We start from the raw sequence: 57,671 nt of genomic DNA, 5'->3' as shown, positions 1-57,671 counted from the left end.
AGAGAGAAAATCTCCTTGTTGTCCTCCGGTGACCAGCCCAAAAGCGCCACATAGTTCACAACAGCCTCGGAGATAAAACCCTGCTCCAAAAGGTCCTCAAAGGAGGAATGTCCGCTTCTCTTGCTCAGTTTGTGGTGGTTTTCATCCGTAATCAGCGGGCAGTGCACATAGACCGGCACATCCCACCCAAAGGCAGCATAGAGTCTGTTGTACTTAGGTGATGAGGACAGGTATTCGTTGCCCCTTACCACATGGGTGATACCCATCAGATGGTCGTCCACCACATTTGCAAAATTATAGGTGGGGTATCCGTCTGACTTGATGAGGACCATATCGTCCAGTTCGGAGTTATCCACTGTAATATCCCCGTAAATTTCGTCCTGGAATGTGGTGGTTCCCGTGGTGGGGTTATTCTGGCGGATGACATAGGGCTTGCCCGCTGCCAGGTTGGCTTCCACCTCTTCCCTGGACAGCTGGAGGCAGTGCTTATCGTATGCCATGATTTCCTCGCCGTTTACAGTGGTCTTAAGGGTGGCCAGACGTTCCGGCGTACAGAAGCAGTAGTATGCCTCTCCTTTTTCCACCAGCATCTTTGCGTATTCCAGATAAATGCCGGAAGCCTGGCGCTGGCTCTGGACATAGGGGCCGCATCCTCCGTCCTTGTCAGGACCCTCGTCATGAATCAGGCCCGTATCCTTCAGGGTCTGATATATGATTTCCACTGCCCCTTCCACGTAACGCTCCTGGTCTGTATCTTCTATACGGAGAAGGAAATCACCTCCCTCATGCTTTGCTATGAGATAGGCATACAATGCCGTCCTTAAATTTCCCACATGCATCCTGCCTGTGGGGCTGGGTGCATACCTTGTCCTTACTCTGCTCATGTTAAAGTCTCCTATATTCTTCTCAATCTGATAACTCAAAAACCATTATATAACGAAGGCCGAAAAAAGACAATGCCTGTTTTCACAGGCACTGTCCCATTTCTTCACACCTATTTGAATGTGGCGTTGTTCACCTCATCAGAGAACTTGCTTAAATCCTGAGGCATCCAGGCAACCTTCTCCTTGCCGCTTACATCTACCTTGACTCTCTGACACTTGATGGTCAGCTCAGTCATCTCTGCTGCCGGCTCCATCTCGCCAATCTTGGTCATATACTGCTTTACAGCGTCCTGCATCAGCTTCTGGAGCGCATCCTGGTCACCATTCATGATGGCGGTGGCTGTCTCTTCATCAATATTGCTCTGCATGTCGGTCATCACGTCTACCATGATATTCTGCATATCATCCATGGAATAGCTCTTAACCTTCAGAAGTACGGTGGTCTCATCCTTGCTCTGGTCTGTAATCTCAACGCTGTAATCCAGCTTGTCAATCAGTCCCTGAAGGGCATTGGACATTTCCTCCACCTCTTCGTCAGAGAACTCAATGCCTGCAGCCTCAAATTCAGACTTGAACATGGAAACCAGGTCCGTCTCAGCGGAATCTTCCATCAGAGTGGACTTTACGTCGTCCTCAGAAGCAAATCCCAGTAAATCCTTCATAGGAGTTGCATTTTCCTTAACAGACAGCTCGTACAGCGCTCCCACTACCTGGTCTGCCGGTTCCAGCTTCTGCTGGCATCCTGTCAGTGCAATGCTGCACACAGCCATTACGGTTGCGGCCAATACCGCAAAGTTTCTTCTCATGTTTCTCATAAACTTATCTCCTCTTTTAACTCTGCCTTCTGTCAGGCAATTTATTTTTCCTCTGTCCTGGCAGCAGCCTTCTTCTCTGCCAAGTCGCTTGGCCTCATGGTCAGGTTGATTCTGCCCATCTTATCGACCTCAGTTACCTTTACAGTAACCTCATCGCCGATGTTCACAACATCCTCCACCTTGCCAACACGCTTATCAGACAGCTTGGAAATATGAATCATACCATCCTTATTAGGGGCCAGCTCCACAAATGCGCCAAAGTTCATGATACGCACTACCTTGCCGTTAAATACCATGCCTGCCTCAATATCCGTAACGATTCCGGTAATAATCTGGATGGCCTTATCAATCATGGCCTCGTCCGTGCCGCATACATTTACTGCACCGTCGTCCGTGATGTCAATCTTAACACCGGTTTCTTCAATAATCTTGTTGATGACCTTGCCCTGCTTTCCTACCACGTCGCCAATCTTCTGGGGGTCAATGGTAATCTGCTTAATCTTCGGAGCATATGGGCTCAAATGCTTTCTTGGCTCTGAAATGACCGGTCTCATTACATCATCCAGGATATGCATCCTGGCTTCCCTGGTCCTGGCAATGGCCTCCTCGATGATGGGCCGTGTCAGTCCGTGAATCTTAATGTCCATCTGGATGGCAGTGATGCCATTCCTGGTTCCGCCAACCTTAAAATCCATATCGCCGAAGAAATCTTCCAGGCCCTGGATGTCGGTAAGCACCAGATAATCATCATCCGTATCCCCGGTCACAAGACCGCATGAAATACCTGCCACCATTTCCTTAATCGGAACGCCTGCAGCCATCAGTGAAAGGGTGGATGCACAGATACTTGCCTGGGAGGTGGAGCCATTGGATTCCATTGTCTCGGATACGGTACGGATTGCATATGGGAATTCTTCCGCACTTGGCAGAACCGGAATCAATGCCCTTTCCGCCAGGGCGCCATGGCCTATCTCGCGGCGGCCCGGTCCTCTGCTTGGCTTTGTCTCGCCTACAGAGAAGGACGGGAAGTTATAGTGGTGCATATAACGTTTGCTGGTCTCATTCTCATCCAGGCCGTCTAATTTCTGGGCCTCGGACAGGGGAGCCAGGGTGCAGGCATTGAGAATCTGTGTCTGGCCGCGGGTAAACATACCTGAGCCGTGAACTCTCGGAAGCAGGTCAATCTCTGCTGCCAGGTGACGGATTTCCGTGATGGCACGGCCGTCAGGACGCTTGTGGTCCTTTAAAATCATCTTGCGGACCGTCTTCTTCTGATACTGGTAAACAGCCTCGCCCAGAACAGCAAGCCACTCCTCGTTCTCAGCAAACGCCTCTTCCAGCTTTGCTGTGATTTCTGCTATATTCTTCTCCCGGGTCTGCTTGTCATCGGTAAACACAGCCTCTTCCATCTCCTGGGGAGGCACGATTTCCTTGATGGCTGCAAACAGCTCTTCCGGAACCGCGCAGCTCTCATAGGTGTGCTTTTCCTTGCCGCACTCAGCCACAATGGTGTCGATAAACCGGATGATTTCCTGGTTTACTTCATGGGCCTTAAAGATGGCGTCAATCATGACCTGCTCCGGAACCTCATTGGCGCCGGCTTCAATCATGATGACCTTTTCCCTGGTGGAGGCCACGGTCAGGGCCATGTCAGACACCTGCTTCTGGTCGGCAGTGGGGTTGATGATGAATTCGCCGTCAATCAGACCTACCTGCGTGGTAGCGCAGGGACCTGCAAAGGGGATGTCGGAAATGCTGGTTGCAATGGCAGAACCCAACATGGCTGTCAGCTCAGGGCTGCAGTCAGGGTCCACGCACATTACAATGTTGTCCAGGGTTACGTCGTTGCGGTAATCCTTAGGAAACAGCGGACGCATGGGGCGGTCGATAACGCGGCAGGTCAGAACTGCATTCTCAGAAGCCTTGCCCTCCCTCTTGTTGAATCCGCCTGGAATCTTTCCTACGGAGTATAATTTTTCCTCATATTCCACACTGAGAGGGAAGAAGTCAATGCCCTCCCTTGGCTTTGATGATGCGGTTGCAGTGGAAAGCACCACTGTATCGCCATAGTGCATAAATGCAGCACCGCTTGCCTGTGCAGCCACGCGGCCCACTTCCACGGTCAGCTTGCGTCCCGCCAAATCCATACTAAAACTTTTAAACATACTGGTATCTCCTTTACTCTAATAAAATGATAAATGTTACCGGTATGGTTGGGGCATGTCCGGTCCTTCCGGCACTCCCCGGGCAGAAGACGCCGAAACTACTGATCTGCCTGCAGAAATCCTCCCCCTGCAGGTACATCAGCGGTCTCGGAGTGATACCTCTGCCGCCCACACCGCTTCTTCCTTTCCATGATAAGCAAATATAGGGTGGAGTTCCCTCCACCCTAATCTTCAGAATTACTTTCTGATACCAAGCTTCTCGATTAATGCACGATATCCTTCCAGGTCTGTCTTCTTTAAGTAATCCAGAAGACCTCTTCTCTGTCCAACCATCATCAGAAGACCTCTTCTGGAGTGATGGTCCTTTGGATTCTGCTTCAGATGTTCGGTCAGTTCTGTGATTCTCTCTGTCAGAATGGCAATCTGAACCTCAGGTGAACCTGTGTCCCCTGGCTTACGGCCATACTCTGCGATAATCTGTGCTTTCTTTTCCTTTGAAATCATGGTGTTTCCTCCTTAATATTATTCATCTCACCAAAAACCAGGCTGCCGGCTGGAGTCACCAGGTAACCGGGCATCGGCGTAATTTCATACCGACTTAGTATAGCATAAATGGATGGGGTTGTAAAGTGAGAAAAAATAAAATCGGGCAGTGACGGTAAAAGGGACGCCGCTTTTCCGGCAGCTTTCTTTCACCATCCGCTGCCGCATCCGCACCTCTCACCCTTCTGCCAGAATCTCCGGATGTTTTTCATAGTACGCATTGGCAAACTCTTTGTCCTTCTCTATCCGCTCCTTCAGCTCCTCCAGAGAGGAAAATCTCTGCTCGGGGCGGTCGAAGGCCAGAAGCTGGACCTCTATGTTTTTGCCGTATATGTCGCCTTCCAGGCCGAAGATGTAGGTTTCCACCCCAGCCGGGTAGTCTCCGCCTACCGTGGGCTTTTTTCCGATGTTGGTAACGCCTTTATAATAGATGCCGTCCACCCGCACACGTGATACGTAAACGCCGAATCTGGGCAGGCGCTTGATGGGGGGCGGAAGGATGTTGGCTGTGGGGAAGCCTAAAAGGCTGGCTCCGATGTGGTTGCCGTGCACCACTTCCCCATGGATGGCATAGGGCTGGCCCAGGAGCTGGTTGGCCTTTTCCACATTGCCTTTTTCCAGTTCCTCCCGGATATAGGTACTGCTTATATCCCGCCTGTGGTCCTTTTCCTTTTCTATGACGTGGAGATGATAACCCAGGTCATGGGCCATGGCTGAAAGCAGGTCTGCGTTTCCCGCCCCCTTGTAGCCAAAGCTGCAGTCAGGGCCTACCACAATTTCCCTGGCATGCATGCGGCCTGCCAGAATGTCCTTTACAAAGGCCTCCGGCTCCATATGGCGGGTTTCCTGGGTAAAAGGGTATTCCACCAGATAATCAATTCCCACCTTCTCCATGTTGGCGCGGCGCTCCAGATTCGTGGTGATGACGGTCTGTGGCTGACCCGTAACTGCTGTTCCCGGAGCCGTGCCGAAGGTGAAGATGGCTGTGGGATATCCTGTGCCGTCCTTCAGCTCCATCATGGTCCTTAACAGCTTCTGGTGGCCTCTGTGCCTGCCGTCAAACTTGCCCAGAGTCACGATGGTAGGCTCCTCTATCTGAAATTCTGTGGTGTCTGCTATATACCTCATCCTGTCACTTCCTCGTTTTTTTCCTGTGTTCCGGATGTCCCGGCAGCGTTATATAACAGGCTACATGGGAAACATCTTCCAGGGCTTCCACCAGTGCCTGTCCTCCTGGTACTGGTATACCCCTGTAAAGCCGCTGCCGCTGTCATACATGCGGAACATCCGTCCGTCCTCGGCCCTGGCCATCCGCTCATCCGACCTGCTCCAGTCCAGATGTCTTGCGAAGCAGGGATTGCCGTTGTGCAAAAGTGCATCTGCTTCCTGCAGGCAGTAGAGCGGGGGGTAAGCCTGCAGGGCCTCCTCCACAGGAAGGATGCAGCTCTCCATGGCCCCCTGGTCACGGAGCTGTTCCAGCCGGTCCAGGGTCAGGCTGTCTTCGATGCGGAAGCGGTCCACTCTGGTTCGCGTAAGGTGCTCCATACAGCCGCCGCATTCCAAACGTCTTCCAATGTCATGACACAGAGTCCGTATGTAGGTCCCTTTGGAACAGGTGACCTCCATCCAGACCCTGGGCAGCTCTATTCTGTTTACCTTTATGTCCAGAATCTGCACCAGCCTCGGCTGGCGTTCCACTTCCCTGCCGGCCCTTGCCAGCTCATACAGCTTTTTGCCGTCCACTTTAAGGGCTGAGTACATGGGAGGTATCTGGGCGTAATCGCCCTTAAATCCCATGACAGCCGCTCTTACCTGGTCCTCTGCCAGGGCCAATGCCCTCTGCCTGTTCTCTGCCAGAATGGTACCTGTGGTATCCTGGGTATCAGTCTCACAGCCCAGAAGCATCACAGCCTGGTAAGTCTTGGACCGGTCTGTCAGCATGTCGCACAGCCTGGTTCCCACCCCCAGACAAACAGGAAGGACTCCTTCAGCTGCGGGGTCCAGGGTTCCTGTGTGGCCTATTTTTTTCTGCTTTAAAATTCCTCTGAGCCGGGCTACCACATCGTGGGAAGTGTAGTCCGGCTCTTTGTATACATTTATAATTCCGTGATACATGATATGTTCCTTACTCCCGGCTGCCCGAGGCGGATTCCAGCTGCCTGGCTATGTGTACGGACAGATTGTTGATTACGTCGTGAATGCTGCCGCTCATGGAACATCCGGCAGCCCTTACATGACCTCCGCCGCCAAAGAAAGCGGCAATTCTGCTTACGTCCACCAGATACTGGGAGCGCATGCTGACCTTGAATTCCTGGGGTCCTGTTTCATAGAGGAAGATGGCGACCTCCACGCCTTCTGTCAGACGCAGCTGGTCAATGACTCCATCCATATCCTTGCCGTCAACCCCGTAGAACTCCATCTCGCTCTGGCGGATGGCACTGAAAATACAGCGTCCGTCAAAAAAGGTGATGCTCTCCAAAAGGGCTCTGCCCAGAATCTGGTTCTGGATGTATGTCTTTCTGTAAAAACTGTTGTCTATGATGGCTCCGAAATCAATTCCCTTTTCCATCAGCCTTCCCGCTATCTCCATGGTATGGGCCGATGTACAGGAGAATTTGAACACGCCTGTATCGTGGATGATGCCGGTGTACAGGCACTCTGCCGTGTTACGGTCGATTTTTGCTTCATCCAGCTGGTCAAAGAGGACCTCGCAGGTGGAGCTGGCCTCACCCAGGACCACATTGGTCCCGCCGTAACGGGTGTTGGTCACATGATGGTCCAGGCACAGGCTCCTGTCCGCCTGGTCCAGGTAAGGTTTAAAGCCGCCCAGACGCTGGATATCGCCGCTGTCCAGACAGATGCACAGCTCATACTGCTCCCCATCGGTCTGGTGGCGGATGCTGTCATACCCCTTCAGATAATTGAACTTAGGGGATGACTCCTCCAGATACACGGCTGCCCGTATATCCGGATAGTTCAGCCGGAGATAGTTATAAAGTCCCAGTGTGGAGCCCAGGCAGTCGCCGTCCGGGCGTATATGGCCCAGGATGGCAACGGACTTGGTGCCCTCTAACATCTGTTCAAGAATCGTCATTAAAACTCCTCCTTTGCTCCTTCCTCATCCTGTGTTTCTTCGTGATGAAGGTCTTTTGTCACTTCATCGATGAGTCTGGACATGTTGACACCATATTCAATGGACTGGTCCAATATGAATTTAAGCTCCGGCGTGTTGCGCAGGTTCACCCTTCTTGCAAGCTCCCTGCGCACATAACCTTCTGCGCTCTTTAATCCCTGGATGGTGGACTTGCCCGCCTCCTCGTCCCCAAGGACGCTGATATACGCCTTGCAGAACTTAAGGTCCGGGGTGACTTCCACGGAAACCACGCTGGTCATGGGATGGATTCTTGGGTCCTTGATGCCTGCGCGGATAATTTCACTGAGTTCACGCTGGACCTCCATGTTGATTCTGGTATTCTTTATGCTGTTCTTACGCATGTAACTCCTCTCTTAGCATGATGCCTATCTCGGTACTTCCACCATGATGTAAGCCTCGATTTCATCATCTTCCTGAAGGTCATTAAACTTTTCAAATACAAGACCGCACTCGTATCCTGCAGCCACTTCCTTCACATCGTCCTTGAAACGCTTGAGGGAAGCCAGCGGCCCTTCGAATATCTGCTCTCCTTCTCTCTTGACACGGCAGCTGCAGTTTCTCTGGAACTTGCCGTCCAGTACATAGGAACCGGCAATGGTTCCAATACCGGATGCCTTGAAGGTCTGGCGGATGACTGCATGGCCGATAACCTTTTCCTCGAATACAGGGTCCAGCATACCCTTCATGGCTGCTTCCACATCCTCGATAGCCTGATAGATAACCTTGTACAGGCGGATATCCACCTTTTCACGCTCCGCAATGGACTTGGCGGTTGCATCCGGACGGATGTTGAAGCCAATGATGATGGCGTTGGATGCAGATGCCAGGGAAACGTCGGACTCGTTGATAGCGCCCACGCCGCCGTGAATCACCTTCACCATAACCTCCTCGTTGGAGAGCTTGGTAAGGCTCTGCTTTACAGCCTCCACGGAGCCCTGCACGTCGGCCTTCACGATGATTGGCAGTTCCTTTACATTACCGGCCTGAATCTGGCTGAACAAGTCATCCAGGGACAGTTTTGCCTTGGTATCCTCAATCAGTTTGCTCTTTCCTTCTGAAATGAATGTCTCAGCAAAGTTTCTTGCTTCCTTCTCGCTCTCAGTAGCCACAAACACCTCGCCGGCATTGGGCACATCGTTGAGGCCCAGGATTTCCACGGGTGTGGATGGTCCTGCCTCCTTTACGCGGCGGCCCCTGTCGTCCATCATGGCGCGAATCTTGCCGAAGCATGCTCCGGCCGCAATGGTTTCGCCCACTCTTAGGGTACCCTTCTGCACCAGAACCGTTGCAACAGGTCCCTTGCCCTTATCCAGCTCTGCCTCTATTACAAGGCCCCTGCCCTTACGGTTGGGGTTAGCCTTCAGCTCGAGCACATCGGCAGTCAGAAGAACCATTTCCAGCAGGTCCTTAACACCTTCTTTTGTATGGGCGGAAACAGGTACGAAGATGGTGCTGCCGCCCCAATCCTCAGGAATCAGCTCATATTCAGCCAGCTCCTGCTTTACCTTATCCACATTGGCGCTGGGCTTATCAATCTTGTTGATAGCCACAATGATTTCCACATTAGCTGCCTTTGCATGGTTGATGGCCTCAACGGTCTGAGGCATCACGCCGTCGTCCGCAGCCACTACCAGAATGGCAATATCCGTGGACTGGGCGCCTCTCATACGCATGGCCGTAAATGCCTCATGGCCGGGCGTATCCAGGAACGTAATCTTACGGTCGTTTATTTCAATAACAGACGCACCGATATGCTGGGTGATGCCGCCTGCCTCTCTTGCTGTCACATTAGTCTCACGGATGGCGTCCAGAAGGGAAGTTTTGCCGTGGTCAACATGGCCCATGACACACACAACCGGTGACCTGGGGACCATATCCTCAGTGCTCTCTTCATCTTCCTTCAGAAGCTCTGCTATGACGTCAACCTTTACTTCCTTTTCACACAGGACATCAAATTCCATGGCGATTTCTTCTGCCTGCTCATAATCAATTTCCTGGTTCAGGGTAACTACCTGGCCCTTTAAGAACAGCTTCTTTACAATAACAGACGGCTGAAGCTTCATCTTGTCAGCCAGCTCCTTGATGGTGAGTACATCGGGAAGGGTGATGGTCTTCACCTCATCCGCCTTGCTCTCCTCCTTCTTAGGCTGAGGCATGATGAATGCTCCCTTTCCTGTCTTCGGAACTTTCTTCTTGCCGTCTTCCAGCCTGTCGCGCTTATCAAATCTGTCGTTCTTATGAGCATTCTTATTCTGACGGTTGCTGGTTGGCTTTGTCTGAATCGGCGTATCAAAGGAGGATTTTCCGTCCCTTGCTCCTGCCGGACGGCGGGCGTCATTCCTGCCTCTGTTATCCCTTGCATCCTTGTCATCCCCCGGACGGCCCTGATAGCCTCCCTGGGGTCTGTTGCCGTAACCGCCCTGAGGTCTGTTTCCATAACCTCCCTGGGGCCTTGCCCCGTCGCGGTTGCCCTGGTAGCCTCCCTGGCCGCCCTGGTAGCCTCCCTGAGGTCTGTTGCCCTGATAGCCTCCCTGGCCTCCCTGGGGCCTGTTGTTATCGCGGTTGCCCTGGTAGCCTCCCTGGCCTCCCTGATAACCTCCCTGGCGGTTGCCCTGGTAGCCTCCCTGGGGCCTGTTGTTATCGCGGTTGCCCTGATAACCTCCCTGGCCTCCCTGATAACCTCCCTGGCGGTTGCCGTCGCGGTTGCCCTGATAGCCTCCCTGGGGTCTGTTGTTGTCACGGCTGCCCTGGTAGCCTCCCTGGCCTCCCTGATAGCCTCCCTGGCGGCTGCCGTCGCGGTTGCCCTGATAGCCTCCCTGGGGCCTGTTGCTATCACGGTTGCCCTGGTAGCCTCCCTGGCGGTTGCCATCCCGGTTGCCCTGGTAGCCTCCGCTCCGGTTATTGTCACGGTTTCCCTGATAGCCTCCCTGGTTTCCCTGATAGCCTCCCTGGCGGCTGCCGTCGCGGTTGTTGTCACGGTTTCCCTGATAACCTCCCTGGGGTCTGCCTCCGTCACGGCTTCCCTGGTAGCCTCCCTGGCTCCTGGCTCCATCGCGGCTGTCCTGGGCAGTTCCCTGGGTTCCTGTCTGAGGTGCTGCAGACGGCTGGGCTGCTGCAGACGGCTGGGGCGCTGCGGTTCTCTCCGGAGCAGTATCTGCGGACTGGGCCTGCACCTGCGGTCTGGCAGGCTCTGCCGGGGCTGCCTGAGGTGCCGCCGCCGGGGCTGTCTGCGCTGCTGTGGAAGCTGCTGCCGGAGCAGAAGCCCCATGGCCCTGGTTTCCTCCCTGCGGTTTCGGAGGTACCGGACGCTTAATCTGCTGCTGGGCATTCTGCGGGCGGAATACGGCTGTCAGCTTCTTCTTAGCCGGCTCACCCTTTGCTGCGCTGTCCTGGCTTCTGGCAGACTCTGCCTTAGGAGCCTCTGTCTTAGGCGCTTCGGTTCTTGGCGCTTCCGTTCTTGGTGCCTCTGTTCTTGATGCTTCCGTCCTTGGAGCCTCTGCCCTGTGCTCTGATGCGGCTGGTCTTGCATCCCTCTTAGGATTTGCAAAAGAGCGCACAATATTCTCCTGATCCCTTGTTACATTCGATGCTGCATATAATACAGCGGATTTATCTTTGGTCTTAATAATTTCCAATATCTCCTTACTGGTCTTGCCCAGTTCATTTGCCAGTTCACTTACTCTCATTCAAGCTACCTCCGTTTATATTCATTCGTTCTACCATTGACTTTGCGAAACCTGCATCCTCCACTGACAGTGACGCCCTGAACTCCTGCCCCATGGCATGCCCCAGTTCGTCCTTTGTTCCAAACAGATAGATTGGGACTTTATAGTAAGTACACATGTTGGTAAACTTTTTCTTCGTGTTGTCCGAAGCTTCTTCCGATACGATTACCAAATGGGACTTTCCGCTCTTTACTGACTTCTCCGTCGAAAATTCGCCGCTGACCACCTTCCTGGCCCTTGTTGCAAGGCCCAGCAGGCTTAACAGCCTCCTGTTATCTGCCAAGTTCTTCCATCTCCTTTTCCAGAGTTTCATACACCTCTTTGGGAATGGCCATCTTGAAGGAACGTTCCAGTCCCTTTCCCTTCACTGCCTTCTTCAGGCATTCCATTGATGGACACAGGTAAGCGCCCCTGCCGTTCTTGCGGCCTGTGGCATCCAACATAATCTCATCCTCGGCGGTTTTTATGACTCTTATCATTTCTTTTTTGCTCTTCATCTCCTGGCAGCCAATGCACTGCCTGAGCGGAACTTTTTTCATGCTCACTTACATCACTCCTAACCTTCTCAGAGTATCCCTTTTACTGTTCGCTTCCGTCTTCCTGATAGTTTTCTTCATATTCCTGGTAGCTTTCCGGTTCCTCCGGCTCTTCCTCGTAGGTCTCAGCCGGCGTATCGCCATACTGGAGCCCCATCTGCTCGAAGAGTCCCATTTCCCTGGCCTGGGTCTCACTCTTAATATCAATCTTAAAGCCCGTAAGCCTTGCAGCCAGTCTTGCATTCTGGCCTTCCTTGCCAATGGCAAGGGACAGCTGGTAATCCGGCACAATGACCTGTGCCTCCCGTTCCTCCTCGTCAGCCACAACGCAGATGACCTTGGCCGGGCTCAAGGCATTTTCAATCAGGTAAGCAGGATTGTCATCCCAGTTAATGATGTCAATCTTTTCACCTTTTAATTCGCTTACAATGGAATTCACCCTGGAACCGTTAAGGCCCACGCATGCGCCTACCGGGTCCACATTGGAATCATTGGATTTTACTGCAATCTTTGTCCTGGAGCCTGCCTCCCTGGCAATGGCTTTGATTTCCACCGTACCGTCCCGTACCTCAGCCACCTCGGATTCAAAGAGACGCTTCACCAGGTCCGGGTGTGTCCTGGAAACAGAAACCCTTGGCCCCTTGGGCGTATCCTTTACCTCGATGACATATACCTTGACGCGCTCTGTGGGACGGAATGTCTCGCCCTTTACCTGCTCGCTTTCATTGAGGATGGCATCCACCCTGCCCAGGTTAATGCTCACGTTTCTTCCCAGATAGCGCTGTACCACGCCGGTCATGACATCTTTTTCCTTCATATAATACTCGTTGTACAGTGCCTTGCGCTCTTCCTCGCGTATCTTCTGCAGAATCACGTTCTTTGCGTTCTGTGTGGCAATACGGCCGAACTTCTTGGAATCCAGCGGAATCTGCACCGTATCCCCAATATCATACTTGGGGTTCAGCATCCTGGCATCCGCCAGACTCATCTCCAGACAATCGTCCTCCACTGTTTCCACAACCGCTTTTTCTGCGTATACTGCAAAGTCACAGGTATTGGGGTTCACCGTGACCCTTACATTATCGGCTTTCCCGAAATGGTTCTTACAGGCAGTGAGTAAAGAGTTCTCAATGGCTTCAATGAGCGTATCTTTGGAAATGTTCTTCTCTTTCTCCAATACTTCCATTGCCTCTAACAGTTCCTTGTTCATGTTTATCCTCCTATCCATGTCTCAGCATGTGAATGATTTAACTAAAAATCCAGCGCCAGCCGTATGAGGGCAATGTCCGCTTTTTCAAATACCATCCGGCTTCCGTCTTCCATGGTCAGCGTCACAGTATTTTCATCATATGCACTGAGGGCGCCCGTAAATTCCTTTTGCTTGTTAAGCTGACGGTAAAGCCTTACATCCACATCCTTGCCCATGCTTCTCACGAAGTCCTTTTCCTTCTTAAGAGGACGGCCTAATCCCGGCGAACTGACTTCCAGAATATAACTGTCATCAATGAAATCCTCTTTATCCAGCCAGTCGCTTAAGGCCCTGCTGATGACTTCACAGTCATCTACGGCAATCCCGCCTTCTTTATCTATATAAGCTCTCAGGTACCAGGTACCTGCTTCCTTTACATATTCCACGTCTACCAGTTCAAACCCATGCTCTTCCATCAGTGGAAGGAGGTGTTTCTCCACCCGGCTCTCATAGCTCTCCTTTTTTCCCATCGTTCCACCACCTTTCCTGTCTTTCCAAAACGAAAGAGTGGACTGGTGTCCACTCTTTTATCAGTAATCTACATTAGTTATCGTATACACTATACCATCATGCCGCTGTAAATGCAAGCATTTTCAAGGATTTTATCGAAAATTTCCTTTGAATCAAAGCATTGCACGTCCTCTGCACCAGGTCTGGAGCACGCTGTAATCATCATCCAGAACCACCAAATCCCCATCACAGCCCGCTGCAATCCTTCCCTTTCTATCATCCACGCCCAGACATCTGGCCGGGTTGATGGTACAGGAATTAAGAGCGGTGTCAAAGGGCACCAGGGCCTGCTCCACCAGGATTTTAAGACCCCGGTTCATGTTCAGGGTGCTTCCTGCTATGGTATCTGTTCCCTTGAGGCGGGCCAGTCCGTCCTCGCCTATCTCGATGTCATGGCCGCCCAGCTGGTACTGTCCTCCCGGAGGGCAGTGCTTGGCTCTGAGGGAATCGCTAATCATAATGGAATAATCACGCCCCTTGGCAGTAAAGAAGTTATTCAGGGCCGCCAGATGGGAGTGGCACCCGTCGCAGATAATTTCCCCGTAAATATCCCTTACCCTGAGGGCAGTTCCTACCAGTCCCGGCTTGCGGTGATGGTAAGGAGTCATGCCGTTATATACATGGGTCATGGACGACGCGCCGTTGGCAATGCCTAAAAGCGCCTGCTCGTAAGTGGCCGCTGAATGGCCCATGCTTACCACCACGCCATGGGTGGAACAGTATCTTGTGAGTGCATGGTCCGGGTCCCGCTCCGGCGCCAGCGTGATATATTTGATGAGGCCTTCCGCCGCCTCCTGATAACGCTTAAACTGCTCCACAGATGCAGTGGCTATGGCCTCAGGCGGCTGCGCGCCCTTGTACTCCATATCCAGGAACGGTCCTTCAAAATGGATGCCCAGTATTTCAGCGCCTTCGTAGCCCTCCTTCACCACCGCCGCCACATTGGCCACGGCATTGGTGAGCACATCCGGCATCTGGGTCACGGTGGTCGGCAGGATGGCTGTGACTCCCTCCTCCGGTATCCGCTTCATCCAATTGCGGAGCCCTTCCGGCTCGCCGTCATTTGTGTCAAAATCATATGCCCCGTGGGTGTGGATATCAATGAACCCCGGCACGATTCTCTTGTCCCCGTAATCATGGTCCGCCGGTCCCGCGCCGTACTCACGGATACGGCTGATGACTCCATCCTCAATCTCCATCTGGGCTGCCATGAACTGGCCTGCTATCCAGACTCTCTTACCCTGAATCCTCATAGTTTCTTCTCCTTCCATCTATGTGTGTTCTCTATATTAATTCCCCTTAGTTATAAGTATATCACGTTAGAAATATTTTTCAATATAGTTTTTAAAATAAAAATTATTTTTATTTCATAATGCAGAACACGGCCATGGCAGCAAAGAATATGCGGACCCCGTCCATCCGCGAAGCGGAATGTAAAAGGCAGGAGCCTGCAACACACAGCATGCGATGCACAGTTCCTGCCCTATCTTCATTATATGGACTTGTATTCTTTATATGGACCTTTATTGTGAGATTACGGCTCCTTTTCCGGCTGCGGCTTATTTCCGTCCAGCAGCGCCGCTATCTCCGCAAACGGCTCCACGCTCCGCCTCAATATTCCCTGAATATAGGCAATGGCTATACCATAGTTGGTCATGGGAATCCCCTGGTCCTGGGCGCATTTCATCCTGTACTTCATCTCCCGCTCATTCAGCATACAGCCTCCGCAGTGGATAATCATGCGGTAACTCCCCAGTTCATCCGGGAACTCCGTACCTGAGGTGAACACGAATTCCGGCTCTGTCCCAGTATACTCCCGTATCCACCCGGGCAGCTTGACGGTGCCGATGTCCTCGCACTGCCTGTGATGGGTACAGCCCTCGGAAATCAGGATTCTGTCGCCCTTTCCTATGTCATCCAGAGCCCTGACGCCTTCCACCATCGGCTCCAGGCTGCCCTTGTAGCGGGCAAAGAGAATGGAGAAGGAGGTAAGCAGGATATCCTCCGGCGTATCTGCACTGACCTTTGCAAACACCTGGCTGTCGGTAATGACCATTCTGGGCTTCTTCCCCAGGGAGGACAGGGTGTTCTTAAGTCCGTTTTCCCTGACCACCACAGACACGGCATCCGCTTCCAGGATGTCCCGTATGGTCTGCTGCTGGGGCAGAATCAGGCGTCCCTTGGGAGCCGCCTTATCAATAGGCACCACCAACACTGCCAAATCAGAGGGGGAAAGCAGGTCCCCCACGATTTTCCTGCTGCTTTCCTGGGTCTTTCCCAGCCTGGCCAGACACTCCTTAAGCGCCCCAATACCCTGACCGGTATGGGCGCTGACAGCCAGGACAGGAACGGATTCAGGAATCCCCTCAGGCCTTTGCCTGACAGCCCCGTCCCATGCCCCCTCCATACGCCTGAGGGTCCTGTCCAAATCCGCCTTGTTTAAAACCGCTGCACAGGGAATCTGCTTTTCCCTTATCCTTTTCAGGAGGGCATAATCTTCCGGGGCAGGACCGTGACAGGCATCCATCACCAGCACAGCCACATCCGTCTTGTTGAGCACCTGACAGCTCTTCCTCACCCTCAGGCTGCCCAGCTCCCCCTGGTCGTCAATCCCCGGCGTGTCTATCATCATCACAGGGCCCAGGGGAAGCAGCTCCATGGCTTTATACACAGGGTCCGTGGTGGTCCCCTTCACGTCCGACACCACGGCCAGGTCCTGACCCGTAACCGCGTTCAGCACGCTGGATTTGCCGGCATTTCTCCTTCCAAAAAATCCAATATGTATCCGGTCCGATGCCGGCGTATTGTTCATTCCCATGGCCTTTTGCTCCTTTTCCCTGATTGCCTGTCTGCCTGCTATTCATTCCCTCCCGCCTGCATTTTTGCCGGCTGGAACCGCTAAAACCCGAACCCCCTGACGCCCTGTTTAATCGTCTAAAACCTGAAATCCCTGACGCCCTGTTCAATCTTGGCCAGGTTATCCCTGACAATCTGCTGTACCTTCTCCTTTGGTATGCTTCCGATTTCCTTTTCTATAAGCGCCTCGCCGATGCGCCTTGTCTCCTGGGAGCTGTAATCCATGAGATACTCCTTCAGCGTCATAAGGGCATTGGGATGGCAGCAGTTCTGAATCTGACCGCTTTTGCACAGGGACATGAACCGGTCGCCGGTGCGCCCTTCCCGGTAGCAGGCCGTACAGAAGCTGGGAATATACCCCATTCCCATAAGCCAGTTCACCACCTGGTCCAGGGTCCGGTTGTCGCTCACATCGAACTGGGCCGAACATTCCTCCTCAGGCTCCGGTTCAAAGTAGCCGCCAACACTTGTCTTGGAACCTCCGCTGATTTGGGAAATGCCCAGATGCAGCACCCGTTCCCTGGTCTTCTGGCTCTCCCTGGTGGATACTATCATGCCTGTGTACGGGACCGCGATGCGGATGCAGGCCACCAGCTTGGCAAAGATGTCGTCGTCAATTCCGTTGTCAAAGGAATCCGGGTCAATGTCGTCCGCCCTCCGTATCCTGGGCACGCTGATGGTGTGGGGTCCCACTCCGAACACCGCCTCCAGATGCTCTGCATGCATCAAAAGTCCGGCAAACTCATACCGGTAAAGCTCCAGGCCGAACAGCACGCCGCAGCCCACATCGTCAATACCTCCTGTCTGGGCCCGGTCCATGGCCTCTGTGTGGTAACAGTAGTCATGCTTTGGACCTGTGGGATGAAGCTTTTCATAGCTCTCCTTGTGATATGTCTCCTGGAACAGAATGTATGTACCGATTCCCGCGTCCTTAAGCTTCCTGTAATTCTCCACCGTGGTGGCTGCAATGTTCACATTGACACGGCGTATGGCGCCGTTCTTGTGTTTGATGCTGTAAATTGTGTCGATGGATTCCAGCATATATTCAATGGGGTTATGCACCGGGTCCTCCCCTGTTTCCAGGGCCAGGCGTTTATGTCCCATATCCTGCAGCGCCATGACCTCCCTGCGGATTTCATCCTGGGTCAGCTTCTTTCTGGGGATATGCTTGTTCTTGGCATGGTAGGGACAGTACACACATCCGTTGACGCAGTAGTTGGACAGGTACAGGGGCGCAAACAGTACGATGCGGTTTCCATAGAAATCCTTTTTAATCTGCTCCGCCAGCTGGTAAATCTCCTGGTTCTTGTCCTCCAGGTCACAGTCCAGAAGCACCATGGCTTCCCTGTGGGTCAGGCCCCTGCGCTCTCTGGCCTTTGCCAGAATTTCGTCAATCAGCTCCCTGTTGGTGCGGTTTGCCTCCCCGTAGGCAAGAGTCTCCTCAATTTCCCCGTGATGGATGAATTCCTCTGCCCGGGATGATTTTGGGTCGTAGTTCATGTTTTTCCTCTCCTTTTCTTGCCGGGTCAGGGCCCATGGCCATGGCGGCCTGCAGCACTTCCCCGTCAGATGATTTATGTCGTTTTATCAACAACCAATATTGGAGTACAGGGCCTTGGAGGTAATGCCCTGAAGCCTGCCCAGCTTACCGGACAGGGCGCTTATGATGTCCTGGGGCGCATCCACCACAACGCTGATAATATTCACCTTTTTCTTTGCATAGGGAAGCCCCATCCTCCCAATGATATACCGGCTGTACTGGTGGAGCAGCTCGTTGACGCTCTCCACTGAATCCTTATTTTCCACTATGATGCCAATGACTGCGATTCTTGTCTCCATAATAATCCCTCCCAGAGCGCCCTGCCCTTCCCGGCATTGTGTAAGAATCAGGTGTAATACCTGCCTATAAAAAAAGGATACGCCAAAAAGGCGTATCCTGAACATACTGCTACATCTGTGTCCCCGCCTTCCCCTTCAGCCCTGCTTCAGGTCAGTCCTTCACATATCCTGTTATGGGACCTGCAGCCGTCACTTTGCTGTAAGGCAAGCCTGTCAGCGCAGATACCAGTACTGTATACTGCGGCGCACATCCGTTTTTCTTATCTTACTACAGGCCAGGGGGACTGTCAATCACTATTGCGGAAATAATATCCGGCATCATACAGCCTTGTCATTTCCACACTGCTTGAAAGACCCGGTAAAAATTTCCATATGCCACCGCGCCCAGCTCCTCATCCGTATATCCCCTGTCCCTCAGCACCCTCAGGAGATTGCCCGCCTCCGTCTCATTTGCAACGCCTTTGCCGCTTGGTGAATCCAGATTGGAACTAAAGGAGCCCAGGGCCTCCTGTCCCAGATAATCATCAAAATCATATCCCAGGCCAATGTGGCGGATTCCAATTAAATCCGCAATATATTCCACATGGTCCGCCAGATGCTCCACATCCTGGTTCTCAGGCTGTTCATCGATGAATTCCCGCAGGCTGTTCATTCCCACCAGACCGTCTGTAGCCGCAATCTCTTTCAGCATATCGTCCGACAGGTTGCGCATGACCGGGCACAGGGACCTGGCGTTTGAGTGGGAGGCAATAACAGGGCCTCCGGCCAGCCTCATAACATCCCAGAACCCCTTGTCATTCAGATGGGAAACATCCATTACCATGCCCAAATCCTGAATTCTTCTCACAGCCCTTACTCCTGCCTGCGTCAGCCCCTGGTCCTTATCCCGGGGCCATCCCGCAGCCAGTGCATTCTGCTCGTTCCAGGTAAGCATGGCGTGCCGGACCCCCACCTCATCATAGAAGAAGTTAATCCGGTCAATATCCTCCCCTATCTGGCTCAGCCCTTCCATCCCGGTCACCACATTGATTTTTCCGGCAGCGGTCCCTGCCTCAAAATCCCGGAAGCAGGTTACTGGCTGCAGTATATCCGAAGCCTCCTTCAGTTCTGCGCGGATACTGTCCACAATCTGGGCAGAGCGCTTCACCGGGTCCTTATCATGGGGAGGGTCAATCCAAATCACAAAGATTCCTCCGGATACATTGCCCTCCCGGAATTTTTTCAGGTGACGGCGGCGGAATACATCGCATTCCTGATGCTCCACCCGCCGGCACGTAACATCCGTCCATATATCCCCATGCCCGTCAAAAATCATACGATGCCTCCTGTGCTCCTGTCTGCCGCGTCAAAATCATCCCGATGCTTTTTCTGGTTGAACATCACATACAGGGGCCTTTTATAGGTCAGGGCAGGGATGGGAAAAAGGACCTGCTGTCCCGCCATGAGATATTCCTTCACCCCCTGGTCACAGACGCCGCAGTCCACCTCTCTGTTGCAGATTCCCTGCAGGACCTGGGCTGTGTCAGGAAATTCCACCTTGCAGCTATCCGGCAGGCTGTCAATCTCCGGTCCGTTGGCAAACCCGGCAATGACCCCCAACTTATAGCCGGCAAGGCCAGCATACTCCTTTAACGCAAGAAGCGCCGGATTGATGGTGACAACCTCAGTCACCGCATACCGGAGCATCTTCGAGAAGTAAAATTTTTCCAGGCGTTCCGGTGAATCCTGGGCCTGGAACAGGACGTCCTGTTCCCCGGCCTGGAATTCCCTGTATATGCGGTCCCACGGTGCAATACATACCTCAGGGTCGTATCCTGCCGCCCGCAGGCGGCTTACCACAAGCTCATAATCCCTTCCCTTCATACTTCCGTCCCTGTCCACATACTGGTAGGGCGGAAAGGGGTCTGCACATACCTTTATCCTTGTCATATTATTTTCCCAGCTTTTCAGCCAGTGCCTTAAGCTCCGGTTCTACATATCTGCCATTTTCCAGAATCATCACATCATCTATGTAAATCGTACAGTTCAGGCAGATTCCGTCAATATGGCTCTTTGCGGACCTGGGAGCCCCGCCGGAATAGCAGGAGCCCTGGTGGCCGAATCCCCACTGGGTGCTTCCCCACACGCGCTCGTCCTCTGTTGTGCAGCCTTCCAGCCTGGCATTTGGATTCACGCCATAGCATACATGGGCTGCTATGTACATGTTGGGGTCATCCAGCTTCTTGTAGTAGGCGCGCAGGATGTCTGCCTGCTCTCCGCCCTGGATTTCCTGGATGCGCCCTTCCTTTACAATATAGCGTACCGGCTCGGACAGCTTGCCAAGCTCGGCATCTCCGCCTCCGGAGATGGTGCCGTCAAAGGCTATTACGCCGTGAATTGTTTCCTCCTTTGGCGCCCATCCAATCTGTCCCAGCAGGAAGTGGCCCCCTGCAAAGCTGTAATCGCACTCATTGGCAACCGGACGGTCAGGGTCATTTTCAAAGGTCACATCGGTTCCGGCCTCATTGGTAATACGCATTTTCTTTGCCTGCTTTGTCATGGCCGCAAGCCGGTTCTGGAATGCCTGCTGTACCTCCAAATCCACTTCTCCGATACAGCGCACAATCCGCTCCACGCTCAGTCCGCCCAGCATGACCTGGCGTGTGCGGCCGTTGGTGACAGCCTTATCCCATATAGGGGAATATAAAAGCCACTGGTCGTTCATCTCCACCCAGACATCCGTCTTATCCACACACTCGATTAATGGCTCCGGTAGATAAGGCATAGTCAGGGCGCCGTATCCTTTTGGCGTGGAATGCCATGCCACCATGGTTTTTGCCCCAAGCACCTCTGCTGCCTTTGCCATCTCCTCCACAACACGGAACTCCGCTTTGGAATCCACTGTAATCAACACACTTTCTCCCTTTTTCACCTGAATCAAATCATGCATCAGTTTGTAACATGCATTTGCCAGTTCCAAATCCATAAATTTAGGCATATCGTTTTCCTCCTTATAGTTAAAAATTCATTATCATTAAACTTCCGTTTCTTCCCCGATGATTCCGGAATTTCCTCTGCCCAGGGTTTTCATGAGGACAAGGTGCAGAACCATGCTGGCTACCAAAGAATTGATGGAAGCAATGCCCCAATGTGCTGTAAATCCTATGACGATGCCGCCAATCATGCTGATAAACGCCCACGCATTTACCTTGCAGTACACGGTGCCTGCGCCATACTCATATTTCATTCCCTTCAGTAAATAGTAATCGCATATTATGACCCCGGCTACCGGAGGAAGGGCGACTCCCAGGATATTCAGCCAGGTGGTAAAGTAATCCGCCAGTCCCATGGCTCCCACAATGGTTGCAAGCACGCCGGTGACAATCACAATCTTATGCTTGGTAAACGGCAGGCAGTTGGACAGGCCCAGGCTGGCCGTATACAGGTTGTTGTCGTTGGTGGTCCACTGCGCCAGTATGAGAATCAGAAGGGCCGCCACCCCAAGTCCCATTGCCAGGAACGCAACAGGAGGGTCTGCTTCCCCGGTTGCCGCCGTAATCAGATAACCGGCCAGGATAACAAAGGTATTTGCAATGAGGTATCCGAAAATCGTTCCAAGCCAGGATGTTTTCGCATCCTTTGCATACCGGGTGATATCGGACTGGGCTGCCGCTCCTCCTGCAAAGGAACCCACTATGGCAACTATGGTGGCGCTTATGGTCGTGGGCTTTGACGGAATCAGATTCATAACAGCGTTCCAGCCTCCGGAGCCTTTAACCGCCACACCGACGCCCACAACGGAAAGAATCGCTATGGCCGGAACAGCAATATAGCTTAGGATATTCAGCCCCTTGTATCCCATATAAGCAGTTATCATCATCAGGATGCCGCCCCAGAAAGCGGCTACGTACTGGGATGTAATGATGCCTCCGTTGGGGAACAGGGCCGACATGGTTGAACCGAAGAACCCTACCTGCACAGCGTACCAGCCGGCCATGACTGCTGCCAGAAGAATACCAATGACCTTGGAGCCCTCTCTGCCGAAGGTATGCCTTGCCAGCATGGATGTGGACACGCCTTCCCTTGCACCGGCCGCGCCAATCAGGCCGCCGTACACGCTTAAGATAACATTTCCCACAATGACAGCCAGTATTGCCTCCTTAAAGCTCATTCCAAATCCCATGGCTGCTCCTGTGTACAGGCCGGACATGCATATGCAATACCCGGCTGCCACAAATGCAATACTGCAGAACCCCTTTTTCTCATTCTCCGGCACCCTCTGGGTGGCATTGTCATTTTGAGATTGTGCCGGGACATTTTCCTGCATCCTTTCTTTTGGCATTCTACCTTCCTCCTTTGTTTTCTGTTATTCTTTGTTTAACTATATCCCTTTCTCTCCCGGCTGTCAGCGTGTGGAAAAACAGAAAAACAGCCGTCTTATGTGCAGATACACATAAGGCGGCTGTCCTTTACACCCCTCCCCTTATTTTTCTTCCATAATATCAAAAATCATCAAAAAATTCAGCCGGTAAGGCATATCAAAGGGCGAGAATCCGAACAGCTCCACAATCTTATTCTTCCTCTGGAGGACCGTATTTTTATGTACAAAAAGCTTCTCTGCTGCCAGCTTCACATTCTCATTATTAACCAGCAGGCACTCCAAGGTGCCGGTCAGTTCCGTGCCGTGTTCCTCGTCATAGCGCAGCACCGGTTCCAGATGCTTATGGCACATTTCCACGATTTCCGGCTGTTTGCCCATCTGACGCAGCTTCTGGAAAAAATACACTGCATCATAAAAAATAACCTTATTTTCCCCATAGTGGTCCCTGCCCAAAGTAGCTGCCTGGAAGGCCTGGTTGTAGGCGTTTGGAATATCCGTCATGGACCCAAATGCATTGCTGACTCCTATGGAAACCGACAAGTCAAATTTACCATCAAATATCCTGAGCAGCTTCTCCCCCAGGGTGTGGAGATTTACGGACCCGTCCTGATGGTTCATGAAAAGCAGAATGGTATCGCTGCGGAACACCAGCCAGCTCTTGGGGTCGTATAGATTCAGAAGCTGTTTTACCTGCGACAGCAGGACCCGCCTGATATACCGCTGCATTTCCTGCTGCACCTTTGAATCAGTCACACTCTGTATGGAATTGATATTCACCACAATAATCTGATTCTTGTCCAGTACCGTCAGCCCCAGCTCCAGGCCCCGTTCCAGGGCCTTTGCATTGGACGGGAAATTCCACACCAGCAGGTCCGTCACATATTCCTCTATTACCTTCTCCCGGAAATGGGACACCTTGTTCCGTTTCTGCAGAATCAAGGTCCCGGATACCACCATGGAATTAATCAGGCCGTTTTTTATGTTGTCCTCAAAATCCCCGTCGTAATCCATGAAGAAAAGACCGAACAGATTCTTCTGGGAGCGAATCAGTACAATGGCATTTTTCCGTCCCTGTATATCCTGTACCGTATATCCGTCCCTGCTGCATTCAAATAAAATATGGTTGAAATTATCCTTCAGATACTCTTCCTCAGCCTGTACCCCCTCCGTTCCCCTGTCGGAATATATAACCTTTCCGTATGTATCGTAATAGGATACCTTCTTTTTCAAACGCCGGTTCATCTGCTGAAAGACCATGTCTATGTTTTCCTCATTCACCACCAGGTTCAGGAAATCATTGCGTACCATGGAATAGTCATTGGTGACCATGGCCCGTGTGTTTTCCTCATACAGCAGGGTGATGATGGGGTTCATGATTTCAATATAGGACACGTCTGTCCTGGCCTGAATCAGCGGAAATCCCGCCTCATCGCACAGCTGTATGATGCCAAGGTCAATCTGACGAATCCAGGTTCCCACATAACAGAGCACCAGACCGCAGCACTCGCAGTCTATCAGCGTTTCAATCACTTCCTTCTGCTGCTCCACATTGTCCCAGATTGCGTAAAAAGATGTAATATACAGCTGGTTTTTAAGAACCCACCTGGAAATATTATGTTCTGCCACTTCCAGGACACTGACACTTTCAATAGGTGCATCCAGCCCTTTTTTTCCTGCAACCACCGATGCCCCGAATAACCCTCCGAACTTCAAAGCCGCCTTAATTGTCAATCCCATATCAATCCCCCGCCATTCACTTCCCCCCGGCATGGCCGGCCCGGGTAAATCTAAATATAACATGGAAAAAAGGACTTCATGTTTGTTAAAATTCAGGTGCCTGATTTGAACAAAGCAGAAGTCCCCATACATAGTTTACACGACATGGGCCTGGAATGCAATAAACAATTTAGATTGAATTTGGGGTTGAATTCCGGGTCAATCCCCCCTACCTGGCGCCCCTTATATACGGCTTGCCCAATGCTTCCGGCGCGCTGTTCTTGCCAATGGAGCCCAGAAGTGCAACCAGGGTTATGATGTAGGGCAGCATGGCCAGGGCCTGTGTGGGAAGCGGCACGCCGATGGCCTGAAGACGAATCTGAAGGGCATTGGCAGCGCCGAATATAAAGGCCGCCCCCATCATTCCAAAGGGTGCATACCGGCCCAGTATAACAGCCGCCAGGGCAATATATCCGCGGCCGGATGTCATGTTCTCAGAGAAATTACCCACCTGCACCAGGACCAGATAGGCGCCTCCCAGACCTCCCAGCAGGCCGTTCAGCAGCACGGCCGCCCACTGGTACCGGTGTACGGGAATACCTGCGGAATCCGCTGCCCTGGGGTTTTCCCCGATTGCCGCAAAGGCCATTCCTTTGGATGTCTTTCTGTAGAAAAAGGTGACCAGGATTACCAGCACATAGACCCCGTAGGTCAGTATATCCTGGTTGAACAGTGCGTTTCCAATCAGGGGAATATCCCCCAGAAACGGAATCTTAAGCTTTGCAAAGGGTTCTATCTGCTGATAGGACTGGCCGCTTGACATCAGCTTATAGAGGAAACTGGTAACTCCGGCCATGAATATATTGATGGCGATTCCGCTGACAGACTGGTCTTTGGCCAGCCGGATGGACAGAAGCCCGTGAATGGCGCTGACCATTGCCCCGCCTGCCATTCCGCACAAAATACCAATGGCCAGGCTTCCGGAATAAAAGGTTCCGGCAAAGGAGAAAAAGGCCCCGCCCAGCATGACGCCCTCCATTCCGATATTGAGGATGCCCGCTTTCTCGGATATGGTCTCCCCCAGTCCGGCGTAAATCAGGGGCACTGCCATCCTTACTGAGGCCGTCAGAAAGGCCGTCAGGAAACCAACGGTCATGATTTGCTCTAACATGGTTTTTCCCCCTTTCTCTTCCTGTCAAACAATTCCCTGCCCAGAATCAGCAGCACAATCAGCCCCACCAGGATGTTGACGATGGCTGAGGGCACCCCCATCTGCCTCTGCATGGAATTTGCCCCCACCTCCAGGGCTGCAAACCCAATGGCTGCAAAGAGCACGCCCAGGGGATGGTTGGACGCCAGAAGGGCAATGAGCACTGCTGTGTATCCGCACTCACCGGAGATTCCCTCCAGGAGCTTCCTCTGCACGCCCATAACCTCCACGGCTCCTGCGATTCCTGCCAGACCGCCGCTTAAAAACGCAGAAATAATGATGTTCCTCACAACAGAGATTCCATTGCACTCAGCTGCCCGTTTGTTGAACCCAACCACCTTGATTTCATATCCCACTGTGGTTTTCTCCAGGATGAACCAGATAAGGAACACCATGAGCACGGCAATGATAAAGCCCGCGTGAAGCCTGGTGGGCTTTAGGAACCGGTAAAGGGTAACGGAAGGGTCCAGCTTGGGGGACTGGGGTATGCTGCCTGCCGGGTCCATAAGAAAGGTCCTGACCGCAATGCCCAGGAGATTGATGGCAATGTAATTCAGCATGATGGTCACAATGATTTCCGATATCCCCAGCTTTGCCTTAAACATAGCTGCTATCAGCGCCCACAGGCCGCCAAAGATAAATCCCATCAAAATGGCGCACAGGATGCGCAGCACCCCGGGAAGTCCGGTCCAGGTAAGGGCTGCCCACGCAGAGGCAAGGGCCCCTATGTAAAACTGCCCTTCTGCTCCTATGTTGAAAAAGCCGGTCCGAAACGCCACCGCGCAGCCCAGCCCTGTGAAAATCAGGGGCGTTGCCTTGACAAACACTTCCATAAACCCATTCAGATTTCCGAAAATACCTTTAAAAAACATGGCATAAGCCTCTGCCGGGCTTGCGTCCGACAGCATGATGAGAACCGTCCACACTGCCGCTGCAATGAGTCCGATGCCCGCTATCTCAAATACCTTTGATTTTCTATCCATTTGCCGCCTCCTTAGCAATACCGCCCATCAGCAGGCCAATCTTATGTATATCCGCCTCTTCCCTGGGCATCTCCCCTATGATACGGCCTTCATACATGACCAGGATGCGGTCGCAGAGCAACAGGATTTCATCCAGGTCAGCGGAAATCAGCAGGATGCTCATGCCGTCGTCCCTCTGTCTGATAAAGGTTTCATGCACAAACCGGGTGGCGCCGATATCCAGGCCCCTTGTGGGCTGGCTGGCCAGAATCAGGCTGGCCTCCTCAGATATCTCCCTGGAAAGTATGACCTTTTGCTGGTTTCCGCCGCTCATCAGCTTAACCGGCGTGTGGATACCGCTTTTGCCTGAGGTCTTGATGCTGTATTCTTTCAGGGCCTCCTGGGCTCTGTACTCAGCCTCCTCGTAATCCAGCACCATTCTCCCTGAATATGGCCGCCGGTCAAAATCCCTTAAAATCAGGTTGTCCATCACGGTCATGTCCATGACCAGGCTGTCGTTCTGACGGTCATCCGAGATGTAGGATATGCCTTTTCTGAACCGCTGCTTCACATTCTTCCCGCTCATATCCGCTCCCAGGAATGTAATCTCTCCGCTGCTCATCCTGCGGATTCCTGTTATAACCTCAGCCAGTTCCTTCTGGCCGTTTCCCTCCACGCCTGCGACTCCCAGGATTTCTCCCCTGCGGATGGCAAAGCTTATATGGTCTAAGGCCAGCTTGGAGCTGTGCTTTTTGTGGAGGCACACATTACTGAGTTTTAAGGTTATTTCCCCTTCAGGGGCTTTCCCTACGTCCATATCCTTCTTAAGCTCCCGGCCAATCATGCAGGCTGACAGCTCCTCTGGCGTTGTCTCCTTTGTCACCAGGCTCTTAATCTTCCGGCCGTCCCGCAGCACCGTCACCCGGTCGCTGATATCCATGATTTCCCCCAGCCTGTGGGTGATGATGATGATTCCATATCCCTCATCCCGCAGCCGTTTCAACACCCCGAAGAAATTTTCCGTCTCCTGGGGCGTAAGAACGCCGGTGGGTTCATCCAGAATCAGCAGGCTCACATCCCGGTACAGGGCCTTAAGAATCTCCACCCTCTGCTGCTCTCCCACGGAAAGGGTATGGACAGGGGCCTCCGGTTTTACCAGAAGTCCGTAAGTCTCTGCAAGGCCCATAAGCTTTTTCCGTGCCGACTTCCGGTCCGCCACCATCCCCTCCCCTTTAAGGCCCAGCATCACATTGTCCAGCACCGTCATTTTCTTCACCAGGGAAAAATGCTGGTGCACCATGCCGATTCCCCTGGCTATGGCCTCCCCCGGCGATTTAAATTCCACATGTTCACCTTTAAAACAGATTTCTCCCCTGTCCGCCTTATAAATGCCAAACAGAATATTCATGAGAGTGGTCTTGCCCGCCCCATTTTCTCCTAACAGCGCATGTATCTCCCCCTGTTCCACAGACAGGTCCACATCCTCATTGGCATACACGCCTGCAAAGGATTTTGTTATATGCTTCATCTCAAGTAATGGCATCTGCTCCATCCTTTCTTTCCAAACAGGGCCCGCACCCCCGGACACGCTCTGCTGCGTTTGGTTTGATGCAGGCCCTTTTCAGGAAATATCTTATGCTCTGGGCTTTGTATCACATGGTACTTCAAACGCTCCAGATTCAATTGCTGCAATCTTATCGGAAATCCGCTGCTTCAGCTCATCAGGAACAGCTGATTCCAGATTGTGGTAAGGCGCAACGCTCACTGCCCCGTCTGCCATTCCCAGCTGGTAGATGCCTCCCTCAAAGGTTCCGTCCACAACGGTCTTGAAGGCCAGCTCAATCACATGGGGAATATGGTAAACAGAGGAGGAAAGGATGGTGTCCGGAGCCAGGTCGTTCTGGTCATAGGAATCACCTGTGGCATAGACCTTTGCTTCCTTTGCAGCATTGATGGCTCCTGTTCCCGATTCGTTGGCACAGTGTCCGATTACATCCGCACCGCTGTCAATCATGGCCTGGGCAGCCTCCTTGCCAAGGGCTGTATCGGTAAAGGAACCGGTCCATGCGGTCTGTACCTGGATGTCCGGGTTTACCTCCTTTGCCCCGTCCTCAAATCCGTTCATAATCTTCACAAGGGAGGCACCCTGAATCGGCCCTATAAAGCCCACCTTGCCGCTCTCGGACATGCCGGCGGCCAGCATTCCCATGATGTATCCGCCTTCCTCACATTTTGACACATAGGAAGCCACATTATCAGCAGATACCTCGCCTTCAGTCACAATAAACTTTGTATCGGGATACTGCTCCGCCACATCCACAGCCGGGTCACCGAACTCGTATCCATGGCCGATGACAACGTCATATCCGCTGGCCGCATAATCCGCAAAAGCAGCCTCAATGTCATCCGGCGTCAGATTCTCCGTATAGGTCACCTCACAGCCGTAATCCGCCTCCAGAAGCTTAAGGCCGTCATAGGCTGACTGGCACCAGCCCATATCATTGGCTGCGCCGGACAGGCACAGGGCTACCTTATACGTCCTGCCGTCCGCTGCCTGTCCCCCTTCTGCCTGAGAGCCTTCTGCCTGCTTATCCGCCGTACCTGCTCCCTCTTTGTCCGCTGCCTGGGCAGCCTCTGTCTTTGCCGCTGTCTCCTTTGTTTCCCCGCTGCATCCGGTCAGGCCAAAGCCTGCCATGGACAATGCCAGGGCTGCCGCTGCTAAACGCTTTCTGTTTTTCATGTCTCTTATCCTTCCTTTTTCTTTCGATTTTTCAAATTTCCTCATTTGACTTTATAACGCCATTCAGCTCTGCAACACCCGAATCTGCATGGCGGTGATGAAATTCTCATTACGGCTCTCCACGAACTGGTCCAGTATATTAAAATTAATGGCCTGCGCCCCCAGCTTAAGATCTGGTCTGGCCTCCCTCAGGCGTCGTATGGTATCCGGCACGCCCTCATATCCTCCCAGATGGTATCCGCAGAGAAAATCGCCTCCCGGGATAATCTGGATTTTGGACCGGGGTATTGTCTTTGGTATCTCCTCATGGTCCGGATACAGGTAGGCCCCAAAGTATTTCCGGTCCCCCTCATAAAAGGCAATGGTGGGATAAAAGTAAAAGGAATTCTCCCTGTACAAAAGCTCCTCGTCTCCAATGGATATAAACTTCCGGTCCTCAAAATGCTTCACCGTAATCTCATCCAGGCGGATTCCCTTCATCTCCTGTTCCACAAACCGGATTTTTCTCTGGATGGCCTCGTCTATGTTGAGCAGCTCCTGCCACTGCCTGCGAAGCTCCTGGGAACGCTGCTTCATGATGTCTACGGCCTTGCTGGAGTTTAGGCTGGTTCTGGATTCCTTGATTTCTTCCAGGGAATAACCCAGGCGGCGCATATAGGACACCGTTGCCAGCTCGTATATCTGGTCGAACTCATATTTCCTGCGCCCGCTTTTTCCGCTGCGTTCCCTGGGTGAAAAGATGCCGATACTGTCATAATAGTACAGGGTCTGTATATTCAGCCCGAATAGCTCCGCCAACTCGCCAATGGTAAAATATTCCTTCACCCCGCCAACCTTCTTTCTTGTTATACTGCCGGATTTGGTGCCGGATTCCCTGTCAGATGAAATCCCTGTAAGCGCTGTGAGGCTCCCTGATAACCCTTGTGCACACAGCCTCACCCTCGCGGGCCAGCTTTCTTTCATCCACGCCCTTCAGGACTCCGTCCTTGTAAACAATGGTTCCGTTAATCATTGTCATCCATACCGGTCCGGTGAGTCCCACTCTTGCCAGCAGGTTCCTGGGGTCGTGGAGAGCTCCCGCCAGCTCCAGTGTTTCTGTGTCAATCATAAACAGGTCTGCTGCTTTTCCTGCTTCCAGGGACCCCAAATCAGGCCTTCCAAGGGTCCTGGCCCCGTTTATGGTGGCCACCTTCAGCATATCATAGGCAGAGGTGCATCCCCCTCTCTCCTTGGTGTGGCAGGCCTGCATCAGATAAGCCATGCGCAGGGCATCCATCAGATTGGAGCTGTCATTGGTGGCGGAACCATCGCATCCCAGGCTCACCAGAATGCCGGCTTCCTGCATTTCCTTTATATTGAGAATCGGGAAACCGCCCAATACGGCCGGCGCCGGACAGTGGGAAACCCCGGTGCCGGTGGCTGCCAGCACCTTATACTCGTCCTTTGTCACTTCCCAGTCATGGGCATACCATACATCCTCACCAATGAATCCCATCTCCCCGCACCAGTCCATGGTGCGCATGCCCCAGCGGGCCACCATGCCTTCGTTCTCTCCTTCGCCCAGATGGGTGTGCATCCTGACCCCCTTATCCCTGGCCATGGCAACGGTTTCCGCAAAGGTTTCCCTGCGGCAGTTAATGGGCTGGCAGGGAGCCATAACAATCTGTTTCATGGAAAATGGCCTGGAATCATGATACAGTCCAATCAGCCTGTCACAGTCCTTTAAGAACCCGTCTGTTGTCTCAAGCATATTGTCGGGAATGGAGCTTCCCTCGCTTCTGGGCAGAGTGTTGGTTCCTCTTCCGGCGTGGTACCGGATGCCTAAAAGCTCCGCTGCCTCCATCTGGCGGTCCACAGGGGAACAGCCTGTCTTTTTGGTGTAGCAGTACTGGTGGTCAAAGGCACAGGTACATCCGTGTTTAATCAAATCCGCAAAGGATGTAAGGGTGGAGTAATAAATCACGTCGGAATCAATGTTCTGGAATATGCGGTAAATCTTATCAATCCAGTCCATCACCATCATATTGGGATAGTCAATGGTTATGAGGTTGCGCACAAAGGTCTGGAAAAAGTGATGATGGGTGTTAATCAGACCCGGATACACAAATTTTCCGTCGGCACGGATTACCTGGATGTCCTCACGGCTCAAATCCCCTGCCCCTTCCGGGCCCTGTCCCTTCATCAGGTCCCTGCCGATTGCCAGTATCTTCGGTCCCTCAATCAGCATATCCGCATCCCTGTAAACCCGGTCTTCCCCGTCACAGGACACGATTGCCTTTGCATTCTTAATAAGAATCTTCCTGTCCATTCCTTACCTCTCTTTCGGAAATGTCTTAAGTAAAAAGACCGGCTTTGCCAGCCGGTCCTTTCCGTTTGGCTCTTGAATTCATTATATATCCTATAGTTACTATAGGTTCAAGAGCAAATTTGGTTTTATTATAAATTGCTATATTCATATTAGTCAAACTTATAAATCAATTCATTACAGCCCGCTTTCAATCTTCTGCCTTTTAATCCCGTGTTTCTCGGCAAAGCCTGTGAGAATCATGGTCAGGGCGCCGTCGCCGGTCACATTGCATGCGGTTCCAAAGCTGTCCTGAAGGGCAAAAATGGTAAGCATCAGGGCAGTACCCGTCTCGTCAAATCCCAGCACGCCTGTAATCAGCCCCAGGGAGGCCATAACCGTGCCTCCCGGAACACCGGGCGCTCCGATGGCAAACACGCCTAACAGGGCGCAGAACAGCAGCATGGTGCCCAGGGACGGAATGGTTCCGTAAAGAATCTTGGATATGGTCATGACAAAGAATACCTCTGTCAGAACAGAACCGCACAGATGGATATTGGCAAACAGCGGAATGCCGAAGTCCACCATGTCATCCCTGAGGGGCGGCTGCGACTTCTTGGCGCAGCGCAGGGCAACCGCCAGTGTGGCCGCAGACGACATGGTTCCTACTGCGGTAATATAGGCAGGACCGTAATTCTTTATGACATCCAGCGGATTCTTGCCCGAGTAGGCGCCGCCGATGGCGTACAGCAGGGCCAGCCAGATGTAATGTCCAATCATGACAATGATAACTACCTGGATGAACACCGGAAGCTGTTTTGTAATAGTTCCCTCATAGGAGAGGGCGCAGAATGTAAATGCGATAAATACAGGAAGGATGGGAATAACCACCCTGGTAACAATGGAGAGCACAATCTGCTGAAATTCTTCCAGCACCTCCGTAATCACTGCGGCCTTGGTCCAGGTGGCAGCCAGGCCCAGAAGCAGCGAGAACACCAGGGCGCTCATCACGGGCATGATTTGAGGTATATCCAGCTGGAACACAATTTGGGGCAAATCCTTTAATCCCTCCACCTCAGTGGCAATGGACAGGTGAGGAATCATAAGGAAACCTGCCGTCATGGCAAAAAGGGCTGCTCCGATGGATGAAACATAGGCGATGGTAATGGCAACTCCCAGCATTTTGGATGCATTGTTCCCCAGCCTTGTTATGGAAGGGGCAATGAATCCGATGATGATGAGCGGTACACAGAAAACAATGACCTGATTCAGGATGTATTTGATTGTCACAACAACATGCATGAGGCCGTTCCCGGCCAGCTGGCCCACAATGATGCCCAGGATGACTCCCAGAAGCAACCGGAACGGTAAACTGCCTGTTATTTTTTTCATACTTATTCTCCAATCATGATTTTTATGATTTCCTCATTGGTCTCCTTCATCCCTTCTTTTCCAAGGCGACCAACGTTCTTAAGTGTGGCCTCGACACCCTTGGTGACAATGCCGTCTCCCCCGTAAAACTGCTGACCGCGTATATACATGTTGTATCCCAGGATTCCCGCATCCACTGCCGAGGCAATCTTGGCTGCACAGGAAGCCTTTGCCCCGTCACAGACAATGCCGGACACAATGGCAAGGGCGTTCACAACCGTATGTACGACTTCTTCAAAACCGCCGCCGCACAGGTAAGCAATGCCTGCGCCAGCGCCTGCGCCTGCACTGACAGCACCGCAGTAAGCGGACAGCCTGCCAATGGGCGTCTTCTGATGGATGGCTGTCAGGTTGGACAGGGCCAGCGCCCTGTACTTCTTATCCTCATCCACCTTCAATTCCTCTGCGTATACCAGCACGGGAACAGAGGCAGTGATACCCTGGTTGCCGCTTCCCGAATTGATGATGACCGGCAGTTCACAGCCATTCATCCTGGCATCCGAACCTGCTGCCGCCATGGCCTTTGCCCTGGTGCGGACGTCATTTCCGGACATCTCCAGAAGAACGGAACCAATATTGGCGCCGTAATTCCCCTTCAGTCCCTCCTGTGCAATGGCCCAGTTGTACTTAATCTGACGGTCCAGTACTTCCCGGATATCCCCGATATCCACCGTATTGATGAAATCCCAGATATCCTCCATGTTCAGCAGGCTTCTGTCAGTCAGACCTTCCTCCTCCTCGCCTGCCACCTCAACCTGCTTAAGAATCTCCCCATTCTTTTCAACCAGCACAATATTGGTGTGGTAATTGGCGATACGGACCTTTGCGTAGGAATCCCCCTTATACAGAGTCACGATAATATCAAATGTGATGCCGTTATCCACATGCTCCACCCTGATTTCCGTATTGTCCAGGAATTCCTTCATCTGTCTGGTCTCATCTGGCGTAACTTCCGCAATCACCTCCAGTTCTTTGTCCGAATCTCCTGCCACGATTCCCGCTGCCGCTGCTGCCGGAATGCCCTTCAGATGATTCGTGTTAGGCACAATGACTGACTTCACATTCTTGATGATGCTTCCGCTGGCTCCTACCACAACACGGTCCGGCAGTTCCCCCAGCACTTTCCTGGCTGTGGCTGCCGCATAGGCAAGGGCAATGGGCTCTGTACATCCCATGGCAGGAAGCAGCTCCTCCTTCAGAATTTGAACATAAGCTCCGTACTTAACATTTGTTTTCTCCATGATGATTGTGATTCCTTTCTCATTTTAATTGATTATCCGGAAAATTACTATACATTTTGTATTGATTTCTGATTAACATTAATGTACCATAAAACCATATGGTTGTAAAATTTAATGTCTTTATAATATCGTTTAAAAATTTTTATACAAAATGAGCAAAGGAAATCTATTATATGGAACTACGGGAGATTGCCGCCTTCCTTCAGGTGGCGCAGTTAAAGAGCTTTTCCAAGGCGGCAAAACAGCTGGGATATTCCCAGGCAGCCGTCACCATTCAAATTAAGCAGCTGGAGCAGGAGCTGAACGTCCATCTCTTTGACCGCATCGGCAAGCAGACCACCCTGACCCACCAGGGAGCCCTGTTCTACGAACACGCTGTCTCTGTCATGAAGGAGCTGGAACACGCAAAAGATGCAGTCACCCATGTATCCGTGCTTACCGGCAGCCTGTGCCTGGGAACCATCGAATCCATTTGCGCCACCATATTCCCGGAGCTTCTCAGGGAATACCACCGGCTCTATCCCAGAGTCAACATCCGGCTAATCACGGATTCCCCCGAAACACTGTTAGAGATGATGAACAGCAATGCCATTGATATAGTGTATTTCCTGGATAAGCGTATGTATGACAGCAAATGGATAAAAGTCCTGGAAGAACCGGAGGATATTGTGTTCGTCACTTCTTCCCGGCATCCCCTTGTGGGCCGGGACAGCCTGGACCTGGACCAGGTCATTGAACAGCCCTTCATCCTCACCGAACGAAACGCCAGCTACCGGTTCATCCTGGACCAGTACCTGGCTGCCCAGGAAAAGCAAATACAGCCCTTCCTGGAAATCGGCAATACGGAATTCATCATCAGCCTGCTGAGAAAGAACCTGGGCGTTTCCTTTCTGCCGGAATTCACCATTCACAGGGACATCATCAAAGGGGAGCTGGCTGTGCTGGATGTCAGGGATTTCTATATGAGAACCTGGCGCCAGATTGTTTATCATAAGGACAAGTGGGTTACCAGGGAGATGGATGCCTTTATACGGCTGGCCAGGGGAATGGGGTCAGCCGCCGTATAATATTACAGTATTGTATCCTCATATAAAACCGTCATGATATCTGAAAATCAAGGCATCTGCACCAGCAATGTTTCAATTGCAGCGCAGATGCCCTGTTTTAGTCAGTTTGATTCATAATTAAAATGAACCTATTATCTAAAATTATTGTCCGTTAATATAATTCACCAGTCCGCCGGCCGTAATGATTTTCTGCATAAAAGCAGGGAAAGACTGGCCCTGATAAGTCTCTCCTTTGGTCTTATTGGTTATGATTCCGGTGTCAAAATCAACTTCCACCTCATCCCCTGCCTCAATGGCCCTGGCCGCCTCCCGGCACTCAATAATGGGAAGGCCGATGTTAATGGAATTCCTGTAGAAAATACGGGCAAATGTCTCCGCAATAACGCAGCTCACTCCCGCGCACTTAATGGCCAGCGGCGCGTGTTCCCTGGAGGAACCGCAGCCGAAATTCTTGTTGGCCACAATGATGTCCCCCTTCCGGACCTTGTTCACAAATTCCTTATCAATATCCTCCATACAATGCTTTGCCAGCTCATCCCCCTGGGTGGCGTTTAAATATCTGGCCGGAATGATGACGTCCGTATCCACATTGTCACCGTATTTAAAAACGTGTCCGCATGCTTTCATGTTCAGTCTCCTTTTCCTTTCACAATGATATTGCTTTTATACCGTTAATCCAGCTGGCACGGGCAGATGATTTTCCCTGCCACAGCACTTGCGGCAGCCACTGCCGGGCTGGCCAGATATACTTCTGAATCCACGTGTCCCATACGGCCCACAAAGTTACGGTTGGTTGTGGAGATACACCTCTCGCCGGCAGCAAGGATGCCCATGTAGCCGCCCAGACACGGACCGCAGGTAGGTGTGCTCACCACGGCTCCCGCCTCAATGAAAATCTCCAGCAGTCCTTCCCTCATTGCCTGAAGGTAGATGGACTGGGTGGCCGGAATCACGATGCAGCGCACGCCCTTGGCAATCTTCCTGCCCTTTAACACCTCTGCGGCGATTCTCATATCCTCAATACGTCCGTTGGTGCAGGAACCAATAACCGCCTGGTCCACCGTCACATCCCCTACCTGGTCAATGGTCCTGGTATTGGAGGGAAGATGGGGGAAGGATACGGTAGGCTTTAGCTCTGACAAATCAATGACATATGTCTCATCGTACTCCGCGTCCTCATCCGCCTCATATACGGTAAATTCACGTTTGGAATGTTCCTTCATATACTCAATGGCCAGCTCATCCACCGGGAAGATTCCGTTCTTTCCCCCGGCCTCAATCGCCATGTTGCAGATGGTAAAACGGTCATCCATGGAAAGGTTCCTGATTCCCTCTCCCACAAACTCCATGGACCTGTACAGGGCGCCGTCCACCCCAATCATGCCGATAATATGCAGGATAACATCCTTGCCGCTGACCCACCTGGACGGCTTGCCCACCAGTTCAAATCTGATGGCGGAGGGCACTTTGAACCAGGCCTTGCCCGTTACCATGCCGGCAGCCATATCCGTGCTTCCCACACCCGTTGAAAATGCTCCCAGGGCTCCGTATGTACATGTGTGGGAGTCTGCGCCAATGACAGCGTCACCAGCCACCACCAGTCCTTTTTCCGGCAGAAGGGCATGCTCGATTCCCATCTCTCCCACATCAAAATAATTGGTTATCTCATGGCGGCAGGCAAACTCCCTGCAGCACTTGCAGTTCTCAGCTGACTTTATATCCTTGTTGGGTATAAAATGGTCCATAACCAGGGCAATCTTGTCCTTGTCAAACACGGTTTTCCTGTCCATCTTCTTCATCTCGTTGATGGCAACAGGAGAAGTGATGTCATTTCCCAGCACTAAATCCAAATCCGCCTCTATTAGCTGTCCTGCCTTCACTTCCTCAAGTCCTGCGTGGGCAGCCAGGATTTTCTGGCTCATGGTCATTCCCATAACTTATTTCCTCCTTCAATATCCTTCTCTTTAATTAATTCCTCGAAATTATATCATCCGTGCTTTACATTTTAGCATATGTATTGTTATAATAAAAATACATAATATGAATGGGATATATGAAAAAATGTTATACAGCAGGAGGGGATTCCATGGAACAGAACCTGTCCCAATACAAGATATTTTATGAAGTGGCAAAAGCAGGCAACATATCCAAGGCAGCAAAGGAGCTCTACATCAGCCAGCCGGCCATCAGCAAAGCCATCAGCAAGCTGGAGGACAGTCTTGGCCTGTCCCTGTTTACCCGCAGTTCCCGCGGAGTACAGCTCACCTCTGAGGGTGAAATTTTATTTGAACATACCAGGGAGGCATTTGACGCCCTGGACCGGGGCGAGCAGGAACTGAAGCGGATTCAGGAATTTGACATCGGACACCTCAGGATTGGCGTCAGCAACACACTGTGCAAATACATCCTGCTTCCCTATTTGAAAACCTTCATTGACCAGTACCCCCATATGAAGGTCACCATAGAGAGCCAGGCCACAGCCCAGACCCTGACCCGCCTGGAGCAGCAGAAGATTGACCTGGGACTGGTTGCCGAACCCTCGGTCCGCCGTGACCTGGCCTTTATCCCGGTTATGGATATCCAGGACACCTTTGTCACCACCCCCAGTTATCTGGAGAACCTGTATCTGAGAGAGGGCCAGGATACCAGTCTGTTTGAGACAGGCAACATCATGCTTTTGGATACCAGCAACATGACCCGGCACCACGTGGACGAATACATGGCTGAGAACAACATCTTCCCCCATCAGATTCTGGAAGTGACCACCATGGACCTGTTGATTGAATTTGCCAAGATTGGCCTGGGCATTGCCTGCGTTATCAAGGAGCTGGTGCAGAAGGAGCTGGACAGCGGCCTGCTGGTAGAGATTCCCCTGGATATTCCCATCCACCGCAGGACCATCGGCTTTGCCTACCATCCCGCCAACCAGGCCATGGCCCTAAAAACATTCCTGGAGTTCCTGTACTGATTTCCGGAACACACGCCAAAACAGGCGGATACCCCTTTTCCTTCCGGGGCATCCGCCTGTTTTCCATTGTATCCGCTGCCGCAGATACAATCTATGTAGCACTATGCTGCATCTTCATACTAGTTATTAATCAGTTTGTCCGTATCATTCCAGCTGTACAGCTTTCTCAGCTCTGCTCCCACCTTCTCAAGGGGCTGCTCTGCCTCATTCTTCCTCATGGCATTGAAATGGGGGCAGCCGACCTGATTCTCAAGAAGCCACTCTTTTGCAAAGGAGCCGTCCTGGATATCGGACAGAATCTTCTTCATGGCCTTCTTGGTCTCGTCGGTTACAATCTTTGGTCCGGTGATGTAATCGCCGTACTCAGCTGTGTTGGAGATAGAATAACGCATGCCTGCAAAACCGCTCTCATAAATAAGGTCCACAATCAGCTTCATCTCATGCACACACTCAAAATATGCATTCTCAGGAGCATAGCCGGCTTCCACCAGTGTCTCAAATCCCGCCTTCATCAGAGCGCACACACCGCCGCAGAGCACTGCCTGCTCGCCAAACAGGTCTGTTTCGGTCTCTACCCTGAAGGTAGTCTCCAGGATACCGGCTCTTGCGCCGCCGATTCCCTGTCCATAAGCCAATGCCATATCCATGGCCTTGCCTGTGGCGTCCTGGTAAACAGCTACCAGACATGGGGTTCCTCTGCCTCTCTGATACTCGCTTCTAACGGTATGGCCCGGTGCCTTGGGCGCAATCATGGTAACGTCCACATCCTTAGGCGGAACAATCTGTCCGAAGTGGATGGCGAAACCATGGGCAAACATCAGCATCATTCCCGGACGCAGATTGGGCGCAATGGACTCCTTATACATGGCTGCCTGCTTCTCATCGTTAATCAGAATCATGATGACATCTGCCTTTTTGGATGCCTCAGCTGCTGTATATACCTCAAATCCCTGCTCTTCCGCCTTCTTCCAGGAACGGCTGCCCTCATACAGGCCTACAATTACATTGCACCCTGACTCCTTTAAGTTTAAAGCATGTGCATGTCCCTGGCTGCCGTAACCAATCACAGCAATGGTCTTGCCCTCCAGTAATGACATATTACAATCTTCCTGATAAAAAATCTTTGGCATTGCTCTCTTCCTCCTTCAATTCCTTTGAACTTGAATCTTAAATAATATATGTTTAAGGCAACAAAACCGACGACTCTCTGTCCGCCTTTGGCCGCCCCCTTAAGCCTCTTTTTATGGCAGCATCCTGATATCCTCTGCGCCTCTCTCCAGTCCTGTAAGGCCTGTGCGGGCCAGCTCCAGGATTTCATAATCCTCCAGCAGGTTAATCAGCGCATCCAGCTTGGACTGGTCCCCTGTCAGCATAACGGTCAAGGAATCTTTTCCCACATCCACAATGGTGGCGCGGAAGATACTGGATATGGCGCTGACAGACTGGCGGTCGCTGGCATTGGCCCGTACCTTTACCATCATCAGTTCCCTGTATACGGAACGGTCCGGCTTCAGCTCCTTGATATCCCTTACATCCTCCAGCTTATTGAGCTGGTTCTTAATCTGCTCCAGGACGGTCTGGTCTCCAAGGGAAACCACAGTCATTCTGGAGTACCGCGGGTCAGCGGTGACACCTACAGTCAGACTCTCAATATTATATCCGCGGCGGCTGAACAGCCCGGCCACACGGGCCAGCACACCTGCCGTATTGTCCACAAGCAGCGATAACACGATTCTGTCGTCCATCTAATCCCACCCTCTCATCTGATGGCAAGTGCAAAAGCAGCTGCCTTCTTAATAGTAATTTCAATCATAGCAACCATTGTTCTATTTGTCAATTGCATAATAGGAATGGTTATTATGAGTTCAGGTTATAGTGATAGAAGTAAATCCCTTAATTCCCCTACTGTCCCTGCAATCCAGGCAGGTTTGCAGGCATCCATCTCCTGGCGGTCTCCATAACCGTAGAGTACACCCACACATTCCATGCCGCACTCCCTGGCTCCCAGGACATCGTGTTCCCTGTCCCCCACCATTACGCAGCGGCCAATTGTTTCATTATCTGAATCCAGGCCGCACTGTTCCAGCACATAGCGGATTACATCCGCCTTGCGCACCCGCGTTTCCCCCATATCGGCCCCGCCGATGAAATCAAAGTACTCCGCCATGTCGAAGTACTCCAGTATCCTCTTGGCAAACTCCTCGGGCTTGGAGGTTGCCACCAGCAGCACCCTTCCGGCCTCCTTCAGTGCTTCCAGCATTTCCTTTATGCCCGGATACACCTTATTCTCAGCCCAGCCCCGGTCACTGAAATACTCCCTGTATACCTGAACGCCCTCCCATGCCTGCTCATCGGAAAAGCCATAATACTTCTGATAGCTGTCCTTCAGGGGCGGCCCTATGAAAGGCGTCAGGCTGTCCAGGTCATCTTCCTGTATCCCAAAATGCTTCAGTGCATACTGCACTGACTTGGTGATTCCTTCCTTTGGATCTGTCAGTGTCCCATCCAAGTCAAATAAAATGTAATCCTTACGGTTCATAGTCACTTCTCCTTTTATATATCGCTGCCGGTCATATACGGTTTCCCGCCGGACACCGCTGTCCGCTATATCTTCCCGTCCTTAAAAGCCTTCATCATTTCATGCCCCACACTGATATATGGGCCGTATTCCACAATTTCATCCCGCGTAAACCATCCGGCCTCGCACAGCTCCTCTTCCTCCAGGCGTATGGTATCATCCCCGTCCAGCTCAGCTGTGAATCCCACCATCTCCGTATCGGAAAATGCCCAGGGCTGGCTTTTATAATAGCGGATGTTCTTCACCTTAAGACCCACTTCCTCCATAACCTCCCTGTGCACGCAGTCCTCAAAGGTCTCTCCAATCTCCACAAACCCGGCAATCAGCGCATAATTGCGGTAAGCGCCTCTGGCGTACCGGGACATCAGAAGCTTGTCCCCATTGGTAATGGCCACAATAACAGCCGGACTGATTTTGGGATATTCCGTCTGCCCGCAGGAAGGGCAGACCAAAGACCGTTCCGTTGTACCGGGCTCTGTCTTTACGCCGCAGTGGCCGCAAAACCGCCTGCTCTGCATCCACCGGTAAAGCTGGCTGCCTGTTATGCCTGCAAACGCCTGATAAAGAGGTTCGAAATTCCGGAACACGGTCAGCGGCTCCATGTAAAAACCGCCGAATTCCGGCACTGCCATATCCGTCACGCAGTAATAGGCCCTGTCATCAATGGAAAACAGGTACTGCGCCCTGTCTGAGAAATCTCCTTCCTGCTTCAGCTCCCCAAAGGTTGGAATCACACTCCCCCTTTCACTTTTTAAAAGCATTACCTTATTATATTCGTAGTACAGCAGGTAATCCCTGTCCACAGGTTCCTTCCTCCTGAATACAGGGTCATATGTATGAGGTGCAATATCCTGAATCATGGTTCCTGCCATCGTCCTTTCCGGTCTGTTTATCTTAAACATTCAGCCTGTAAAAATATATTTGGTGTCTATTGTATCACAGGAACGGTCCAAAGTAAAACCTTCCTTTCAAATCAGGCTGAATCAGCGGAGCTGATACGGAAAAAGGACGCCCCTGCATCAGGTACGTCCTTTTCATCTCTCAGTCATGAATCACAACATTCAATTTTTTATGAATCCCCAGACTGAGGATTCCCAGTATGGACTTTCCGTCCACCATGCAGCTGCCGCAGCACACATCAATATCCTCGGGCTGCTTCTCGCTCTGCCGTACAAACTGTTTTACATCCTCCACTGAATCAAACATGACTTCCTTCGTTGTCATATAGGCGCCTCCTGCATTTTTATACAGAAAGTCTTCCCATATCAGAAGGGCTTATACACGCCAAACCTTTTTTTAAGAGGCTTAAGCTTCCACCGTCTGAGACTGCTGAAAAAGTAATAATAGATTACAAACGCAACCGTGGTCAGGCTCCAGGTCAAAGGATAACAGAAGGCTGCACCTATGATGGTGTGGTAATGAGGCAGCACAAACATAATCCACAGCACCCTGACCGCGCACACGCCGATGCCTGTGATGATGAGAGGCATCCAGGCGTCCCCCACGCCCCTTAAGGTACCGGAAAGTATCTCAATGGCAATATAGGTAATGAAGGTGGGAACCATGAAATGCAGCAAATCCATACTGATAGCCTGCACCTGCTGGTCTGTGGTGAACAGCTCTACCAGAAGATGGCCGCCGTTATACAGCACCACTCCCACGGACGCTGTCAGCACCACGCCAATCACCATACAGGCGCCGGCTCCCTTCCGCACACGGTCCAGACGGCCGGCCCCGAAATTCTGCCCCACAAAGGTGGTGGCGGATATGCCGAGGGCATTAATCATCATCCAGTACAGGCCGTCCACCTTGCCGTAGGTGGCCCATGCAGTTACATTATCTGTTCCCAGGGTATTGACGCCGGCCTGGATAATGACATTGGATATGTTGTACATAACGGACTGCATTCCTGCGGGAATGCCGATTCGGACAATTCTCTGGAGCATCCGCTGGTCAATGCGCACCTTTTTCCATTCCAGCTTATACATATCGTCTGTCTTCATAAGAGCCCTGACCACAAGAACGGCGCTGAGCAGCTGGGATGTAATGGTTGCCAGGGCAGCGCCTGCCACCCCCATCCCCAGCACCGCTACCAGCAGCACATCCAGAATAATGTTGGTAAAGCAGCTGGCAATGAGAAAATACAGAGGCCGTCTGGAATCCCCGATGGCGCGCAGGATTCCGGCTCCCATGTTATAAACCAGGTTGACAATGATTCCAAGGAAATAAATCCGGATATACACCACCGCATGACCCATGACGTCCTCCGGCGTCTTCATGGCTTCCAGGGCCCAGGGAGAGCCCAGCAGTCCCACAATCATGAATATGACGCCGCCAATAACGGAAAAAGCAATGGATGTATGTACAGCCCAATGGACCTTATCCGCCTTCCTGGCGCCGTAAAACTGGGATATGACCACTGTTGCGCCGCTGGACAGGCCCACAAAAAAACCAACCAGCAGGTTAATCAGAGTGCTGGTGCTTCCTCCCACCGCCGCCAGGGCCTGTTTGCCCACAAAGCGGCCAACTACCATGGCATCCGCCGTATTATACAGCTGCTGGAAAAACGTTCCGAACAATATGGGAAAGAAAAACAGCAGCAGCTGTCCGAAAATACTTCCTTCCGTAATTCGGTTTCCCTTTACAACCTTTCCCTCCATACCTGCACCTCATGTCTGTACATTTTCATAAAGCTAAAAAATCATAAAGAATAAAACAGCACCCACCAGTTAAATCAGCTGATGGGTACTACCTTCAATTCCTATCTTATATCATGGATTGGCTTTTGTCCACTGGATTTTATTCGGATGCCTCATCTTTTGCCGCCACCTCTGCTATGGATTTCACCAGACCGGCGATTCCCTGGATATCCGAAGGAATGATAATCTTATTGGCCTTTCCGTTGGCCGCTGCCTGGAATGCCTCCAGACTCTTAAGCTGAAGCACTGCATTATCGGCCCCGGCTTCCTTGATGAAGCGGATACCGTCTGCCGTAGCCTTCTGTACCGAACGGATGGCCTCCGCCTGGCCCTGGGCCTCCTTAATCTTCTTTTCCTTCTCAGCCTCTGCCCGTAAGATGGCTGCTTCCTTTTCAGCCTCCGCATTCAGAACCGCGGATTCCTTGTTGCCTTCCGCCACCAGAATCATGGACTTCTTCTCGCCCTCGGCTCTCAGGATGGATTCACGGCGTTCACGCTCTGCCTTCATCTGTTTTTCCATGGCCTCCTGGATGGCTGCCGGAGGAATGATGTTCTTAAGCTCTACCCTGGTGACCTTAATGCCCCATGGGTCTGTGGCAATATCCAGAGACTCCTGCATCTTGGCATTGATAGTCTCTCTGGAGGTCAGCGTCTCGTCCAGTTCCAGGTCACCGATGATATTACGCAGGGTGGTGGCTGTCAGGTTCTCAATGGCAAGAAGGGGACGCTCCACGCCGTAAGCATACAGCTTCGGGTCCGTGATATAGAAAAATACAACGGTATCAATCTGCATGGTTACATTATCCTTGGTGATAACAGGCTGCGGCGGGAAATCCTCCACCTGTTCCTTCAGGTTCACCTTCTTGGCCACACGGTCAATAAAGGGAACCAGGAAATGAATACCCACGCTGTATGTGCCCAGATAGGCGCCCAGACGCTCCACCACCAGGGCCTGGGCCTGGGGTACGATTCTGATACAGGTGGACAGTATAAATAAAATAATAACTGCAATGACAATAAACGTGATGAATCCTCCGATTGCTCCAAACATATGAATCCTCCTTATGTTTCTTTATGCTTTTTCCACTTCATGTTCCTGCTCTGCCGCCGCCACCATCAGCTTTGCCCCGCTGACAGCAGATATGACCACTACATCACCTGTCTCAAAGGTATCCCCCTCCTTTGCCGCCCTTGCAAGCCAGGTTTCGCCGGCCAGGGTGGCGGTCCCTGTACCGGCCACATTATCAATCCGGTCCTTGACCACGGCCTTACGGCCTGTAAGGCTGTCAACATTGGTTTTCGTTCTCTTGCTGTACAGGTACTTGTACGCAAAGGGACGGACCATGAGAAACAAAACGAAGGACACTGCCACAAACACGGCCAGCTGGGGATACAGACCTCCGCCGCATACCTGAACCACCAGCGCTGCCAGGGAACCTCCGGCAAACCAGATACTGGTCAGGGATGTGGTGACTCCTTCCACTACCAAAAAAACTACAAACGCGATAAGCCAAATAAGGGACATGTAAATCTCCTTTCATCTGCACAGAATATGGAGAAAATTGGTTACTTATTCTTATTGTATCATAGTCAGACTTAAAATCAATCAAGGGATTGTAAATTTATCATATTCTTAATATAATTGTAAGCAGTACGAAAGTTTATGGCAGCAGCCAGGACAACACAGCTGCTGTTATTATATGTTTTTGCAGAAAGGTTATACTTACCGTAAAGGGGGCACGACATGAAACGCATACTCTTACTTGGAACAGGCGGCACCATTGCCTGCAAACGCACGGACAAAGGACTTAAGCCTGTCATTACACCGGATGAAATCCTGTCCTATGTGCCTGACAGCCAAAGCTACTGTGAAATCCACTCCATCCAGCTGATGAACATAGACAGCACCAACATCCAGCCCTGCCACTGGCTGGCCATTGAAAAAGCAATCGAGGAACATTACGGCCAATACGACGGTTTTGTCATTACCCACGGCACGGACACCATGGCCTATACGGCCGCAGCCCTGTCCTACCTGATTCAGCATTCGCCAAAGCCAATCATCATCACCGGAGCCCAGAAACCCATTGACATGGAGAACACGGATGCCAGGACCAATCTGGCCGACAGCCTTCTCTTTGCCTCCTGTCCCGGAGCCCATGACGTGAACATCGTCTTTGACGGCAAGGTCATTGCAGGCACCAGGGGCAAGAAGGAGTGGACAAAAAGCTACCATGCATTTTCCAGCATCAACTTTCCTTATGTGGCCATCATCCAGGACAGCCAGATAATCTTCTATCTGGACGACAAGGACAGGGACAAAGAGCCGGTCCGCTTCTACCGGGAGATGGTGGGGGATGTGGGACTCATGAAGCTGATTCCTTCCATGGACGCCTCCCTGCTGGATTACATGGCGGAGCATTACGATGCTGTCATCATAGAGTCCTTTGGCGTGGGAGGGCTGCCCTCCTACGAGGACGGGGATTACCATGGAGCCATCGCACGCTGGACCGGACTTGGAAAGACCGTCATCATGACCACCCAGGTCACCAATGAAGGCAGCGATATGTCCGTGTACGAGGTGGGCCGGAGCATCAAACAGGAGTTCGGGCTTCTGGAAGCATATGATATGACCCTGGAGGCAGTGGTCACAAAAATCATGTGGATACTGGGCCAGACAAAGGACCCTGTTCGGATACGCCGGATGTTCTACGAGACTGTGAACCGGGACATACTCTGGAAATGGAGCGAACAATAATATCCAGCCCTTTGGAGGCAGTATACCGACAGGAGATAACCGCCATGAAACTAGCAGTAATATTAACCCGCTTTTTAAAGGACTATGTGGAGTCCTATTTCAGCTCCCTTGCCCTTGACTGTGATTTATCTTATTTTATTTACAATGATTTTGCCCATGCAGGGGAATTATATATTGAACTGGAGAAATCCTATGACGGTTTTCTGGTCAGCGGACCTGTTCCAAGGGCAGCCATCTGCCGCAGGGTTCCGGTGCTGACCAGGCCCATTGTATCCTTTGGCAGCAATGCCCTCTGCTACTATGAGACATTTTTCCAGGTGCAGTATAAGGAACAGGACTTTTATCTGGAGCACGGATATTTTGACCTGCTGGAATGGCTTCCCGAAACAGTCCCCCTGCACCAGTACCTGGAACGGGGCCAGTTTAACCAGCTCATATACCAGGTATACCAGAACACCTCCACCTATTCCCTGGAGCAGCTGTGTGAGATGGAAAAGAAAATCAAGCTCAAACACATACGCCTCTGGAATGAGAAGAAAATCCAATACTCCGTAACCCGTTTCAGCAATATCATACAGGATTTGCTGGATGCCGGGGTGAAGACATATTTTGTCTATCCAAAATATGAGATACTGCAGGAATCCATTACCCTGCTGCTGCAGGAAATCCATCTGAAGACCATTGTACAGAACCAGAACGCCATCACCGCATTGAACCAGCAGTTTTCCGACGGCGCCTCTGTCATGGCTCCCCAGGTTCAGGATAATAATACCTCTTTCCCGGCATTAAGGTCCCAGAGCCAGCTGCTGTCCCGCAAAGCAGGCATCTCCGTATCCTATGCGGACCGCCTTCTATCAGCCCTGTCCGCCATGGACCGGGACTGCATCACGTCCCAGGCCCTGGCAGCAGCACTGCACATCACTCCCCGCAGCGCCAACCGCCTCCTGGGCAGGCTGTCCGCAACCGGCATTTTCCTGGAACTGGAACGGCAGCCGTCCTTTACCAGGGGGCGCCCGGAAAAGATTTACCAGTTCCATCCTGAATATATTTTATGACATCAGATAACGGAAGAGGCACGGGTATCCGCCGGATATTTCAGACAACGGCAGGCTTAAGACTCAGCAAAGCGGCCGGGGAGCATCCCCGGCCGCTTCACATTTCCGGCCATTCTCAATGAGCATTGAGCCATCTCACCGCACAGTGGGCAAATACAGCCACCCCATGCTTCATGCCGCTTTCATTGAATATTACCTTGGAATTATGGCTGATATATGGGTAGCCCTCCTGTTTGTCACCCAAGCTGACCCTGAACAGAACCCCCGGCACTTCTTTCAGGACTTCTGCAAAATCTTCTGCTCCCATAATCTGCGGGAGCATCATGGTTCCATCCTCTCCCACCAGTTCTCTGACATAGCCAAACATTTCATCGCCTACTTCATAGTCATTGACCGTGGCCGGCAGCTCGCTCAGGAACTCCACCTCCGCCCTGCCGCCGAACAGCGCTGCTGTCTGTTCTGATATTTCCCTCAAACGCCGTTTAGCCAGGTTTCTCACATCCTCCTCATAAGCCCGGATGCTGCCGCACATAAAGCCCTGTTCCGGTATCACGTTTCCTGCCCTGCCTGCGTTTATCTGCCCAATGGTCAGGGCCAGGGCGCTTCCCCTTGGCTTTTCCGAGCATTCAATGGACTGGAGGCCGTTATATATCTGGCAGAGAATCTGCACCGGGTTGACCCCGGATTCAGGGCTGGCCCCATGGGCGCTTTTGCCCCGGACCGTTATCCTGAACATATCGGCTGAGGCCATCATAGGGCCGCGGGTATATCCGATGATTCCCGTGGGCACATGGTCCCTTGCCACCACCTGATGCAATGCCATGCATGCGTCCACATCCGGCGAGCGCAGCACGCCTGCCTCCACCATGGCGCGGGCTCCGCCTCCGCCCTCTTCCCCGGGCTGGAACATGAGCTTGACCCTGCCCTTTAGCTGGTCCTTATGCTTCATAAGAAGCTTTGCCGCTCCCAGCAGCATGGCTGTATGGGTATCATGGCCGCAGGCATGGCTGATTCCCGGGCGCTTGCTGGCAAACCCAAGGCCGCTTTCCTCCTCAATGGGCAGTGCATCCATATCCGCCCTGAGAAGCAGAGTCTTTCCCGGCTTTTGGCTGTCCAGCACAGCAATGATTCCTGACCGGCCTATGTATTCCGGCTCATACCCCATGCTCTTTAATTCCTGTTCCACAAAAGCGGCTGTCTCCGGCAGGTCCATGAGCAGCTCCGGGTATTGGTGGACATGGCGCCTCCACCCAATCACTTCCTGCTCAATCTCTTCTGCTTCCTTTAAAAAATCCACCATGTCAATCCTCCTGCCAGGGCATCCTCATTCCGTCCGGTATGGGGCACTTATAGCTCCTGCCCTCCATCTGCCTGTCAAACTCTTCCTTTGCCTGCGCAATCAGTTCCGGCTTCTCAATCAGCTTAAGGCCGTATAATGCCATTACCTTAGCCGCGTAAATCATTCCCTTTTCACCGATGGTGCTTCCTGCACAGGAGGCGAACTGCCAGCTGTGGGCAGGCGCACCCATGTTGGTGCAGGCTGTAAAGAAGTAAGCGGTTGGCACCAGATGCATCACATCTCCCACATCCGTGGAGCCGTAGCTGTTAAAGCAGGTCACCTTTCCCGGACCAGTGTACAGATGTGTATCCGCAGGCAGTCCGTATTTCCTGGTGGTTGCCTTTGCTGCTTCCGCGGTCTGCCGGTCCAGCGCCTCTGCAAAGTCCAGCTCCTCCTCTGTCCATGGTTCCTGGGGAATCTCGTTCATGGCCTCCGCCACCACACCGGCCAGCACATGATTGTTCTGGGTGTTATAGCAGCCGCCAAGGAATTCTATTTCCAGCTCAGTCTCTGTCATCATGGCTGCGCCCTGCGCTACCTTTACAAGGCGTTCATACACATTTTCCACCACTTCCCTGGAAAACGCCCTCATGTAATACCATACCACGGCCTTATCCGGCACAATGTTGGGAGCCACTCCTCCGTCCACAATGGTGTAATGGATTCGCACATCGGAAGGCACATGCTCCCTCAGATAATTGGCGCCGATATCGGTCAGCTCCACTGCATCCAAAGCACTTCTGCCGTTTTCAGGCGCATTGGCTGCATGGGACGCCCTGCCGTAAAAATGGAATTTAACCGAATTCACTGCTGTGGACACTCCCACTGTTGCCTCATTGATTTTGTTGGGGTGGAAATTCACCGCCACATCCAGGCCCTCAAAGGCCCCTCCCTTTGCCATAAGGGGTTTGCCTGTCAGAAGCTCCTCTCCCGGGCATGCATAGAACACAATGGTTCCCGGAAGATTTCTCTGAACCATCTCCTCCTTAAGGCCAATCACGCCGGCCACATGGGCTGAACACAGCAGGTTATGGCCGCATCCGTGTCCATAGGCCTGTCCCTCCACCGGCTCCTTGTTGACCGAAACCTTCTGGCTGAGACCCGGCAGTGCGTCAAACTCACCCAAAAAACCCATAACCGGATGGCCGCTTCCATACACGGCTTTTATGGCCGTGGGCACGCCGCCTGCTCCTGTTTCCACCTGGAATCCTTCCTCCTGCAGCAGTTTCGCCACCTGTTCGCAGGCCTTGTATTCCTTAAAACCAGCTTCCGGATGATTCCAGATATATTGGCTCAGGCTGTGGATTTTCTCCCTTTTCCTCTCAATTTCCTCAATTGCAATCTGACCTGTCATACACTCAATCTTTCCTTTCCTTTAAAAGATAATGGGACCAATAATGCTTGCAAATGCAACGGATGCAATGGTCACTGTAACGAAACCGCCGATAATCATTTTAGGCAGGATATAATCCATGGCCCTCTGTCTCTCTTCGCCTTCCCACTCAAAGGAATCAACGCCTTCCGTGGTGATAATCTGGGTGGCCGGATAAGCCAGCATACAGGTCACGCCCACTGCTGCGGATGTATAAGGAGAACAGCCAAGCACCTTGCCCACAATACCGCAGATAACGATGATGCCGACGGAACAGATTAAAAGGATGCCGAATACCGGTACAATCATGGATATCAGCCCGGAGGGCGAAAGGGTTGCAAGGCTTCCCGGCAGCATCAGCAGCAGACCGAATGTGATGATACCTGAGGAATTTGCTTTTGCAAATATATCCTTTTCCAAAAATCCGATTCTGGCAAAAATAAGTCCGAACAGCAGGTAAGCGATGTTGGGATTAAGGATATAGTTGGCCGGGGAAGAACCTGGAATCAGTGTTGCCTTGCCCACAAAATCAGCGATACATGCCACCAGAGCCACTTTACAGATATAGACCGTATTGCTTCTCAGGTTTTTAGGCGTCTCTTTGAAAATGCGCATGCTCGGCAGCTTAAGGCCGGTCTTTTCCTCCACCGTATGATTCTTAAAAAAACCATTGCCGCGCTTGATTCTTAACTCCTTGCGGATGCAGAATGTGGAAATCGGTATGCCGAAAAATTTCTGTACAGACAGTACCAGCACTGCAAATGCCGCCAGTTCGGGACGGTTTGCAGCTTCCGCCGCACTGGTGACAATAATGCCTGCCACGGTGGAGCCTGCCACAGGCGGCGCTGCAATCAATGCATACTCTCTTCCGAACAGCAGGGAGCCCACTGTGAAACAAATCAACGCAATAGCTGCAATAGCAAATAATGAGATGACCACAGTCTTCCATTCCCGAATCAGGTCTTCCAGATTAATCAGCGTGCCGATGTTGGTAATCATGAATGCCGTACCAAAGTTGGCCATGACTGCCACCAGACCGGATTGTGTGGTAATGTCCTTGGGCAGCAGGCCGCTCCAGAACCCTATGAGGAACAATACGCAGGCGAACAACAGTGACGAAACAGCCCCCTTGGTCTTTTTAGACAAAAACTCACCTATCGAATAAACCACCAGGCATCCCGTAATACAGGTCAACGGATTCCAAAAACTCATTCCCATTTCCTCCTAATCATCTTTTGCTTTTTCATGTTTTACCTGTGCGCACATATTTCATACGCATATTTAAAGACGTTTTGTCCTTTATATTCCTTTGAATTAAGGACGATTATATGCGTATTTTTTGTTGCTTCAATAATATTATTTACCATAATTATATCCATATGTCTATATTTTGTCAATTATCATTTTATTTTTTGGCTATTTTAGCTATTATTAGTCTTTTATTTTGTCTAATATAATGTCCTAAAATATGTCTTTAATTTTCCACATCCAGACTTTTCCAGCTGGATTCCGTCCCTAAAACAAAAAAGTCCGCCATGGACAGGATTTTAAGCCTGTCCGGCGGATAAAAAACAAGAGGCGCCAGCACTGTGATACGAAATAACCGTCATGGCCTGGCACGGGGCTTCACCTCATTTAAAACCGTAAACCCAAGTATCATTCCCCCTCCCACTGCCTGAAACACAGTGATGGACTCATGCAGGAAGGCCACGGACACCAGAATAGCCACCAGGGGGTCTATGTAGCTCAAAATGGATGCTTCCTGCCCCTTCAGATAACGCAGAGACGAAAAATACATACAATAGCAGACACCGGTGTGGAACACTCCCACTACCAGAAGATTGACAACACCGTAAGCATCCATATCCGCCAGGTGGGAACCTCCCGTCAGGCACACATAAGGCGTGAGAACCAGTATAGCTGCCAGGAACTGAAAAAAGGTCCGGTTGATGCCGGATACATGGCGTATGCTTTTGTTGAACAATACCACCGATGCATAAAACACAGCAGCTCCCAGGCCGAACAATATCCCAATCAGGCCGCTGCTGCCCTCTCCCCTGCTGACGCCTATCACCAGCACCAGGCCCAGGGTGGACATGACGAAACAGAATACCTGGCGGGCGGTAAGCTTTTCCTTAAACAGGAAAGGGCTTGCCACGGTCACAATGACCGGGGCGAAATAATAGCTCAGGGTAGCCATTGCCACCGTGGTATAGCGGTAAGCCTCAAAAAACAGAATCCAGTTGATTCCGATGGCTGCTCCGGACAGAATCAGAAGATGCAGTTCAGACTTTACATCCTTTATCCTCACAACCTGCCCCGTGCACAGCTGCCACAGAAAAATGGCGCCTGCCGCAATCAGGGCCCGGTACAAAGCCAGCTCCCCTGACGGCAGGGGAATATGTCTCACAAAGGCTCCTATGGTGCCAAAGGCTGCCATGGAACCTATGATTTCCAGTTTTGCTTTCATTGGTTCACTCCTTCCGGGACACAGCCGGTCCCTTCCATTCCATCTGTACATTCCCTTTGTACCGGCCGCTGTCCATTCCCTTCCGGCCAGGCCCCTGCATACTTCCTCTATACCAGGCCCAGGGTACGGATAAGGTCCAGCCACAGCGTCAGGGTAAAGGCACTGCCGCAGGTGGTGATTGCCACCACGCTGGAACTCAGCACGCCTTCATGGCCCATGTTCCGCGCCATGACAAAGCAGCTGACGGTTGTGGCAGACCCCAGCATCACAAGAATGGCCACCAGCTGCTGCTGCCGGAATCCCAGGTATATTGCAGCCGGAAGGAATATGGCGCAAAGGAGCACCAGCTTTACAGCGCTGGCGCCCAAGGCTGCCCTGACCCCCCGGGACGCCTGCCTCAGGTCAAAGGACGCGCCCATGGCCATCAGCCCCAGGGGCGTGGCCACCCCCGCCAGGCTGGACACTGTTTTTTCCATAATCTGAGGCTGCTTAAGCCCCAGCAGGGACCAGGCCATGCCGGACAGAATTCCCAGTATAATGGGATTTTTAAGTATTCCCATCACGGTACCTGCAAGCATCCGGCGGTCCGGGACCGCTCCCCTTGGATTTGTAAAGGACAGAATCACCACTGCCATTACGTTGTACAGGGGAACACTGCCGATTATCATCAGGGGTGCCATACCCACATCCCCATATATATTCTTTATAAAGGCAATTCCCAGAAGGGCTGCGCTGCTGCGGTAGGAAGCCTGTATGAATTCCCCTCTGAGCCTTTTGTCCTTAAGGCCCAACGAAAGAAGGACCGCCAGAAGAATTCCTGCCAGGGTGGACACAAAGCAGAACATCACAAACCGGGTATCCCACACCTTTAAAAAATCCGAATTAGACAGGTCCTCAAACAGCAGTACCGGAAGGGCCACCTTAAACACAAACTGGTTGGCTTTATCCGCAAAAGTCCCTTCCATGATTCCCGCTTTTTTAAAACACGCCCCCAATACCATAAGGAAAAAGATGGGCATGGTCGCATTGAGACTGAATATGAGATGTTCCATCGCAGTCTGCCTCCTGTTTTTTGCACATTTTCCCTGTAACAATATACGCTGGCTGTTTCTTTGTCAAGTCTTTCCAGTTTTTCTTATTGACATTTCTTCCATCCGGTGGTTTAATAGAGTTAACTTATTAATATTATTTTAAAAAGTTAGTTAATAACTATACAAAAGGAGATGCTTACCCATGACCCAGGAAGAACCGGTCACTGTAAAACAACTTAACAAAGAACGTATACGCTCTTACATGGATAAACATGAATCCGCTTCCAAAAGCCAGCTGGCCAGGGAGCTGGGACTGAGTTTTCCTACCGTTGGACGGCTGATTGATGAACTGTGCGCCTCCGGCGAACTGTCCCAACAGGGGGCCGGCTCATCCACCGGCGGCAGGTGCGCCTGTCTTTATGAACTGAATCCCCTTTTCAGCCTTTACCTTCTGGTGCAGATTGAGTCGGACCGCGTGTGCTGGAACCTGAAGGACCTGCGGGAACATACCGTGGAGCAGGGAAGCATGCCGTTTGAGGACCTGTCCCTGGAACAGCTGGACGGCCTGATTCTGGACATCCATCACCGTTTCCCCCGCCTGAAAGCAGCTGCCGCAGGGATTGCAGCCCTGGTAAACCACGGCGTGGTGGAAGAGACAGGTCAGTATCAGGGGCTTAAAGGCATGAACCTGGAGGAACATTTCCGGAGCCTGGCCCCCATTCCCATAACCGTGGGAAATGACATGAATTACCTGACCATGGGCTGCTGGCGCCGGAAACATCCTGATTCCGGCTCTCTGGTCACGCTTTTCATGGGAGGAAACGGCATAGGAGGGGGAATGGTCATTGACGGCCGCCTTTGGACCGGCGCCTCCGGCTATTGCAGCGAGGTCAGCTTTCTTCCCATCTATGAACAGTTAAACGGAGGCAGCCAGGGCCTGCCTCCTGCCGGAAACATCAGCCAGCTTTATGCCCGGCTGATTCAAATTTATGCCGTGACAGTGAATCCCCACATGGTGGTGCTCTACCGTCACCCGTTACTGGAGGGAAAGATAGACGAAATCCGCCGTCTCTGCGTTTCCTATCTTCCATCCAAGGCAATTCCGTCCATAGAGCTGTCCTATGATTACCAGAAGGATTATGAAAAGGGCCTGTTTGCCGTGGCTAAGTCCCTGGAGCAGGCTGTCAGCGAAGGAGGTTCATGATGCAGTACACCCATTTTGTTTTTGATATTGACAACACACTGATTAACACCACTGACGCCGTGCTCCACGGGCTGCAGAAAGCCCTCAGGGACATAACCGGCCAGCACTGGGATATCAGCCGCCTTCTGCCGGTCCTGGGCATACCCGGTCTGGAGGCATTTGAACGGCTGGGCATACATTCTCCTGACCAGATATTCCGGATTTACCCCCGCTGGGAGCAGTACGAACTGGAATATCAGTACACCGCCTATCTGTATGAGGGAATTATACCCCTGCTGGATTTTCTGAAAAAAAAGGGCTGCAGCCTGGGCATCATCACTTCCAAGACAATGAACCAGTACACCTGCAGCTTTCTTCCCTTTCAGATATCCGGGTATTTCCAGACCGTCATAACGGCGGATGACACGGTCCGCCACAAACCGGACCCTGAACCCATGTATGAATATATGGAACGCACCGGAGTATGTCCGGAGCAGATTCTCTATATCGGGGACAGCATCTATGACATGCAGTGCGCCTCCCGGGCCGGAGTGGACTCCTGCCTTGCTTTGTGGGGCTGCCACTGCCCGGACAGCATCGCATCCACCTGCCGCTTCGATGAACCGGCTTCCCTGATGCACTGGCTGGAATGATGGGCCGGCCTGAATCATATGCAGCAGGGATGATAATCCGGCTTTCGCTATATATTTGCGGCTGGATTATTCATCTGGACTGGTCAAATATTATCTAACTGGATATTTTACTCAGTCCACTTTTCCATTATAGTAGGTATCAACATTTAATCATTGCGATTTAAGGAGGTATCACTATGACGGAACGTTTCTCTACTAAAAAGCTGGTATTGTCCGCCCTCTTTGCAGCCCTGGCCTGTGTGGCCACCATGTCCATCCGCATTCCCACTCCCGGCACGGGCGGATACATCCATCCCGGCGACGCCATCGTGATTCTCTGCGGCGTGTTCCTGGACCCGGTATCCGCATTTCTGGCAGCCGGAATCGGCTCCTGCATGGCGGACCTGCTGGGCGGATATTTCATCTATGTACCCATTACCTTCCTCATCAAGGGTCTGGTAGCGTTCTCTGCAAGCCATATCTATCACAGGTTAAGCGCCGGAGGCGTGAATCCGCACGCCGCCGTGGCCGGATGCGGTGTGATTGACATTCTTCTGGTGGCCGGAGGATACTGTCTGTGCGAAATATTCCTGTACGGTCCGGGAGCTGCCCTGGCCAGCGTTCCCAGCAACATCATCCAGGGAATCAGCGGCCTGGTTATATCCAGCGCCCTGTATCCAATCCTTCAAAAACCTCTGTCCATGGCCTTAAGGGCTTAGAGCATGTCTTAAAAATCATTGCGCCCGCCGGCCTGCACACACGCAAGCATTTCAGCCGCGGTTTCTCCATAAATGGGATGGCGCTTATAGGGCGCTATCTCAGCCAGCGGCTTCAGCACAAAATCACGTTTGTGCATCTCTGCATGGGGAATGCACAGATGTTCGGATTCATATACCAGGTCATCATAGAAAAGGATATCCAGGTCCAGTGTCCTGGGTCCCCAGTGTATAATTCGTTCCCTGCCGGCTGCTGCCTCGATTTCATGAAGGGCATCCAGCAGTTCCTCCGGAGTGAGAAGGGTCTGTATTTCCATACAGCCGTTGAGAAAATCAGCCTGGTCCGTCACACCGTAGGGAGGCGTCTCAATAAAGCCGGATACCCGGCCCGCACGGCACTCTCTCAGTTTCTTTATCCCATCCACTGCTCCTGTAAGGTATGCCATTCTGTCCCCCATATTGGAGCCCAGGGCAATATACGCCTGATGCCATCCCCTGGCAATCCTCACCGATACGTACTGGAGGGGAAGTCCTATGGGAGCCCAGGGCTTCCTTATCTCCAATTCCACGGTTTTCAGGCTGTCCGGATACATGAGCAGCAATTCTTCCGCCAGTTGTTCGGCCGCGCTTTCGATGAGCTGGAAGGTATGTTCCCTCAGAAAACGTTCCATAAATTTACTTGCCCGGCCATAGCTGATGGTCTGGTCCAGCTGGTCGCTTCTGCCGGCCTTTCTCGTATCTGTATGGAGCACTGCCGATACCAGAAACTTCTGGCCCAGTACATTTTCCTCCGGTATGGCTCCGTGCTTTGCAAATACCTCCAATTGTTCAATCCTGATTTGGTCCATGTCCAGTACGCTTCCTTTCTCCATTCATATCCTGTATTCCCTGTCTGAAATCCCTGGCGCCCATAATGGCCTCAGCCATCCTTACAGCCCTTTTATTTCCCTCCACATCGTGCACACGCACAAAGGAACATCCCGAAAAAACAGCTGCCGCCGTTGTCACCAGAGTTCCCTCCTCCCGCTGCTCCACAGGAAGGTCCAGTGCAAGGCCAATCACGGATTTCCTGGACGCCCCCAGCAGCACCGGATAGCCGAAGCGCTTAAAGGCAGACAGGTTTTTAATCACTTCCAGATTCATTTCATAGGTCTTTCCAAATCCCACGCCCGGGTCCAGGATGATTCTGTCATCCTTTATACCAGCCTGCTTTGCAAGGAGAATGGTCTCGTTCAGCTCCTCCATCATCGTATTCATGAAATGGTGCCTGACAGGGCTCTGCCTGTTGTGCATGAGGCAGCAGCACACTCCCAGCCCTGCGATGGTCCCGGCCATATCCTTATCCTTCTTAAGCCCCCATATATCGTTGACCATGGCTGCTCCTGCCTCCACTGCCAGACGGGCCACTTTGCTTTTGCAGGTATCCACGGAAACGGGGATATCAAAATTGTCATGAATCAGCCGGATAATGGGGAGAATCCGCTCCATTTCCTCTTCTTCCCCCACCGGCTGATGGCCGGGACGGGTGGACTCCCCTCCCACATCTATGATGTCAGCGCCGTCCAGAATCAGTTTCTCAGCCT

55 protein-coding genes (2 of these 55 cut by a window edge) are annotated in these 57,671 nt (G+C 52.0%); 7 read left to right on the top strand and 48 right to left on the bottom strand.

Annotation, left to right across the window (positions count from 1 at the left end):
- The 31 genes from gltX to I2H39_RS27840 all read right to left on the bottom strand — a co-directional run.
- Nucleotides 1-884 carry the 5' portion of a glutamate--tRNA ligase gene (gltX, locus tag I2H39_RS27985; RefSeq protein WP_195628044.1) on the bottom strand. The gene continues 568 nt to the left of window position 1, outside the view, so 884 of the gene's 1,452 nt are visible here — the first part of the coding sequence; the start codon lies at nucleotides 882-884; the stop codon falls past the left edge of the window.
- A 110-nt stretch (nucleotides 885-994) separates the two neighbouring features.
- Complete coding sequence (locus I2H39_RS27980) at nucleotides 995-1,699, bottom strand: hypothetical protein (RefSeq protein WP_227147590.1); 705 nt, start codon at nucleotides 1,697-1,699, stop codon at nucleotides 995-997.
- Between the two features lie 41 nt (nucleotides 1,700-1,740).
- Nucleotides 1,741-3,864, bottom strand: a complete 2,124-nt coding sequence (locus tag I2H39_RS27975; RefSeq protein WP_138310105.1) for a polyribonucleotide nucleotidyltransferase — start codon at nucleotides 3,862-3,864, stop codon at nucleotides 1,741-1,743.
- A gap of 237 nt (nucleotides 3,865-4,101) precedes the next feature.
- Entirely contained in the window at nucleotides 4,102-4,368 is a 267-nt protein-coding gene (rpsO, locus tag I2H39_RS27970; RefSeq protein ID WP_002569329.1) for a 30S ribosomal protein S15, read from the bottom strand.
- 216 nt (nucleotides 4,369-4,584) lie between these two features.
- Nucleotides 4,585-5,535 carry a bifunctional riboflavin kinase/FAD synthetase gene (locus tag I2H39_RS27965; RefSeq protein ID WP_138310104.1) on the bottom strand — a complete coding sequence of 317 codons (951 nt, stop codon included), beginning with the start codon at nucleotides 5,533-5,535 and terminating at the stop codon, nucleotides 4,585-4,587.
- A 60-nt stretch (nucleotides 5,536-5,595) separates the two neighbouring features.
- Complete coding sequence (truB, locus tag I2H39_RS27960; RefSeq protein WP_138310103.1) at nucleotides 5,596-6,522, bottom strand: tRNA pseudouridine(55) synthase TruB; 927 nt, start codon at nucleotides 6,520-6,522, stop codon at nucleotides 5,596-5,598.
- 10 nt (nucleotides 6,523-6,532) lie between these two features.
- Nucleotides 6,533-7,501 (bottom strand): bifunctional oligoribonuclease/PAP phosphatase NrnA, encoded by a 969-nt coding sequence (locus I2H39_RS27955; protein WP_138310102.1) that lies wholly within the window; start codon nucleotides 7,499-7,501, stop codon nucleotides 6,533-6,535.
- Nucleotides 7,501-7,902 carry a 30S ribosome-binding factor RbfA gene (gene rbfA / locus I2H39_RS27950; RefSeq protein ID WP_138310101.1) on the bottom strand — a complete coding sequence of 134 codons (402 nt, stop codon included), beginning with the start codon at nucleotides 7,900-7,902 and terminating at the stop codon, nucleotides 7,501-7,503. The genes I2H39_RS27955 and rbfA overlap by 1 nt, the downstream gene beginning before the upstream one ends.
- A 24-nt stretch (nucleotides 7,903-7,926) precedes the next feature.
- Nucleotides 7,927-11,247: a translation initiation factor IF-2 gene (gene infB / locus I2H39_RS27945; RefSeq protein WP_195628043.1), complete on the bottom strand. Its 3,321-nt coding sequence runs from the start codon at nucleotides 11,245-11,247 to the stop codon at nucleotides 7,927-7,929.
- A complete protein-coding gene (locus I2H39_RS27940; protein ID WP_138310099.1) occupies nucleotides 11,234-11,569 on the bottom strand; it encodes a ribosomal L7Ae/L30e/S12e/Gadd45 family protein in 336 nt (111 codons plus the stop codon). The genes infB and I2H39_RS27940 overlap by 14 nt, the downstream gene beginning before the upstream one ends.
- On the bottom strand, nucleotides 11,559-11,825 hold the full coding sequence (locus tag I2H39_RS27935; protein ID WP_007037790.1) for a YlxR family protein: 267 nt from the start codon (nucleotides 11,823-11,825) through the stop codon (nucleotides 11,559-11,561). The genes I2H39_RS27940 and I2H39_RS27935 overlap by 11 nt, the downstream gene beginning before the upstream one ends.
- 40 nt (nucleotides 11,826-11,865) lie before the next feature.
- Nucleotides 11,866-13,032: a transcription termination factor NusA gene (gene nusA, locus I2H39_RS27930; RefSeq protein WP_195628042.1), complete on the bottom strand. Its 1,167-nt coding sequence runs from the start codon at nucleotides 13,030-13,032 to the stop codon at nucleotides 11,866-11,868.
- Nucleotides 13,033-13,073: 41 nt separating this feature from the next.
- The gene (gene rimP, locus I2H39_RS27925) at nucleotides 13,074-13,541 is read right to left on the bottom strand and encodes a ribosome maturation factor RimP (RefSeq protein WP_138310096.1); all 468 of its coding nucleotides are present in this window, start codon (nucleotides 13,539-13,541) and stop codon (nucleotides 13,074-13,076) included.
- A 153-nt stretch (nucleotides 13,542-13,694) separates the two neighbouring features.
- Nucleotides 13,695-14,834: an N-acetylglucosamine-6-phosphate deacetylase gene (gene nagA, locus I2H39_RS27920; protein WP_138310095.1), complete on the bottom strand. Its 1,140-nt coding sequence runs from the start codon at nucleotides 14,832-14,834 to the stop codon at nucleotides 13,695-13,697.
- A gap of 281 nt (nucleotides 14,835-15,115) precedes the next feature.
- On the bottom strand, nucleotides 15,116-16,399 hold the full coding sequence (hydF, locus tag I2H39_RS27915; RefSeq protein WP_195628041.1) for a [FeFe] hydrogenase H-cluster maturation GTPase HydF: 1,284 nt from the start codon (nucleotides 16,397-16,399) through the stop codon (nucleotides 15,116-15,118).
- 116 nt (nucleotides 16,400-16,515) lie between these two features.
- Entirely contained in the window at nucleotides 16,516-17,937 is a 1,422-nt protein-coding gene (gene hydG, locus I2H39_RS27910) for a [FeFe] hydrogenase H-cluster radical SAM maturase HydG (protein WP_195628040.1), read from the bottom strand.
- Between the two features lie 87 nt (nucleotides 17,938-18,024).
- The gene (locus I2H39_RS27905) at nucleotides 18,025-18,276 is read right to left on the bottom strand and encodes a TM1266 family iron-only hydrogenase system putative regulator (protein WP_138310093.1); all 252 of its coding nucleotides are present in this window, start codon (nucleotides 18,274-18,276) and stop codon (nucleotides 18,025-18,027) included.
- A gap of 331 nt (nucleotides 18,277-18,607) precedes the next feature.
- Nucleotides 18,608-19,591 carry a dipeptidase gene (locus I2H39_RS27900; RefSeq protein WP_138310092.1) on the bottom strand — a complete coding sequence of 328 codons (984 nt, stop codon included), beginning with the start codon at nucleotides 19,589-19,591 and terminating at the stop codon, nucleotides 18,608-18,610.
- Entirely contained in the window at nucleotides 19,588-20,205 is a 618-nt protein-coding gene (locus I2H39_RS27895) for a transporter substrate-binding domain-containing protein (RefSeq protein WP_138310091.1), read from the bottom strand. The genes I2H39_RS27900 and I2H39_RS27895 overlap by 4 nt, the downstream gene beginning before the upstream one ends.
- Nucleotide 20,206: 1 nt before the next feature.
- A complete protein-coding gene (locus I2H39_RS27890) occupies nucleotides 20,207-21,253 on the bottom strand; it encodes a leucyl aminopeptidase (RefSeq protein ID WP_138310090.1) in 1,047 nt (348 codons plus the stop codon).
- 36 nt (nucleotides 21,254-21,289) lie between these two features.
- Nucleotides 21,290-22,597, bottom strand: a complete 1,308-nt coding sequence (locus I2H39_RS27885; RefSeq protein WP_138310089.1) for a cytosine permease — start codon at nucleotides 22,595-22,597, stop codon at nucleotides 21,290-21,292.
- 141 nt (nucleotides 22,598-22,738) lie between these two features.
- A complete protein-coding gene (locus I2H39_RS27880) occupies nucleotides 22,739-24,373 on the bottom strand; it encodes a PucR family transcriptional regulator (RefSeq protein ID WP_195628039.1) in 1,635 nt (544 codons plus the stop codon).
- A 208-nt stretch (nucleotides 24,374-24,581) separates the two neighbouring features.
- Nucleotides 24,582-25,523 carry an ABC transporter permease gene (locus I2H39_RS27875; protein ID WP_195628038.1) on the bottom strand — a complete coding sequence of 314 codons (942 nt, stop codon included), beginning with the start codon at nucleotides 25,521-25,523 and terminating at the stop codon, nucleotides 24,582-24,584.
- The gene (locus I2H39_RS27870) at nucleotides 25,517-26,545 is read right to left on the bottom strand and encodes an ABC transporter permease (RefSeq protein WP_138310086.1); all 1,029 of its coding nucleotides are present in this window, start codon (nucleotides 26,543-26,545) and stop codon (nucleotides 25,517-25,519) included. Before I2H39_RS27870 ends, I2H39_RS27875 begins: the two co-directional genes overlap by 7 nt.
- Nucleotides 26,538-28,052, bottom strand: a complete 1,515-nt coding sequence (locus I2H39_RS27865; protein ID WP_347708614.1) for an ABC transporter ATP-binding protein — start codon at nucleotides 28,050-28,052, stop codon at nucleotides 26,538-26,540. Before I2H39_RS27865 ends, I2H39_RS27870 begins: the two co-directional genes overlap by 8 nt.
- Nucleotides 28,053-28,157: 105 nt before the next feature.
- Nucleotides 28,158-29,264, bottom strand: a complete 1,107-nt coding sequence (locus I2H39_RS27860; protein ID WP_195628037.1) for a BMP family protein — start codon at nucleotides 29,262-29,264, stop codon at nucleotides 28,158-28,160.
- A 63-nt stretch (nucleotides 29,265-29,327) separates the two neighbouring features.
- A complete protein-coding gene (locus tag I2H39_RS27855) occupies nucleotides 29,328-30,089 on the bottom strand; it encodes a MerR family transcriptional regulator (protein WP_138310083.1) in 762 nt (253 codons plus the stop codon).
- A gap of 52 nt (nucleotides 30,090-30,141) precedes the next feature.
- A complete protein-coding gene (locus I2H39_RS27850; RefSeq protein WP_138310082.1) occupies nucleotides 30,142-31,572 on the bottom strand; it encodes an amidohydrolase in 1,431 nt (476 codons plus the stop codon).
- 25 nt (nucleotides 31,573-31,597) lie between these two features.
- Entirely contained in the window at nucleotides 31,598-31,720 is a 123-nt protein-coding gene (locus tag I2H39_RS29560; RefSeq protein ID WP_275892405.1) for a hypothetical protein, read from the bottom strand.
- A 26-nt stretch (nucleotides 31,721-31,746) separates the two neighbouring features.
- Entirely contained in the window at nucleotides 31,747-32,940 is a 1,194-nt protein-coding gene (locus I2H39_RS27845; RefSeq protein ID WP_138310081.1) for a dicarboxylate/amino acid:cation symporter, read from the bottom strand.
- A 2-nt stretch (nucleotides 32,941-32,942) separates the two neighbouring features.
- Nucleotides 32,943-34,220 carry an L-serine ammonia-lyase, iron-sulfur-dependent, subunit alpha gene (locus I2H39_RS27840; protein WP_138310080.1) on the bottom strand — a complete coding sequence of 426 codons (1,278 nt, stop codon included), beginning with the start codon at nucleotides 34,218-34,220 and terminating at the stop codon, nucleotides 32,943-32,945.
- Nucleotides 34,221-34,393: 173 nt separating this feature from the next.
- On the opposite strand from I2H39_RS27840, the gene I2H39_RS27835 reads away from it, so the two are divergent.
- Entirely contained in the window at nucleotides 34,394-35,287 is an 894-nt protein-coding gene (locus tag I2H39_RS27835; RefSeq protein ID WP_195628036.1) for a LysR family transcriptional regulator, read from the top strand.
- Nucleotides 35,288-35,428: 141 nt separating this feature from the next.
- On the opposite strand, the gene leuD is transcribed toward I2H39_RS27835, so the two are convergent.
- Together leuD and leuC are read right to left on the bottom strand one after the other, a co-directional pair.
- Nucleotides 35,429-35,914: a 3-isopropylmalate dehydratase small subunit gene (gene leuD / locus I2H39_RS27830; protein WP_195628035.1), complete on the bottom strand. Its 486-nt coding sequence runs from the start codon at nucleotides 35,912-35,914 to the stop codon at nucleotides 35,429-35,431.
- A 44-nt stretch (nucleotides 35,915-35,958) separates the two neighbouring features.
- Complete coding sequence (leuC, locus tag I2H39_RS27825) at nucleotides 35,959-37,221, bottom strand: 3-isopropylmalate dehydratase large subunit (protein ID WP_138310076.1); 1,263 nt, start codon at nucleotides 37,219-37,221, stop codon at nucleotides 35,959-35,961.
- A gap of 152 nt (nucleotides 37,222-37,373) precedes the next feature.
- Between leuC and I2H39_RS27820 the strand changes: the two genes are divergently transcribed.
- On the top strand, nucleotides 37,374-38,255 hold the full coding sequence (locus I2H39_RS27820) for a LysR family transcriptional regulator (protein ID WP_138310075.1): 882 nt from the start codon (nucleotides 37,374-37,376) through the stop codon (nucleotides 38,253-38,255).
- A gap of 119 nt (nucleotides 38,256-38,374) precedes the next feature.
- Here I2H39_RS27820 and ilvC read toward each other — a convergent pair whose 3' ends face one another.
- The 8 genes from ilvC to I2H39_RS27780 all read right to left on the bottom strand — a co-directional run bounded on the left by ilvC (nucleotide 38,375) and on the right by I2H39_RS27780 (nucleotide 45,057).
- Nucleotides 38,375-39,385: a ketol-acid reductoisomerase gene (gene ilvC, locus I2H39_RS27815; RefSeq protein ID WP_138310074.1), complete on the bottom strand. Its 1,011-nt coding sequence runs from the start codon at nucleotides 39,383-39,385 to the stop codon at nucleotides 38,375-38,377.
- A 111-nt stretch (nucleotides 39,386-39,496) separates the two neighbouring features.
- Nucleotides 39,497-40,000, bottom strand: a complete 504-nt coding sequence (gene ilvN, locus I2H39_RS27810; RefSeq protein ID WP_138310073.1) for an acetolactate synthase small subunit — start codon at nucleotides 39,998-40,000, stop codon at nucleotides 39,497-39,499.
- A 125-nt stretch (nucleotides 40,001-40,125) separates the two neighbouring features.
- The gene (locus tag I2H39_RS27805; protein WP_195628034.1) at nucleotides 40,126-40,794 is read right to left on the bottom strand and encodes an HAD family hydrolase; all 669 of its coding nucleotides are present in this window, start codon (nucleotides 40,792-40,794) and stop codon (nucleotides 40,126-40,128) included.
- Nucleotides 40,795-40,859: 65 nt separating this feature from the next.
- A complete protein-coding gene (gene nudC / locus I2H39_RS27800; protein WP_330640844.1) occupies nucleotides 40,860-41,705 on the bottom strand; it encodes an NAD(+) diphosphatase in 846 nt (281 codons plus the stop codon).
- A 169-nt stretch (nucleotides 41,706-41,874) separates the two neighbouring features.
- Complete coding sequence (locus I2H39_RS27795) at nucleotides 41,875-42,057, bottom strand: HPr family phosphocarrier protein (protein WP_138310071.1); 183 nt, start codon at nucleotides 42,055-42,057, stop codon at nucleotides 41,875-41,877.
- Nucleotides 42,058-42,098: 41 nt separating this feature from the next.
- Entirely contained in the window at nucleotides 42,099-43,493 is a 1,395-nt protein-coding gene (locus tag I2H39_RS27790) for an MATE family efflux transporter (RefSeq protein WP_195628033.1), read from the bottom strand.
- Between the two features lie 139 nt (nucleotides 43,494-43,632).
- Nucleotides 43,633-44,583: an SPFH domain-containing protein gene (locus I2H39_RS27785; protein ID WP_195628032.1), complete on the bottom strand. Its 951-nt coding sequence runs from the start codon at nucleotides 44,581-44,583 to the stop codon at nucleotides 43,633-43,635.
- A 21-nt stretch (nucleotides 44,584-44,604) separates the two neighbouring features.
- Entirely contained in the window at nucleotides 44,605-45,057 is a 453-nt protein-coding gene (locus tag I2H39_RS27780) for an NfeD family protein (RefSeq protein WP_138310068.1), read from the bottom strand.
- A gap of 219 nt (nucleotides 45,058-45,276) precedes the next feature.
- Between I2H39_RS27780 and I2H39_RS27775 the strand changes: the two genes are divergently transcribed.
- Nucleotides 45,277-46,290, top strand: coding sequence for an asparaginase (locus I2H39_RS27775; RefSeq protein WP_138310067.1), 1,014 nt, complete (start codon nucleotides 45,277-45,279; stop codon nucleotides 46,288-46,290).
- Nucleotides 46,291-46,334: 44 nt separating this feature from the next.
- The gene (locus I2H39_RS27770; RefSeq protein ID WP_138310066.1) at nucleotides 46,335-47,345 is read left to right on the top strand and encodes a MarR family transcriptional regulator; all 1,011 of its coding nucleotides are present in this window, start codon (nucleotides 46,335-46,337) and stop codon (nucleotides 47,343-47,345) included.
- Between the two features lie 115 nt (nucleotides 47,346-47,460).
- Here I2H39_RS27770 and I2H39_RS27765 read toward each other — a convergent pair whose 3' ends face one another.
- The 5 genes from I2H39_RS27765 to I2H39_RS27745 form a co-directional block, all read right to left on the bottom strand.
- Nucleotides 47,461-48,645, bottom strand: coding sequence for a M20 family metallopeptidase (locus I2H39_RS27765; RefSeq protein ID WP_195628031.1), 1,185 nt, complete (start codon nucleotides 48,643-48,645; stop codon nucleotides 47,461-47,463).
- A 1-nt stretch (nucleotide 48,646) separates the two neighbouring features.
- Nucleotides 48,647-50,038 (bottom strand): amidohydrolase, encoded by a 1,392-nt coding sequence (locus I2H39_RS27760; RefSeq protein WP_195628030.1) that lies wholly within the window; start codon nucleotides 50,036-50,038, stop codon nucleotides 48,647-48,649.
- Nucleotides 50,039-50,059: 21 nt separating this feature from the next.
- A complete protein-coding gene (locus tag I2H39_RS27755) occupies nucleotides 50,060-51,268 on the bottom strand; it encodes a hypothetical protein (RefSeq protein WP_138310063.1) in 1,209 nt (402 codons plus the stop codon).
- Between the two features lie 394 nt (nucleotides 51,269-51,662).
- A complete protein-coding gene (locus tag I2H39_RS27750; protein WP_138310062.1) occupies nucleotides 51,663-52,526 on the bottom strand; it encodes an EamA family transporter in 864 nt (287 codons plus the stop codon).
- 107 nt (nucleotides 52,527-52,633) lie between these two features.
- Entirely contained in the window at nucleotides 52,634-53,578 is a 945-nt protein-coding gene (locus I2H39_RS27745) for an AEC family transporter (protein ID WP_195628029.1), read from the bottom strand.
- A gap of 181 nt (nucleotides 53,579-53,759) precedes the next feature.
- Between I2H39_RS27745 and I2H39_RS27740 the strand changes: the two genes are divergently transcribed.
- From I2H39_RS27740 to I2H39_RS27730, 3 genes are all read left to right on the top strand, one after another.
- On the top strand, nucleotides 53,760-54,761 hold the full coding sequence (locus I2H39_RS27740; protein ID WP_138310060.1) for an ROK family protein: 1,002 nt from the start codon (nucleotides 53,760-53,762) through the stop codon (nucleotides 54,759-54,761).
- Nucleotides 54,758-55,393 carry an HAD family hydrolase gene (locus tag I2H39_RS27735; RefSeq protein ID WP_227147594.1) on the top strand — a complete coding sequence of 212 codons (636 nt, stop codon included), beginning with the start codon at nucleotides 54,758-54,760 and terminating at the stop codon, nucleotides 55,391-55,393. Before I2H39_RS27740 ends, I2H39_RS27735 begins: the two co-directional genes overlap by 4 nt.
- A gap of 176 nt (nucleotides 55,394-55,569) precedes the next feature.
- Nucleotides 55,570-56,091 (top strand): ECF transporter S component, encoded by a 522-nt coding sequence (locus tag I2H39_RS27730; protein WP_195628028.1) that lies wholly within the window; start codon nucleotides 55,570-55,572, stop codon nucleotides 56,089-56,091.
- An 8-nt stretch (nucleotides 56,092-56,099) separates the two neighbouring features.
- Here the strand turns inward: I2H39_RS27730 and folK are convergent, their stop codons facing one another.
- Together folK and folP are read right to left on the bottom strand one after the other, a co-directional pair.
- Nucleotides 56,100-56,936 carry a 2-amino-4-hydroxy-6-hydroxymethyldihydropteridine diphosphokinase gene (gene folK / locus I2H39_RS27725; RefSeq protein WP_138310058.1) on the bottom strand — a complete coding sequence of 279 codons (837 nt, stop codon included), beginning with the start codon at nucleotides 56,934-56,936 and terminating at the stop codon, nucleotides 56,100-56,102.
- On the bottom strand, nucleotides 56,917-57,671 hold the 3' portion of the coding sequence (gene folP / locus I2H39_RS27720) for a dihydropteroate synthase (RefSeq protein ID WP_195628027.1). Its footprint extends 124 nt past the window's final position; the window shows 755 of its 879 coding nt (coding positions 125-879); its start codon lies beyond the right edge, outside the window; its stop codon occupies nucleotides 56,917-56,919. The genes folK and folP overlap by 20 nt, the downstream gene beginning before the upstream one ends.

It is taken from the genome of Clostridium sp. 1001283B150225_161107_B6, from assembly GCF_015556325.1.
GTDB lineage: Bacteria > Bacillota > Clostridia > Lachnospirales > Lachnospiraceae > Enterocloster.
This window is presented reverse-complemented; position numbering and strand designations above follow the sequence as displayed.

Bases quoted from the DNA above. Each gene is read 5' to 3' on its own strand.
- I2H39_RS27980 (WP_227147590.1), bottom strand. From the start codon at position 1,699: ATGAGAAACATGAGAAGAAACTTTGCGGTATTGGCCGCAACCGTAATG.
- I2H39_RS27975 (WP_138310105.1), bottom strand. From the start codon at position 3,864: ATGTTTAAAAGTTTTAGTATGGATTTGGCGGGACGCAAGCTGACCGTG.
- rpsO (WP_002569329.1), bottom strand. From the start codon at position 4,368: ATGATTTCAAAGGAAAAGAAAGCACAGATTATCGCAGAGTATGGCCGT.
- I2H39_RS27965 (WP_138310104.1), bottom strand. From the start codon at position 5,535: ATGAGGTATATAGCAGACACCACAGAATTTCAGATAGAGGAGCCTACC.
- truB (WP_138310103.1), bottom strand. From the start codon at position 6,522: ATGTATCACGGAATTATAAATGTATACAAAGAGCCGGACTACACTTCC.
- I2H39_RS27955 (WP_138310102.1), bottom strand. From the start codon at position 7,501: ATGACGATTCTTGAACAGATGTTAGAGGGCACCAAGTCCGTTGCCATC.
- rbfA (WP_138310101.1), bottom strand. From the start codon at position 7,902: ATGCGTAAGAACAGCATAAAGAATACCAGAATCAACATGGAGGTCCAG.
- infB (WP_195628043.1), bottom strand. From the start codon at position 11,247: ATGAGAGTAAGTGAACTGGCAAATGAACTGGGCAAGACCAGTAAGGAG.
- I2H39_RS27935 (WP_007037790.1), bottom strand. From the start codon at position 11,825: ATGAAAAAAGTTCCGCTCAGGCAGTGCATTGGCTGCCAGGAGATGAAG.
- nusA (WP_195628042.1), bottom strand. From the start codon at position 13,032: ATGAACAAGGAACTGTTAGAGGCAATGGAAGTATTGGAGAAAGAGAAG.
- rimP (WP_138310096.1), bottom strand. From the start codon at position 13,541: ATGGGAAAAAAGGAGAGCTATGAGAGCCGGGTGGAGAAACACCTCCTT.
- nagA (WP_138310095.1), bottom strand. From the start codon at position 14,834: ATGAGGATTCAGGGTAAGAGAGTCTGGATAGCAGGCCAGTTCATGGCA.
- hydF (WP_195628041.1), bottom strand. From the start codon at position 16,399: ATGGGAATGAACAATACGCCGGCATCGGACCGGATACATATTGGATTT.
- hydG (WP_195628040.1), bottom strand. From the start codon at position 17,937: ATGAACTACGACCCAAAATCATCCCGGGCAGAGGAATTCATCCATCAC.
- I2H39_RS27905 (WP_138310093.1), bottom strand. From the start codon at position 18,276: ATGGAGACAAGAATCGCAGTCATTGGCATCATAGTGGAAAATAAGGAT.
- I2H39_RS27900 (WP_138310092.1), bottom strand. From the start codon at position 19,591: ATGATTTTTGACGGGCATGGGGATATATGGACGGATGTTACGTGCCGG.
- I2H39_RS27895 (WP_138310091.1), bottom strand. From the start codon at position 20,205: ATGACAAGGATAAAGGTATGTGCAGACCCCTTTCCGCCCTACCAGTAT.
- I2H39_RS27890 (WP_138310090.1), bottom strand. From the start codon at position 21,253: ATGCCTAAATTTATGGATTTGGAACTGGCAAATGCATGTTACAAACTG.
- I2H39_RS27885 (WP_138310089.1), bottom strand. From the start codon at position 22,597: ATGCCAAAAGAAAGGATGCAGGAAAATGTCCCGGCACAATCTCAAAAT.
- I2H39_RS27880 (WP_195628039.1), bottom strand. From the start codon at position 24,373: ATGGGATTGACAATTAAGGCGGCTTTGAAGTTCGGAGGGTTATTCGGG.
- I2H39_RS27875 (WP_195628038.1), bottom strand. From the start codon at position 25,523: ATGTTAGAGCAAATCATGACCGTTGGTTTCCTGACGGCCTTTCTGACG.
- I2H39_RS27870 (WP_138310086.1), bottom strand. From the start codon at position 26,545: ATGGATAGAAAATCAAAGGTATTTGAGATAGCGGGCATCGGACTCATT.
- I2H39_RS27865 (WP_347708614.1), bottom strand. From the start codon at position 28,052: ATGAAGCATATAACAAAATCCTTTGCAGGCGTGTATGCCAATGAGGAT.
- I2H39_RS27860 (WP_195628037.1), bottom strand. From the start codon at position 29,264: ATGAAAAACAGAAAGCGTTTAGCAGCGGCAGCCCTGGCATTGTCCATG.
- I2H39_RS27850 (WP_138310082.1), bottom strand. From the start codon at position 31,572: ATGGACAGGAAGATTCTTATTAAGAATGCAAAGGCAATCGTGTCCTGT.
- I2H39_RS29560 (WP_275892405.1), bottom strand. From the start codon at position 31,720: ATGAATATAGCAATTTATAATAAAACCAAATTTGCTCTTGAACCTATA.
- I2H39_RS27845 (WP_138310081.1), bottom strand. From the start codon at position 32,940: ATGAAAAAAATAACAGGCAGTTTACCGTTCCGGTTGCTTCTGGGAGTC.
- I2H39_RS27840 (WP_138310080.1), bottom strand. From the start codon at position 34,220: ATGGAGAAAACAAATGTTAAGTACGGAGCTTATGTTCAAATTCTGAAG.
- I2H39_RS27835 (WP_195628036.1), top strand. From the start codon at position 34,394: ATGGAACTACGGGAGATTGCCGCCTTCCTTCAGGTGGCGCAGTTAAAG.
- leuD (WP_195628035.1), bottom strand. From the start codon at position 35,914: ATGAAAGCATGCGGACACGTTTTTAAATACGGTGACAATGTGGATACG.
- leuC (WP_138310076.1), bottom strand. From the start codon at position 37,221: ATGGGAATGACCATGAGCCAGAAAATCCTGGCTGCCCACGCAGGACTT.
- I2H39_RS27820 (WP_138310075.1), top strand. From the start codon at position 37,374: ATGGAACAGAACCTGTCCCAATACAAGATATTTTATGAAGTGGCAAAA.
- ilvC (WP_138310074.1), bottom strand. From the start codon at position 39,385: ATGCCAAAGATTTTTTATCAGGAAGATTGTAATATGTCATTACTGGAG.
- ilvN (WP_138310073.1), bottom strand. From the start codon at position 40,000: ATGGACGACAGAATCGTGTTATCGCTGCTTGTGGACAATACGGCAGGT.
- I2H39_RS27805 (WP_195628034.1), bottom strand. From the start codon at position 40,794: ATGAACCGTAAGGATTACATTTTATTTGACTTGGATGGGACACTGACA.
- nudC (WP_330640844.1), bottom strand. From the start codon at position 41,705: ATGGCAGGAACCATGATTCAGGATATTGCACCTCATACATATGACCCT.
- I2H39_RS27795 (WP_138310071.1), bottom strand. From the start codon at position 42,057: ATGACAACGAAGGAAGTCATGTTTGATTCAGTGGAGGATGTAAAACAG.
- I2H39_RS27790 (WP_195628033.1), bottom strand. From the start codon at position 43,493: ATGGAGGGAAAGGTTGTAAAGGGAAACCGAATTACGGAAGGAAGTATT.
- I2H39_RS27785 (WP_195628032.1), bottom strand. From the start codon at position 44,583: ATGTTTGGAGCAATCGGAGGATTCATCACGTTTATTGTCATTGCAGTT.
- I2H39_RS27780 (WP_138310068.1), bottom strand. From the start codon at position 45,057: ATGTCCCTTATTTGGCTTATCGCGTTTGTAGTTTTTTTGGTAGTGGAA.
- I2H39_RS27775 (WP_138310067.1), top strand. From the start codon at position 45,277: ATGAAACGCATACTCTTACTTGGAACAGGCGGCACCATTGCCTGCAAA.
- I2H39_RS27770 (WP_138310066.1), top strand. From the start codon at position 46,335: ATGAAACTAGCAGTAATATTAACCCGCTTTTTAAAGGACTATGTGGAG.
- I2H39_RS27765 (WP_195628031.1), bottom strand. From the start codon at position 48,645: ATGGTGGATTTTTTAAAGGAAGCAGAAGAGATTGAGCAGGAAGTGATT.
- I2H39_RS27760 (WP_195628030.1), bottom strand. From the start codon at position 50,038: ATGACAGGTCAGATTGCAATTGAGGAAATTGAGAGGAAAAGGGAGAAA.
- I2H39_RS27755 (WP_138310063.1), bottom strand. From the start codon at position 51,268: ATGAGTTTTTGGAATCCGTTGACCTGTATTACGGGATGCCTGGTGGTT.
- I2H39_RS27750 (WP_138310062.1), bottom strand. From the start codon at position 52,526: ATGAAAGCAAAACTGGAAATCATAGGTTCCATGGCAGCCTTTGGCACC.
- I2H39_RS27745 (WP_195628029.1), bottom strand. From the start codon at position 53,578: ATGGAACATCTCATATTCAGTCTCAATGCGACCATGCCCATCTTTTTC.
- I2H39_RS27740 (WP_138310060.1), top strand. From the start codon at position 53,760: ATGACCCAGGAAGAACCGGTCACTGTAAAACAACTTAACAAAGAACGT.
- I2H39_RS27735 (WP_227147594.1), top strand. From the start codon at position 54,758: ATGATGCAGTACACCCATTTTGTTTTTGATATTGACAACACACTGATT.
- I2H39_RS27730 (WP_195628028.1), top strand. From the start codon at position 55,570: ATGACGGAACGTTTCTCTACTAAAAAGCTGGTATTGTCCGCCCTCTTT.
- folK (WP_138310058.1), bottom strand. From the start codon at position 56,936: ATGGACCAAATCAGGATTGAACAATTGGAGGTATTTGCAAAGCACGGA.